This window comes from Rhodoplanes tepidamans, from assembly GCF_030813915.1.
GTDB lineage: Bacteria > Pseudomonadota > Alphaproteobacteria > Rhizobiales > Xanthobacteraceae > Rhodoplanes > Rhodoplanes tepidamans.
Map to the genome: position 1 here is coordinate 55,529 of NZ_JAUSUJ010000024.1, position 56,579 is coordinate 112,107.

General features: G+C 70.9%; 45 protein-coding genes and 1 pseudogene (1 of these 46 cut by a window edge). 25 read left to right on the forward strand and 21 right to left on the reverse strand.

What is annotated here, in order from left to right; translation table 11 throughout:
* Window positions 1-114: 114 nt before the first annotated feature.
* The 6 genes and pseudogenes from J2S22_RS24020 to J2S22_RS24045 form a co-directional block, all read right to left on the reverse strand.
* Window positions 115-762 (reverse strand): annotated as a pseudogene (locus tag J2S22_RS24020) (GntR family transcriptional regulator); the annotation flags it as partial.
* Window positions 759-1,835 (reverse strand): oligopeptide/dipeptide ABC transporter ATP-binding protein, encoded by a 1,077-nt coding sequence (locus J2S22_RS24025; RefSeq protein WP_272778679.1) that lies wholly within the window; start codon window positions 1,833-1,835, stop codon window positions 759-761. The pseudogene J2S22_RS24020 and the gene J2S22_RS24025, both read right to left, overlap by 4 nt.
* Complete coding sequence (locus J2S22_RS24030; RefSeq protein ID WP_272778678.1) at window positions 1,832-2,803, reverse strand: ABC transporter ATP-binding protein; 972 nt, start codon at window positions 2,801-2,803, stop codon at window positions 1,832-1,834. The genes J2S22_RS24025 and J2S22_RS24030 overlap by 4 nt, the downstream gene beginning before the upstream one ends.
* 151 nt (window positions 2,804-2,954) lie before the next feature.
* The gene (locus tag J2S22_RS24035) at window positions 2,955-3,809 is read right to left on the reverse strand and encodes an ABC transporter permease (RefSeq protein WP_272778677.1); all 855 of its coding nucleotides are present in this window, start codon (window positions 3,807-3,809) and stop codon (window positions 2,955-2,957) included.
* Window positions 3,810-3,963: 154 nt separating this feature from the next.
* Window positions 3,964-4,977, reverse strand: a complete 1,014-nt coding sequence (locus tag J2S22_RS24040; RefSeq protein WP_272778676.1) for an ABC transporter permease — start codon at window positions 4,975-4,977, stop codon at window positions 3,964-3,966.
* A 191-nt stretch (window positions 4,978-5,168) separates the two neighbouring features.
* The gene (locus J2S22_RS24045; RefSeq protein WP_272778675.1) at window positions 5,169-6,788 is read right to left on the reverse strand and encodes an ABC transporter substrate-binding protein; all 1,620 of its coding nucleotides are present in this window, start codon (window positions 6,786-6,788) and stop codon (window positions 5,169-5,171) included.
* A gap of 363 nt (window positions 6,789-7,151) precedes the next feature.
* On the opposite strand from J2S22_RS24045, the gene phnD reads away from it, so the two are divergent.
* The 4 genes from phnD to phnE (J2S22_RS24065) all read left to right on the forward strand — a co-directional run bounded on the left by phnD (window position 7,152) and on the right by phnE (J2S22_RS24065) (window position 10,979).
* A complete protein-coding gene (gene phnD / locus J2S22_RS24050) occupies window positions 7,152-8,111 on the forward strand; it encodes a phosphate/phosphite/phosphonate ABC transporter substrate-binding protein (RefSeq protein ID WP_272778674.1) in 960 nt (319 codons plus the stop codon).
* A 243-nt stretch (window positions 8,112-8,354) separates the two neighbouring features.
* Window positions 8,355-9,191: a phosphonate ABC transporter ATP-binding protein gene (gene phnC / locus J2S22_RS24055; RefSeq protein ID WP_272778673.1), complete on the forward strand. Its 837-nt coding sequence runs from the start codon at window positions 8,355-8,357 to the stop codon at window positions 9,189-9,191.
* The gene (gene phnE / locus J2S22_RS24060) at window positions 9,188-10,003 is read left to right on the forward strand and encodes a phosphonate ABC transporter, permease protein PhnE (RefSeq protein WP_272778672.1); all 816 of its coding nucleotides are present in this window, start codon (window positions 9,188-9,190) and stop codon (window positions 10,001-10,003) included. Before phnC ends, phnE (J2S22_RS24060) begins: the two co-directional genes overlap by 4 nt.
* Window positions 10,004-10,160: 157 nt before the next feature.
* Complete coding sequence (gene phnE, locus J2S22_RS24065) at window positions 10,161-10,979, forward strand: phosphonate ABC transporter, permease protein PhnE (RefSeq protein WP_272778671.1); 819 nt, start codon at window positions 10,161-10,163, stop codon at window positions 10,977-10,979.
* 122 nt (window positions 10,980-11,101) lie between these two features.
* Here phnE (J2S22_RS24065) and hutW read toward each other — a convergent pair whose 3' ends face one another.
* The 5 genes from hutW to J2S22_RS24090 form a co-directional block, all read right to left on the reverse strand.
* Window positions 11,102-13,171, reverse strand: a complete 2,070-nt coding sequence (gene hutW, locus J2S22_RS24070; protein ID WP_307155883.1) for a heme anaerobic degradation radical SAM methyltransferase ChuW/HutW — start codon at window positions 13,169-13,171, stop codon at window positions 11,102-11,104.
* Between the two features lie 63 nt (window positions 13,172-13,234).
* Window positions 13,235-14,065 (reverse strand): heme ABC transporter ATP-binding protein, encoded by an 831-nt coding sequence (locus tag J2S22_RS24075; RefSeq protein WP_272778670.1) that lies wholly within the window; start codon window positions 14,063-14,065, stop codon window positions 13,235-13,237.
* 145 nt (window positions 14,066-14,210) lie between these two features.
* Window positions 14,211-15,296 carry a FecCD family ABC transporter permease gene (locus J2S22_RS24080; RefSeq protein WP_370878249.1) on the reverse strand — a complete coding sequence of 362 codons (1,086 nt, stop codon included), beginning with the start codon at window positions 15,294-15,296 and terminating at the stop codon, window positions 14,211-14,213.
* Window positions 15,293-16,279 carry a heme/hemin ABC transporter substrate-binding protein gene (locus J2S22_RS24085; RefSeq protein WP_272778669.1) on the reverse strand — a complete coding sequence of 329 codons (987 nt, stop codon included), beginning with the start codon at window positions 16,277-16,279 and terminating at the stop codon, window positions 15,293-15,295. Before J2S22_RS24085 ends, J2S22_RS24080 begins: the two co-directional genes overlap by 4 nt.
* A gap of 7 nt (window positions 16,280-16,286) precedes the next feature.
* A complete protein-coding gene (locus J2S22_RS24090) occupies window positions 16,287-16,496 on the reverse strand; it encodes a hemin uptake protein HemP (RefSeq protein ID WP_272778668.1) in 210 nt (69 codons plus the stop codon).
* Window positions 16,497-16,844: 348 nt separating this feature from the next.
* Between J2S22_RS24090 and J2S22_RS24095 the strand changes: the two genes are divergently transcribed.
* From J2S22_RS24095 to hmuQ, 3 genes are all read left to right on the forward strand, one after another.
* Window positions 16,845-18,971, forward strand: a complete 2,127-nt coding sequence (locus J2S22_RS24095; RefSeq protein ID WP_272778667.1) for a TonB-dependent hemoglobin/transferrin/lactoferrin family receptor — start codon at window positions 16,845-16,847, stop codon at window positions 18,969-18,971.
* Window positions 18,972-18,979: 8 nt separating this feature from the next.
* Window positions 18,980-20,149 carry an energy transducer TonB gene (locus tag J2S22_RS24100; protein ID WP_272778666.1) on the forward strand — a complete coding sequence of 390 codons (1,170 nt, stop codon included), beginning with the start codon at window positions 18,980-18,982 and terminating at the stop codon, window positions 20,147-20,149.
* Between the two features lie 74 nt (window positions 20,150-20,223).
* On the forward strand, window positions 20,224-20,562 hold the full coding sequence (gene hmuQ / locus J2S22_RS24105) for a heme-degrading protein HmuQ (protein ID WP_272778665.1): 339 nt from the start codon (window positions 20,224-20,226) through the stop codon (window positions 20,560-20,562).
* 185 nt (window positions 20,563-20,747) lie between these two features.
* On the opposite strand, the gene mutS is transcribed toward hmuQ, so the two are convergent.
* Both mutS and J2S22_RS24115 read right to left on the reverse strand, forming a co-directional pair.
* The gene (mutS, locus tag J2S22_RS24110; protein ID WP_272778664.1) at window positions 20,748-23,495 is read right to left on the reverse strand and encodes a DNA mismatch repair protein MutS; all 2,748 of its coding nucleotides are present in this window, start codon (window positions 23,493-23,495) and stop codon (window positions 20,748-20,750) included.
* Between the two features lie 131 nt (window positions 23,496-23,626).
* Window positions 23,627-24,646, reverse strand: coding sequence for an amidohydrolase family protein (locus tag J2S22_RS24115; RefSeq protein WP_272778663.1), 1,020 nt, complete (start codon window positions 24,644-24,646; stop codon window positions 23,627-23,629).
* A gap of 313 nt (window positions 24,647-24,959) precedes the next feature.
* Between J2S22_RS24115 and J2S22_RS24120 the strand changes: the two genes are divergently transcribed.
* The 10 genes from J2S22_RS24120 (at window position 24,960) to J2S22_RS24165 (ending at window position 34,439) form a co-directional block, all read left to right on the forward strand.
* Window positions 24,960-25,811, forward strand: a complete 852-nt coding sequence (locus tag J2S22_RS24120; RefSeq protein WP_272778662.1) for a CoA transferase subunit A — start codon at window positions 24,960-24,962, stop codon at window positions 25,809-25,811.
* A gap of 7 nt (window positions 25,812-25,818) precedes the next feature.
* On the forward strand, window positions 25,819-26,595 hold the full coding sequence (locus J2S22_RS24125; RefSeq protein ID WP_272778661.1) for a CoA-transferase subunit beta: 777 nt from the start codon (window positions 25,819-25,821) through the stop codon (window positions 26,593-26,595).
* A gap of 238 nt (window positions 26,596-26,833) precedes the next feature.
* Window positions 26,834-27,532: a protocatechuate 3,4-dioxygenase subunit beta gene (gene pcaH, locus J2S22_RS24130; protein WP_272778660.1), complete on the forward strand. Its 699-nt coding sequence runs from the start codon at window positions 26,834-26,836 to the stop codon at window positions 27,530-27,532.
* Window position 27,533: 1 nt separating this feature from the next.
* A complete protein-coding gene (gene pcaG / locus J2S22_RS24135; RefSeq protein WP_272778659.1) occupies window positions 27,534-28,124 on the forward strand; it encodes a protocatechuate 3,4-dioxygenase subunit alpha in 591 nt (196 codons plus the stop codon).
* 220 nt (window positions 28,125-28,344) lie between these two features.
* Window positions 28,345-29,514: an ABC transporter substrate-binding protein gene (locus J2S22_RS24140; protein WP_272778658.1), complete on the forward strand. Its 1,170-nt coding sequence runs from the start codon at window positions 28,345-28,347 to the stop codon at window positions 29,512-29,514.
* 209 nt (window positions 29,515-29,723) lie between these two features.
* Complete coding sequence (locus tag J2S22_RS24145; protein WP_272780218.1) at window positions 29,724-30,584, forward strand: branched-chain amino acid ABC transporter permease; 861 nt, start codon at window positions 29,724-29,726, stop codon at window positions 30,582-30,584.
* Window positions 30,581-31,660 carry a branched-chain amino acid ABC transporter permease gene (locus tag J2S22_RS24150; RefSeq protein WP_284701183.1) on the forward strand — a complete coding sequence of 360 codons (1,080 nt, stop codon included), beginning with the start codon at window positions 30,581-30,583 and terminating at the stop codon, window positions 31,658-31,660. The genes J2S22_RS24145 and J2S22_RS24150 overlap by 4 nt, the downstream gene beginning before the upstream one ends.
* On the forward strand, window positions 31,660-32,424 hold the full coding sequence (locus J2S22_RS24155) for an ABC transporter ATP-binding protein (RefSeq protein WP_272780219.1): 765 nt from the start codon (window positions 31,660-31,662) through the stop codon (window positions 32,422-32,424). The genes J2S22_RS24150 and J2S22_RS24155 overlap by 1 nt, the downstream gene beginning before the upstream one ends.
* Window positions 32,417-33,169 carry an ABC transporter ATP-binding protein gene (locus tag J2S22_RS24160; RefSeq protein ID WP_272780216.1) on the forward strand — a complete coding sequence of 251 codons (753 nt, stop codon included), beginning with the start codon at window positions 32,417-32,419 and terminating at the stop codon, window positions 33,167-33,169. Before J2S22_RS24155 ends, J2S22_RS24160 begins: the two co-directional genes overlap by 8 nt.
* A gap of 166 nt (window positions 33,170-33,335) precedes the next feature.
* On the forward strand, window positions 33,336-34,439 hold the full coding sequence (locus tag J2S22_RS24165; protein ID WP_272780215.1) for a cobalamin-independent methionine synthase II family protein: 1,104 nt from the start codon (window positions 33,336-33,338) through the stop codon (window positions 34,437-34,439).
* A 43-nt stretch (window positions 34,440-34,482) separates the two neighbouring features.
* Here the strand turns inward: J2S22_RS24165 and J2S22_RS24170 are convergent, their stop codons facing one another.
* The gene (locus J2S22_RS24170) at window positions 34,483-34,815 is read right to left on the reverse strand and encodes a hypothetical protein (protein WP_272780214.1); all 333 of its coding nucleotides are present in this window, start codon (window positions 34,813-34,815) and stop codon (window positions 34,483-34,485) included.
* Window positions 34,816-34,959: 144 nt separating this feature from the next.
* Between J2S22_RS24170 and J2S22_RS24175 the strand changes: the two genes are divergently transcribed.
* Entirely contained in the window at window positions 34,960-36,093 is a 1,134-nt protein-coding gene (locus J2S22_RS24175; protein WP_272780213.1) for a CaiB/BaiF CoA transferase family protein, read from the forward strand.
* A complete protein-coding gene (glk, locus tag J2S22_RS24180; protein ID WP_272780212.1) occupies window positions 36,090-37,073 on the forward strand; it encodes a glucokinase in 984 nt (327 codons plus the stop codon). Before J2S22_RS24175 ends, glk begins: the two co-directional genes overlap by 4 nt.
* Here glk and J2S22_RS24185 read toward each other — a convergent pair.
* Window positions 37,051-37,623, reverse strand: a complete 573-nt coding sequence (locus J2S22_RS24185) for an O-acetyl-ADP-ribose deacetylase (protein ID WP_272780211.1) — start codon at window positions 37,621-37,623, stop codon at window positions 37,051-37,053. The genes glk and J2S22_RS24185 overlap by 23 nt on opposite strands.
* Window positions 37,624-37,846: 223 nt before the next feature.
* Between J2S22_RS24185 and J2S22_RS24190 the strand changes: the two genes are divergently transcribed.
* The gene (locus J2S22_RS24190; RefSeq protein WP_272780210.1) at window positions 37,847-38,356 is read left to right on the forward strand and encodes a GNAT family N-acetyltransferase; all 510 of its coding nucleotides are present in this window, start codon (window positions 37,847-37,849) and stop codon (window positions 38,354-38,356) included.
* Window positions 38,357-38,429: 73 nt separating this feature from the next.
* On the opposite strand, the gene hrpB is transcribed toward J2S22_RS24190, so the two are convergent.
* The gene (hrpB, locus tag J2S22_RS24195; protein ID WP_272780209.1) at window positions 38,430-40,949 is read right to left on the reverse strand and encodes an ATP-dependent helicase HrpB; all 2,520 of its coding nucleotides are present in this window, start codon (window positions 40,947-40,949) and stop codon (window positions 38,430-38,432) included.
* Window positions 40,950-41,190: 241 nt separating this feature from the next.
* Here hrpB and J2S22_RS24200 point away from each other — a divergent pair, with 241 nt between their 5' ends.
* From J2S22_RS24200 to polA, 3 genes are all read left to right on the forward strand, one after another.
* Window positions 41,191-42,243, forward strand: coding sequence for an acyltransferase family protein (locus tag J2S22_RS24200; protein ID WP_272780208.1), 1,053 nt, complete (start codon window positions 41,191-41,193; stop codon window positions 42,241-42,243).
* Window positions 42,244-42,282: 39 nt separating this feature from the next.
* Complete coding sequence (locus J2S22_RS24205) at window positions 42,283-42,669, forward strand: DUF488 domain-containing protein (protein WP_272780207.1); 387 nt, start codon at window positions 42,283-42,285, stop codon at window positions 42,667-42,669.
* Window positions 42,670-42,859: 190 nt separating this feature from the next.
* On the forward strand, window positions 42,860-45,901 hold the full coding sequence (gene polA, locus J2S22_RS24210; protein ID WP_272780206.1) for a DNA polymerase I: 3,042 nt from the start codon (window positions 42,860-42,862) through the stop codon (window positions 45,899-45,901).
* A gap of 46 nt (window positions 45,902-45,947) precedes the next feature.
* Here polA and J2S22_RS24215 read toward each other — a convergent pair whose 3' ends face one another.
* Window positions 45,948-46,358 carry a GNAT family N-acetyltransferase gene (locus J2S22_RS24215; protein ID WP_272780205.1) on the reverse strand — a complete coding sequence of 137 codons (411 nt, stop codon included), beginning with the start codon at window positions 46,356-46,358 and terminating at the stop codon, window positions 45,948-45,950.
* Between the two features lie 22 nt (window positions 46,359-46,380).
* A complete protein-coding gene (locus tag J2S22_RS24220) occupies window positions 46,381-47,850 on the reverse strand; it encodes a patatin-like phospholipase family protein (protein WP_272780204.1) in 1,470 nt (489 codons plus the stop codon).
* 406 nt (window positions 47,851-48,256) lie between these two features.
* Between J2S22_RS24220 and J2S22_RS24225 the strand changes: the two genes are divergently transcribed.
* On the forward strand, window positions 48,257-49,594 hold the full coding sequence (locus tag J2S22_RS24225) for an ArsB/NhaD family transporter (protein WP_272780203.1): 1,338 nt from the start codon (window positions 48,257-48,259) through the stop codon (window positions 49,592-49,594).
* 117 nt (window positions 49,595-49,711) lie between these two features.
* On the opposite strand, the gene J2S22_RS24230 is transcribed toward J2S22_RS24225, so the two are convergent.
* The gene (locus J2S22_RS24230; RefSeq protein WP_272780202.1) at window positions 49,712-50,803 is read right to left on the reverse strand and encodes an NAD(P)/FAD-dependent oxidoreductase; all 1,092 of its coding nucleotides are present in this window, start codon (window positions 50,801-50,803) and stop codon (window positions 49,712-49,714) included.
* A 262-nt stretch (window positions 50,804-51,065) separates the two neighbouring features.
* Between J2S22_RS24230 and clpB the strand changes: the two genes are divergently transcribed.
* Entirely contained in the window at window positions 51,066-53,663 is a 2,598-nt protein-coding gene (clpB, locus tag J2S22_RS24235; protein WP_272780201.1) for an ATP-dependent chaperone ClpB, read from the forward strand.
* A gap of 333 nt (window positions 53,664-53,996) precedes the next feature.
* Here clpB and lpxD read toward each other — a convergent pair whose 3' ends face one another.
* Together lpxD and J2S22_RS24245 are read right to left on the reverse strand one after the other, a co-directional pair.
* Window positions 53,997-55,181 carry a UDP-3-O-(3-hydroxymyristoyl)glucosamine N-acyltransferase gene (gene lpxD / locus J2S22_RS24240; RefSeq protein WP_272780200.1) on the reverse strand — a complete coding sequence of 395 codons (1,185 nt, stop codon included), beginning with the start codon at window positions 55,179-55,181 and terminating at the stop codon, window positions 53,997-53,999.
* Between the two features lie 223 nt (window positions 55,182-55,404).
* Window positions 55,405-56,579 carry the 3' portion of a nucleobase:cation symporter-2 family protein gene (locus J2S22_RS24245; RefSeq protein WP_272780199.1) on the reverse strand. It continues 223 nt past the right edge of the window, so 1,175 of the gene's 1,398 nt are visible here — the last part of the coding sequence; its start codon lies beyond the right edge, outside the window — the gene reads right to left on this strand; it ends in the stop codon at window positions 55,405-55,407.

Consider the following 56,579-nt stretch of genomic DNA (forward strand, 5'->3'; position numbering starts at 1 on the left):
GGACACCACCGGCGAGTCCGGAGCCTGCCGCTGGAGTCCGGATCCGCGCGCCGTCGCGCGCGGTCCGGAATGACCAGAAGCGGGCGGTTCCGGCGTGAGGGCGCCGCGGGTGTCGGCATAGACGCCGTACTCCTCGCACACCGTCATGATGTGGGCCTGCATGGCGCCGACGGCGCCATAGCGGTCGCCCCGCACGATCGCCTGGACGACGCGCTCGTGCTCGCGATGCGACTTCGCCAGCCGGCCGAGATTGCGGAACTGGGCGCGGCGGAACGGCTGCAGCCGCGCCCGCGTCGCCAGCGTGATCTCGGTCAGATAGAGGTTGTGGGCGCCGGCATAGATGGCGCCGTGAAAGGCCTCGTTCGCCTCGTGGAAGCGCTGCGGGTCGCCGAGCTGGACGAGGGCCCGCAGCTCCTCGTGCACGCCCTCGAGGTCGCGCCGCTCGGCGCCGGTCATGCGCTCGGCGGCGAGCCCGGCGCACAGCGCCTCGAGCTCGGCCATCACCTCGAACATGCCGACCACCTGGGCGTCGCTAGGCCGCGCCACCACGGCGCCGCGGTGCGGCCGCGACTCGACGAGCCCGCTCGCCGCGAGCTGGCGGATCGCCTCGCGCACCGGCGTGCGCGACACCTTGAAGCGGCGTGCCAGCTCGCTCTCGTCGAGCGCCGTGCCGGGCACCAGGGTGCCGCGCACGATCTCGTCGGCGAGCTGCAGCCGCAGCTCCTCGGCGAGCGTCCGCCGCCCGGTCGCGGTGTTGCTCATCGGGCGGCGGTCTCCTCGGCGAAATGGCAGGCGACGTCGCGGACGCCGAAGCGGCGCAGGGCCGGCATCTCGGTACGGCAGCGGTCGGTGCCCTTCGGGCAGCGGCCGTAGAAGCGGCACACGTTCGGATCCGGGTCGATCGGGCTGCGCGGCTCGCCCTGCAGGCGGATGCGGCCGGCGCCGCGGTCGTGCAGGCTGGGCGCCGCGTCGACCAGCGCGCGCGTGTAGGGATGCAGCGGGTTGGCGAACACGGCGCGGGCCGGGCCCTGCTCGACGATCCTGCCGAGATACATCACCAGCACGCGGTCGCAGATCAGTCGCACCACGCCGAGGTCGTGCGACACGAACAGATAGCTCATGCCGAGCTCGGCCTTGAGCCGCTCGAGCAGTTGCAGGATCACCACCTGCACCGAGACGTCGAGCGCCGCGGTCGGCTCGTCGAGCACCAGGAGGTCGGGCTCGACCGCGACGGCGCGGGCGATGCCGACCCGGGCGCGCTGGCCGCCGGAGAGCTGATGCGGGAAGCGGGTCAGCAGGGCGCGCGGCAGCCCGCACTGGTCGGCGGCGCGCTCGACCCGCGCGGTCAGCGCCGCGCCGCGCAGGCCGCGCAGCCGGCGCAGCGGATCGGCGATCGCCGCGAAGGCCGTGAAGCGCGGATTGATGCTCTCGCCGGCGTCCTGGAACACCATCTGGATGCGGCCGCGATCGGGATCCTTCGCGAAGCGCTTCGCCGGGGTGAGCGACAGCTCGCGCCCGCCGAGCCGGACGATGCCGCCGGAGGGATCGAGCAGGCGGGTGAGCACCCGCACCAGCGTGGACTTGCCGCAGCCCGACTCGCCGACGAGCCCGACCGTCTCGCCCTTGCCGATCGTGAAGCTCACGTCGTCGACGGCGTGGACGTGCGGCAGGTGCACGGGGCCGCCCTTCATGCGGCGGCGCAGCCGGCCGAGCGGGCCGATGGTGCCGCTCACCGGGAAGCGCTTCCTCAGCTCGGCGACGTCGAGCAGTGGCGTCTCCGCCGGCGGGGCGGCGTGGACGGTGGCGGCAGTCGTCGGGTCGAGGGTCGCGGTCATGACAGCGGGTTCCAGCAGGCGACGACATGCTCGGGGATCGCCGGGGCGGCCGGCAGCGCCGCGTCGCAGTCGCCGAGGCGGCGCGGACAGCGCTCGGCGTAGCGGCAGGGCGGCAGATCGAGCCGGCGCAGGTCCGGCAGCGATCCCGGGATCGAGGCGAGCGCGGCAAGGCTGGCGGCGGCGTCGGGCGTCGCGGCGATCAGCTCGGCCGTGTAGGGATGGCGCGGCCGGGCGAACAGCTCGGCAGTCGTCGCGTTCTCGACCACGTGGCCGGCATGCATCACGACGATGCGGTCGGCCCGCTGCGCCGCGAGCGCGAGATCGTGGGTGATGAAGATCGTCGCCATGCCGATGTCGCGGGCGAGGTCGCCGATCAGGTCCATGATCACGGCCTGGGTGGTCACGTCGAGGCCGGTGGTCGGCTCGTCGGCGATCAGCACCGAGGGCTTCGCGGCGAGCGCGATGGCGATCATCACGCGCTGGCACATGCCGCCCGACATCTCAAACGGATAGGCCTTGGCGCGACGCGCCGGATCCGTGATGCCGACGTCGCGCAGAAGCTCCACGGCCCGGCCGGGTGCCTCGCGGCGCGGCACGTTGGCGTGGCGGATCAGCACGTCGGCGATCTGCTGGCCGACGGTGCGGATCGGGTTGAGCGCCGTGCGCGGGTTCTGGAAGATCATGGCGATCTCGCGCCCGCGCACCGCGGCCACCTGGTCGGCGCTCGCGGCGAGGAGATCGAGGCCGCCCAGCATGGCGCGGCCCGACGTGATCCTGCCGGCCGGATCGAGAATTCCCATCACGGCATAGGCCGTCACCGACTTGCCGGAGCCCGACTCGCCGACGATCGCCAGCGTCTCGCCCTTGGGCACCGCGAAGCTGACCCGCTCCAGCGCCCGCACCGTGCCGGAGCGGGTGCGGAACTCGACCGCGAGGTCTTCCACCACGAGGGCCGGGACGGCGGTCATGGGCGGCTCCGGGCTGGGCTCTGGCCCGTCATGGCCGGCGCCCTCTTCTCCGATCGTCCCCGCGAAAGCGGGGACCCAGGGGCGTCAGGTGTCGTCGCCCGTGGCCCTGGATTCCCGCTTGCGTGGGAATGAGCGGAGTTCTGGATGATCCTCATGTCCGCCTCCGCGGGTCGACGATGTCGCGCAGGCCGTCGCCGAGCAGGTTGAAGCAGAACACGGCGATCATCAGCGCGAGGCCGGGGAAGAAGGCGATCCACCACTCGCCCGAGACGATGAAGGCGGCGCCCTCGGCGACCATGATGCCCCATTCGGGCGTCGGCGGTCGCACGCCAAGCCCGATGAAGGAGAGGCCGGCGGCGTTGAGGATGGCGTAACCCATGGTGAGCGACATCTGCACCACGAGAATCGGAATCACGTTGGGCAGGATCTGGAAGACCAGGATGCGCCACTCGCCGTTGCCGGAGAGCCGCGCGGCCTCGACGAAGCCGGCCTCGCGGCGGACGTTCGCCTCGGCCCGGGCGACGCGGGCGTAGAGCGGAAAGTTCACGATCGCGGTGGCGATGACGATGTTCTGCACCGTGTTGCCGAGCGCCGCGACGATCCCCATCGCGAGCACGAACAGCGGGAACGCCATGATCGTGTCGGCGATGCGGCCGACGATGCGGTCGGTCCAGCCGCCGAAGAAGCCGGCGGCGACGCCGGCGAGCCCGCCCATGCAGAAGACCAGCACGACCGAGGCGACCGCGATGCCGAAGTCGAGCCGCGTCGCGACGACCACGCGCGAGAAGATGTCGCGGCCGAGCTGATCGGTGCCGAACCAGAACTGCGCCGAGGGCGGCTGTAGCGCCATCGTCGTGTTGGAGGCGAGCGGATCGTGCGGCACCAGGAACGGCCCGAACAGGGCGGCGAGCACGATCAGCAGGAACAGTCCGAAGGACAGCCCGGTGACCGGGTTCTCGGAGACGACGTAGCGCGCATGACGCATGGTGGCGACGAGGGCGGTCATGACGCGGCCTCCGAGCCACGCTCCGCTCGTCCCCGCGAAAGCGGGGACCCAGGGGCTACGAACACCATCGTCCGTGGCTCTGGAGTCCCGCTTACGCGGGAATGAGCGGAGACCGGGGCTGGTTTCACGTCGACACGGGACATCGCGCTGCGCCTCATGCGTCCATCCTCGCGCGGGGGTCGATCAGGCCGTAGAGGAGGTCGATCGCGAGATTGAGGGCGACGTAGAGCACCGCCATGGTGAGGACGAAGCCCTGGACGGGTGCGAAGTCGGAGGCGATCAGCGCCTCGACCGCGAAGGAGCCGATGCCGGGCCAGGCGAACACCTTCTCGACCAGCACGTTGGCGCCGAGCAGAAAGGAGAACACCATGCCGAGCGTGGTGATCACCGGCAGCATGGCGTTGCGGAACGCGTAGGTGACGACCACCGTGTAGGAGGCGAGGCCGCAGGCCCGCGCGGTGCGCACGAAGTCCGAGGAGAGCACGGCCAGCATCGAGGCGCGGGTCATGCGGGCGATCGGCGCGAGCGCGAAGATGCCGAGCGTGAGGGCCGGCAGCGCGAGCTGCTTCAGGCTCGCCATGAAGGTCGTTCCGTCACCGGCGAGAAGGCTGTCGATCAGATAGAAGCCCGTGATGGTCGGCGGCGGGCTGTCGAAGATGCCCAGCCGACCGAGCGGCGCCGGCGCCCAGCCGAGCAGGTAGTAGAAGACGTAGACCAGGATCAGGCCGGTGAAGAACACCGGCAGCGACACGCCCGCCGTGGTGACGATCCGGCAGGCGTGGTCGATCATCGAGCCGGGCCGGGTCGCGGCCAGGATGCCGAGCGGCACGGCGATCGCCATCGACACGAGGAGGCCGAGCAGGGTGAGCTCGGCCGAGGCCGGCAGGCGCGCCGCGATCTCGGCCGCCACCGGCTGGCCGGTGGTCAGCGAGGTGCCGAGGTCGCCGCGGACCAGCGCCTGGACATAGTCGACGAACTGGACGGGCAGCGGCTGGTCGAGCCCGAGCGATTTTCGGATCTGCTCGATCGCTTCCGTGCTGGCGGCCGGGCCGGCGAAATAGGCGGCCGGATCGCCGGGCAGCGCGCGGGTGAGCAGGAACGTCACGATGACGACCCCGATCAGGCTCGGGATCGTCATCACGAGGCGCTTGAGGATCAGGGTCGGCATGGTGCACTCCGCTGCGTGACGCCGGTCTCACCTCTCTCCGCGTGCGGGGAGAGGTCGACATTCGCGCGTTCAGCGCGGATGTCGGGTGAGGGCGCCTCTCATGGATACGGAGGCGCCCCCTCACCCCACCCCTCTCCCCGCAGGCGGGGAGAGGGAGCGCGCCCATCGTGCGGGCGCGCCGTGCCTCTCGCTCATGCCTTCGAGAGCGTGCGGTAGTCGAGCTGGCGGTGGAACCAGTAGCGATAGCCGGAGACGTTCTTCTGCATCGCCGCGTTCAGATAGGGCTGGAACAGCGGGACGCGCGGCACGTCGGCGAAGGCCTTGCCGACGAAGCCCTTCACGTCCTTGTCGTAGGCGGCGGTGTCGCCTTCGGCGGCCGCCTTGCGGGCGGCGTCGATCAGCGCGTCCATCTCCTTGTTCTGGTAGCTCATCGTGTTGAACAGCGAGTTCTGGCCGTGATAGCACCAGAAGAAGAAGTACTCGGGATAGTCGAGCCAGCCCGAGAAGAAGTTGGAGATCAGCGGCATCTCCTTCTTGGTCATCTCGGCGCGCCAGCTCGAGCCCGGCACCTTGTTGATGGTCGCCTTGATGCCGATCTGGGCGAGGCTCTCCTGCACCAGCACGCACAGCGGCTCGTTGACGGCGGCGAAGCCGAGGTCGAAGGACAGCGTCGTCTCGAAGCCGTTCGGCAGGCCGGCCTTGGCGAGCAGCGCCTTGGCCTTGGCGAGATCGGTGACATAGCCGTGCGGCTGCGGCCAGGCGGTCGAGAGGGCGGCGCCCTGGGGCGCGCCGAACATCGGCTTGGCGAGGCCGAACATCACCGCGTCCATGATCTTCTGATAGGGGATCGCGTAGGCGACCGCCTGACGCACCTCGAGCTTGTCGAAGGGCGGCTTGGTCACGTTCATGCCGATGTACTGGATGCCGTTGCCGATCGGGCTCGAAACAACGGCCACCTTGCCGGCCTGGTTCAGCTCGACGAAGTCCTTGTTGGGCAGGTCGAAGGAGATGTCGGCGTCGCCGCGCTCGATCAGCGCGCGCCGGTTGCCGGCGGACGGCACCATGCGCCACACGATGCGCTTGATCTTGGGCAGCGGGCCGCCCTTCCAGGTCTCGTTGCGCTCGTAGATCACCTCGGTGCCGGGCGTCCACTTCGCCACCTTGTAGGCGCCGCCGCCGGCCGTGTTGGCCTTGGCGTAGTCCATCGCCCACGGGTCCTTTTCGGTGGCGTGCTTCTTCATCAGCTCGGAGTTGAAGATCGACGGCACGATCACGGCGATGTCCGGGATCGTCAGCTTGTCCTTGCGGATGAAGTCGACCCGGAAGGTGTGGTCGTCGACGACGACGAACTGCTCGGGCTTCTCCAGCGAGCCCGCCTTCATCTGGAAGGTCGGGAAGCCGCCGACCGTGACGGCGCGGTCGAACGACCACTTCACGTCCTTGGCCGTCACCGGCGCGCCGTCGTGGAAGGTCGCGTCCTTGCGCAGCTTGAAGGTCGCCGCGGTGTCGGTGACGGTCCAGTCCTCGGCGAGCTCCGGCGTGTACTTGTCGCGGTCGTAGGAGGCGACGCCGTTCTCCAGCGTCTTGGTGCCGTGCGAGATCAGCCGGTCGTAGCAGTTCCACGCCACCTCGTAGCCGGGGCGGTTGGTGCCGACGCCGTGGATGTCCAGGTTGTTCGGCCCGCTCTCGGAGACCAGCAGCAGCGTCTCGTTGCGGGCCTGGGCCTTGGCCTCGGACCAGATCGCCGGGGCCGGGAACATGCTGCCGGCCGCCAGGGCCGTCATCGACTTGAGGACGTCACGACGCTTCATTCTCGTTCTCCGAATGGCAGGGCGGGGGCTCGGGCGGCGAAAGTCCCGCAAGCGGCGTGCCAAGTCGCCGGCGGCGCCGCCGCGCGCCGGCCAACCCCTTGATCGACAGCGGGGAACTGCTGCGGGCCGCGGCCGTCTCCGGGCTCGCCGGGCGCGAGCCGTGCCTCAAGCCTTGCATACAATCGGGACGGTTCTGACGAAATATTAAGCAGGAGCAGTGGTCCGGCGACCGCCCGCGGGCGGTGTCACAGGGGTGTCACGCGCACGGCCTAGGCGGACGATCCGGCAACCGGCTGCGGCTGGGTCCTCGCGTTCCGACCCCGAGGCCGCCGGCCGGCCGGGCCGGCACAAGGAGACTTCGCGATGCGCGCTCGCCGCTTCGGCGCCCTGTTCGGCGCCCTCGTCCTCGCCCTGCAGCCGCTGGCCGCCGGCGCCCTCGACGCCCGCTACACCGACGCCGACGGCGACCTCGTCGCCGACACGCCGGCCGACCCGAAGCAGTGGGTCGACCCGGCGACCTTGATCTTCGCCTACACGCCGGTCGAGGACCCCGCCGTCTACGCCAAGGTGTGGGACGGCTTCCTGCGCCACATGGAGAAGGTGACGGGCAAGAAGGTGCAGTTCTTCCCGGTCCAGTCCAACGCCGCCCAGCTCGAGGCGATGCGGGCCGGCCGGCTGCACGTGGCCGGCTTCAACACCGGCTCGAACCCGATCGCCGTCAACTGCTCCGGCTTCGTGCCCTTCGCCATGATGGCCTCGACCAAGGGCGAGTACGGCTACGAGATGGAGATCATCACCTATCCGGGCTCGGGCGTGACCAAGCCGGAGGAGATCCGCGGCAAGAAGATGGCCTTCACGTCGCAGACCTCGAACTCCGGCTACAAGGCCCCGTCCGCGCTGCTGCGCGAGAAGTTCGGGCTGGAGCCCGGCAAGGACTACGAGCCGGTGTTCTCCGGCAAGCACGACAACTCGGTGATCGGTGTCGCCAACAAGGACTATCCGGTCGCCGCCGTCGCCAACTCGGTGATGCTGCGCATGCTGGCCCGCAACGTGGTGAAGAAGGACCAGCTCGTCTCGATCTACAAGTCGCAGACCTTCCCGACCACCGGCTACGGCATGGTCTACAACCTGAAGCCCGAGCTCGCCGCCAAGGTAAAGGAGGCGTTCTTCTCGTTCGACTGGACCGGCAGCGACCTCCTGAAGGAGTTCCAGTCGACCGAGCCGCCGCAGGAGAAGTTCATCCCGATCACCTACAAGCAGCACTGGGAGGTGGTCCGCGACATCGACAAGGCGATGGGCGTCTCCTACGATTGCAAGGGCTGATACCTGTGCGCAGTCCGACGACGCTGTCTACGCCCTCGCCCTGAGGAGCCCGCCTGGCGGGCGTCTCCAAGGGCGAGGGCGGCCACCGAAGTCGGGCCTGCCCGACTTCGGCATTCATGGGTGCACAAGGCGGCTGTGGCCGACTTGTGTGTTCGAGACGCGCCCCTTTGGAGCGCTCCTCACCATGAGGGCAGAGTCGGTGAACGAGCGCGAAGAACCGACACGGGCGAGGGTTGATCCCGCATGCTGCGGATCGAGGGGCTGCAAAAACAGTACCGCACCGGCGACGCCGCCCTCCGCGGCGTCGATCTCGTGGTCCCGGCCGGCGAGGTGATCGGCCTGATCGGCCCGTCGGGCGCCGGCAAGTCCACCCTGATCCGCTGCGTGAACCGGCTGGTCGAGCCGACCGCCGGCCGCATCTTCCTCGGCGACGACGAGGTGACGGGCGCGTCGCGCCGCGCGCTGCGCCGGCTGCGCCGCCGCATGGGGATGATCTTCCAGGAGTTCGCGCTGGTCGAGCGGCTCACCGTGATGGAGAACGTGCTGGCCGGGCGGCTCGGCGCGGTGCCGTTCTGGCGCAGCCTGACGCGCCGCTTCCCGCCCGAGGACGTGCGCAACGCCTTCGCCACGCTCGACCGGGTCGGGCTGCTCGATCACGTCGACAAGCGCGCCGACGCGCTCTCCGGCGGCCAGCGCCAGCGCGTCGGCATCGCCCGCGCGCTGCTGCAGGACCCCGACCTGCTGCTGATCGACGAGCCGACCGCGAGCCTCGATCCCAAGACGTCGCGGCAGATCATGCGGCTGATCGGTGAGGTGTGCGCCGAGCGCCGGCTCGCCGCGGTCGTCAACATCCACGACGTGGCGCTCGCCCAGATGTTCCTCGGCCGCATCGTCGGCCTGAAGGCCGGCGAGGTCGTCTACGACGGGCCCTCGGCCGGCCTCGACGCGACGGTGCTCACCCGCATCTACGGCGAGGAGGACTGGACCCGCACGGCGCGCTCGGCCGACGGCGAGCCGGACGATGCCGCGCCTGCCGCACCCGCCCCCGCGCCGCGGCTTCTCCGGGCCGCCGCCGAGTGAGCGCCGTGGCGGTCGCGACCTCGTATCCGGATCGCTGGCGGCGCCCGCCCTTCGTCGCGCGGGCATGGCTGCGGTGGGTCCTCTACGGCGGCGCCGTGCTGTATCTCGTCGTCGCGGTCGGCTCCGTGGAGGTCAACTGGGCGCGGCTCGCCGAAGGCCTCCAGCGTGGCGCCCGGCTTCTCGCCGGATTCATGACGCCCGACTTCTCCAGCCGCTGGGGCGACATCGTCCAGGGCATGCGCGAGAGCCTCACCATGACGGTGACGTCGACGGTCGCCGGCATCCTGCTCGCCATTCCGGTCGGCATCGGGGCCGCCCGCAACCTCGCGCCGCTGCCCGTCTATCTGGTCTGCCGGGCCGTCGTCGCGCTGTCGCGCACCTTCCACGAGGTGATCGTCGCCATCCTGTTCGTCGCGATGGTCGGCTTCGGGCCGTTCGCCGGGTTTCTCACGCTGACGGTCGCGACCATCGGCTTCATCGCCAAGCTGCTGGCCGAGGACATCGAGGACATCGATCCCGGGCCGGTCGAGGCGATCCGGGCGACCGGCGGCTCGTGGCTGCAGCTCGTCGACTGGGCGGTGCGGCCGCAGGTGATGCCGCGGCTGATCGGCCTGTCGCTCTATCGGCTCGACATCAATTTCCGCGAGTCCGCCGTGGTCGGCATCGTCGGGGCCGGCGGCATCGGGGCGACGCTCAACACCGCGCTCGACCGCTACGAGTACGGCAGCGCCGCGGCGATTCTCATCCTGATCATCGCCGTCGTGATGGCGGCCGAATACGGGTCCGGCCTGGTGCGCAGGAGGATCCAGTGATGCCGGTGAGCTCCTCTCGACTCCCGTCATTCCGGGGCGCGCCGCAGGCGCGAACCCGGAATCCACCCAGGGACTCCGAGCGCGTCGCTGGATTCCGGGTTCGGCGCTGCGCGCCGCCCCGGAATGACGACTCGCGCAATCGCATGATCGTGACGCCATGCCGGTGAGCTCCGCGGCCGACGGCACGCCGGTGTGGCGGCGCACGACGCGCCGGCGCGCGCTTCTCGCCTGGTTCGCGTGGCTGATGCTGGTCGCGCTCGTCGTCGCCGCGTGGAACGAGATGACGCGCGACACCATCTGGGCCTTCGTCTGGGACGCGCCGGGCCAGGCCGCCGACATCGGCACGCGCATGCTGCCGCCGCGCTGGTCCTATGCGGGCGAGCTGCTGCGGCCGCTGTGGGACACGCTGGCGATCGCCACGCTCGGCACCCTGCTGGCGCTGCCGATCGCCGTGCCGGTCGCCGTGCTGGCGGCCCGCAACACGACCCCGAGCGCGACCCTGGTGCGGCCGCTGGCGCTGCTGATCATCGTCGCGTCGCGCTCGATCAACTCGCTGATCTGGGCGCTGCTGCTGGTCACCGTGCTGGGCCCCGGGGTGCTCGCCGGCATCGTCGCCATCGCGCTGCGCTCGGTCGGCTTCATGGGCAAGCTGATCTACGAGGCGATCGAGGAGATCGACCCGGCGCCCGTCGAGGCCATGCAGGCGACCGGCGCCTCCGCGCTTCAGGTGATGGACTACGGCATCGTCCCGCAGGTGATGCCGGCCTTCGCCGGCATCACGGTGTTCCGCTGGGACATCAACATCCGCGAGTCCGCCGTCGTCGGCCTGGTCGGCGCCGGCGGCATCGGCCTGTCGCTGGAGGCCTCGCTCAACACGCTCGCCTGGTCGCAGGTGAGCCTGATCCTGCTCGTGATCCTCGCCACCGTGCTGGTCAGCGAGTGGGTGTCGGCCAAGGTGCGGCACGCGATCATCTGAGGCCGACGGGTCATTCCGGGGCGCACCGGAGGTGCGAACCCGGAATCCAGCGGCGTATTCGGTGATCGGGGCTGGATTCCGGGTTCGCGTGCTGCGCACGCGCCCCGGAACGACCAAGCCCCTCACCCCGCGAGCCGCACCCGCATCGCCTCGAACTTCTCCACCTGCTCCGGGTCCATGCTGCGGTCGGGCATGCGGCGGACGAAGATCTTGAACATCGCCTCGCCGTCCTGGTCGAAGAACTGGATCGAGCAGCTCTCGCGACCCATGAAGGGGCGGCGCACGAAGGCGATGGCCGTGCAGCGGTCGGCCTTGATGTGGCCGCCGATCGGGCTGTCGCCGTGCAGGTTGAAGTAGCCGCGGCCGAACTCGCCGGGCGGCACCGGGCCCTGGCATTCCAGCACGATGCTCGGCGTGTGGACGATGAACTGCATCGGTCCCCACGAGGTCAGCTCGCCCATCACGTCGGCGAACGTGTCGGCCGGGGCGAACGTGCAGTTGGCGGCCGGCAGCATGCGGGTCGCCTCGAGCGTCGAGACGCCGTGTTGGCGCGCCAGCACCTCGAGGATGCCGTCCGGATTCTGGGCGAGCTGGGCGGCGAGCTGGTCGGGCGAAGCGGCAGGGGCAGGGGCGGCGAGGGCCGTGTCGGTCATGCGATGCTCCTTGGAGGGCGTGGAGGGCTGTCCGGCGCGGTCGAGCGCCGCATAGAGTCCGCTGGTGAGGTTGGTGATCCAGAAGGCGCCGGCCGTGGTGGTGCGCACGCTGTCGCCGTCCGGCGCGACGAGGCCGGCGTCGGTCCAGTTGCGCAGCAGCGGCGCGGCCGCCGCGGCGAAACCGGGCTGCAGCCGCTCGACCGCGCCGATATCGACGGCGCCGCGCTCCAGCCCGGACGTGATCGCCGCCTGGGCGGCGTAGCGGGCCGGCATGCGCGACAGGCCCTCGACCGGCAGGCGGCCCTCCGCCTGCATGGCGTGCCGCCGCTCGATCTCGATGACGTTGCGCCAGCGCACGCCGTGCGCCTGGCCGCCGGCACCGGGCCCGAAGGGCAGGCACGGCATGCCGCGCTTGATGCCGGCATTGTAGACGTTGCGCTCGCGCGACGAGCGGACGAGATGCGATTGCGACACCTGCAGCCAGCCGTGGCCGCGCAGCCGTTCGATGCCGGCCGCGAAGGCCTGCGCCTGGCGGGCGATCGGGCTCGCCGGCGGCAGTTTGCCGGCCTCGATGGCGCGCGAGAGCGGGCCGCCGCGCCAGATGTTGAGCGCATAGAGGGTGACGCCGTCGAGCCCGAGCTCGGCGACCGTGTCGATGTCGCGCGCCCAGGTCTCCTCGGTCTGCCCGGGCAGGCCGTAGATCAGGTCGCAGACGATGCGGGCCTTGCCCAGCCCGACCAGCTCGGCGATCGCCGCCCGCAGCTCCTCGTTGGCGAGCTTGCGGCCGAGCCGGCGGCGGATCGTGGTGTCGAAGCTCTGCACCCCGAGCGAGATGCGGTTGACGCCGGCGCCCAGGGCCGCCACCGCCTTCGACAGGCCGAAGTCGTAGGCGCGGCCTTCGAGCGTGATCTCGCAGTCCTCGGCCAGCGGCAGGTGCCGGCGCAGCCCCTCGACGAGGCGGGCGAGCGCCGCGGCCGACAGCCCGGTCGGCGTGCCGCCGCCGATATAGACGGCGGCGATCGGCGCCGAGGAGACGAGCGGCGTCCTGCCGCGGTCGGCCATCTCGGCGACGACGTCGTCGACGAACGCCTCGGCCACCTCGGGGCGCCAGACGTTCTGGAAGAAGCCGCAGAACAGGCAGCGGTTCTGGCAGTAGGGCACGTGCACATAGGCGATCGCCGGCTCGTCGCGCGGCGTGCCGAAGACCTCCGCCAGCACGGCCTCGGCCTCGGCCGGATCGATCGGCGTGCTGCCGCGCCACGGCGGCGCGAACTCGCGGCCGGCGAACGCCTCGGTGAGCGGATCGCGTCCGGCCGGGACCAGGAAGGCATCGACCGGGCGCGGCGCCGAGGAGGGGTGGTCGCGCAGGCCGCCATGCGCATGGCCGCCGCCGTGCGGATGCCCGGCGGCGTGCGGATGGCCTCCCGCGTGCGGGTGTCCGGCACCGTGCGGGTGGCCGGCAGCGTGGGGGTGTCCGCCGCCGTGTCCGCCGTGTGGGTGCGCGTGTCCGCCGTGGGGATGGCCGTGGCCGTCGGCCATCCTGGGTTTCGTGCTCGCCTCCATCTCGTCTCTTCCCCCGATGCAGTCCGTGGCCGGCGCCGGTCAGGCGCGCGGCCGTGTCCAGGCGGGCGGCGGCCCGGTCCGCGCCCGCGGTGAGATCATGTGCGGCAGCACGCACGGCGTTCCGGCCGGCAGGCCGCAGCTCTTCAGCGCGACGTCGAACACGTGCGCCAGCATGTCCTCGGTGATCACCGCATGCGCCGGTCCCGACGCCGCGATCCGGGCGCGGTGCATCACCACCACGCGGTCGGCGAAGGAGGCCGCCAGATTGAGGTCGTGCAGCACCGCCACCACGGCGGTGCCGGCGGCGGCGCGGGCGCGGGTCAGCGCGACGAAGTCGATCTGGTGGCGCAGATCGAGCGCCGCGGTCGGCTCGTCGAGCAGCAGCAGGCCGGGGCCGTTGTCGGCCTCGCCGCGGGCGAGCTGGACGAGCACGCGGGCGAAATGGGCGCGATGCTGCTCGCCGCCCGACAGGGTCGTGATGATGCGGTCGCGGCAGGCGAGGAGGTCGACCTCGGCGAGCGCCGCCTCGACCAGCGCGTCGGCATGCGGCCCGTGCTCGTCGCCGGCGCCCATGCGCACGACCTCGTCCACCGTGAACGGGAAGGCGACCGAGAGGCTCTGCGACAGCACGGCGCGGTGGCCGGCGAGCTTCCTCGGCGGATAGGCCGACAGCGCCGTGCCTTTGAGACGGACCTCGCCGGCGGCCGGGCGGAGATCGCCGGACAGCACCCGCAGCAGCGTCGACTTGCCGGCGCCGTTGGGGCCGACGATCGCCACGGTCTCGCCCGGCGCCACGGCGAGGTCGACGCCGTCGAGCAGCGTCGACCGTCCCGCCCGCACCGTCACGCCGTTCGCCGCGATCACGGTCATCGGACGCCCCGGGTTCCGGCGTCATTCCGGGGCGCGCTGAAAGCGCGAACCCGGAATCCAGCCTCGTCGACGGTGCTCGTGGCTGGATTCCGGGTTCGCACCTGCGGTGCGCCCCGGAATGACGAAGGACGTGACGTGATCACCATCACAGCCCCACCACGGCGCGCTGGCGCAGCAGCAGCGCCAGGAAGAACGGAGCGCCGATCAGCGCCGTCACGATGCCGACCGGCAACTCGGCCGGCGCCGCGATGGTGCGGGCGATGGTGTCGGCGATCAGCAGCACGAGCCCGCCGAACAGCACCCCGGCGGGCAGGAGCGTGCGGTGCGCCGGCCCGATGACCAGGCGCAGCAGATGCGGGACGACGATTCCGACGAAGCCGATGACGCCGCTCGCCGCCACGGCGGCCCCGACGGCACCGGCCATCAGCACGATGGCGAAGCGCTTGAGGCTCTCCACCGGGACGCCCATGTGGAACGCCTCCGCCTCGCCCAGCACCAGCATGTCGAGGCCGCGCGCGATCATCGGCAGCGACACCAGGACGGCGGCGAGGAACGGCAGCATCGCCCACACCTTCGGCCAGGTGGCGCCGGCCATCGAGCCGAGCGTCCAGAAGGTGATGTCGCGCAGCTGGCGGTCGTCGGCGAGAAACACCAGGAGGCCCGTGCCGGCGTTCGCCAGCGCCGCGAAGGCGAGGCCGGCGAGCAGCAGCGTGGCGATCGAGGTGCGGCCCTCGCGGGTGGCGATGCGATACAGCATCGCCGTCACGCCGAGCGCCCCGACGAAGGCGGCGAGCGGCAGCGCCTCGGGTCCGAAGCCGCCCAGGAGCTTGTCGCCGAGCACGATGGTGGTGGCGGCGGCGAGACCGGCCCCGGCCGAGACGCCGACCAGGCCCGGATCGGCGAGCGGGTTGCGGAACAGGCCCTGCATGATGGTGCCGGCGGTCGCCAGCAGGGCGCCGACCGCGACCGCGAGGAGGACCCGCGGCAGCCGGATCGAGAACAGGATCAGCCGGTCGCGCGCCACCTCGGCCGGCGCACCGTCGGCGAGTCCCAGCGCCGCGAAGAGCCGTCCGGGCGGGATGCCGGCGGCGCCGATCCCGGCCGAGGCGACCGCCATGGCGAGCAGCAGACCGAGCAGCACGGTGAGCACGACCCAGCGCGGCAGCGCCCGCAGCCCGGGTGGCCCGCGGCGCGCCGACAGAGCCGGATGCCGGGCGGCCGCGTCGGTCATTTGAGGCAGGCCCCGAGCGCGGCCTCGTGGCGGGCCGCGATGGCGTCGGCGACGGGCTTCGGTGTCGTCGCCGCGTCGGTGCCGGCGGCGATCCGCTCGGCGAAGTCGCGGACGGCGAGCGCGGTGCGCGGGCCGAAGCCGAGCAGGTACTGGCCGTTCATCGACACGAACGTCTTGTTGACGCCGGCCGGCGTCATGGCGAAGGCAGGGCGCGACAGCACGGCCTCGGGCGTGACCGTCTGGCCGGGCCGCTCCATCATCAGCACCACGTCGGGCCGCGCCGCGATGATCGCCTCGTCGCCGACCAGCTTGTAGCCGACGAGGTCCGGCATCGCGTTCTCGGCACCGGCCATGCGGATGATGCCGTCGGCGGCGGTGTCGCGGCCGCCCACCATCGCGCGGTCGTTGACGAAGGAGAGCACGAACAGGATGCGCGGCGGCCGCCCGCTCGGGCGCGGCTGTGCCGCGAGCGCGTCGAACTCCTGCTTCACGGCGGCGGCGAGGCAGTCGCCCCGCGTCGCTTCGCCGACCGCCGCGGCGACCAGCCGGATCTTGTCGAGAATGCCGTCGGCCGTGAAGCGGTCCGGCACCTGGACGAAGGGCACGCGCGCCGCCTGCAGAACGGCGACCGCCTCGGGCGGTCCCGATCCCTCGATCGCCAGCACCAGCGACGGCGACATCGCCAGGATTCCCTCCGGCGACAGCTGGCGCATGTAGCCGACGTTCGGCTTCTCCTTGAGGGCCCGCGCCGGGTGAATGCTGGTGGTGTCGACCGCGACGATGCGGTCCTCGACGCCGAGCGCGTAGAGGATCTCGGTGATCGAGCCGCCCACCGAGACGATCCGTCGCGCGTCCGTCACCGTCACGCTGCGCCCGGTCGCGTCCGTCACGTTGATACCGGCGGCGAGTACCGGCGCCGCTGCGGCACTCAGAAGCGCGGCCGTCACCATCAGGCGGAGGGCGGCGCGACGCGACCGTGTCATGGACGCCTCACTTCGTCAGAATCAGCTTGTTCTGGGCGGTCAGCCGCAGCCGATAGGCGTCCGTCCCGTGTGAAATGATGATCTCGCGGGTCTGGACGAACAGATCACGGCTCTCGATGCGATGCCCCACGACCGTCACGTTGCGTTCTGCGCGAGTGTCGTCCGCACCGTTCGGCGCGGCGGAGACGGTTGCTCGGTCGATCTCGGGGCGGTTCATCTGAGGCTCATGTCCGCTGAATACTTGTGCGTTCTTGAAGACTATTCCAGTTTAGAGCCATTATAGACTGTTATTCTCAATCCTTAGAGCGGTTCTAAACTCTGGTAGTCTTCCTTGACGTGCCGTAATACAGTCGAGTACCAAAGGCAAGTACTTAACCCGCGGACCCCGAACGGGGACGCGCCGTCAGCCAGCTAGCAGCCGCTCTCCGGCTCGCCCGCCAGCCCGCGACGACAATTCGAACGAACGCGAGTGGGGGCTCGGATGGCTGGACGGGCGAAGGGAGCGGGCACGCTCCTTTTTGGGGTTTCGACGATCGCGGTCCTGGCGGCGGCCGGGACCAGCGCCATGGCGCAGTCCACGGAGTCGCTCGACGCCATCACGGTGGTCGCCACCAAGACCGAGGAGAAGGCGATCGACTCGCTCGCGCCGGTATCGACCGTGCGCATGGAGCAGATCGACCAGATCCTGCCGAAGCGCCTCTCCGACATGCTGATCGCGGTGCCCGGCGTGACCGTGCAGGACCGCGGCGACAGTCCGGCGACCGCGATCAACATCCGCGGCCTGCAGGACTTCGGCCGCGTCGCCGTGGTGGTCGACGGGGCCCGGCAGAACTACCAGCGCTCCGGGCACGGCGCGAACGGCTCGTTCTTCCTCGATCCCGAGCTGATCGGCGGCGTCGACATCGTCCGCGGCCCGACCGCCAACATCTACGGCACCGGCGCGATCGGCGGCGTCGCCTCGTTCCGCACCAAGGATATCCAGGACGTGGTGCGGCCGGGCGAGAAATGGGGCGTCGAAGGCCACACCCAGGCCGCTTCCAACCACGGCAGCGGCCTCGCCTCGGTGTTCGGCGGCGTCCACGTCAACCCGAACATCGACTTCTTCGCTGGCGGCAGCTTCAAGAAGCAGGCGAACTACGACGACGGCTCCGGCACCGAAGTGCTCAATTCGTGGAACCAGGTCGGCAGCGCACTCACCAAGCTGACGGTCCGTCCCGCCGAGCACCACGAGGTGAAATTCACCGGCATCTTCCAGAACTTCCAGTACGACGCCGGCCAGCCGACCCGAACCGTCAACGGCGTCACGGCGACCGGAACGTCGATCTACGCGACCGACGTGACCAACATCACGACGGCGGCGCGCTGGCGTTACGCGCGGCCCGACAATCAGCTCATCGACTGGGACGCCAACGTCTACTGGAACCGCACCGAAAACCAGCAGGTCAAGACCGCCCACACCTCGTCGTCCGTCACCTCGCCGGCGCTGTGCGGCGCCGGCGTGCCCGGCAACGCGATCAGTGGCTGCGTCGGCGACGAGCGCGGCTACACGCTCGATACGGTGGGCTTCGACGCCAACAACACGTCGCGGTTCGAGGCGTTCGGCTTCCGCCACGCCGTCACGGTCGGCGGCGACACCTTCCACGACAAGGTCACGACGACCGACGAGACAGGCGATTCGAACGTCACGACGCCGGGCGGCGAGCGCACGGTCGGCGGCGCCTTCCTGCAGGTGAAGAGCAACTACGCGACGTGGCTCGAGGTCATCGCTGCGGCGCGCTACGACACCTACGAGCTGTCGGGGCTCGGTACCGGCACGTCCGGTGACCGCGTGTCGCCGAAGATCACGATCGGGGTGACGCCGGTCGACGGCTTCACCCCCTACGTCACCTATGCCGAGGGCTATCGGGCCCCGACGCTGACCGAGACGGTCATCAGCGGTGCGCACGCGGCGGTCGGGATCCCGAGCTATCTCCTGCCCGTGCTCGCCTTCAACTGCCCGAGCGGCGACGTCGGCCTCTTCTGCTTCCTGCCCAATCCCAACCTTCAGGCGGAGATCGGCAAGAACAAGGAGGTGGGCGTCAACCTGAAGTACGACAACGTCTTCCTCGCGGGAGCCACGTTCCGCGGGAAGTTCAACGTGTTCCGCAACGACGTCTACGACTACATCGAGCTGACCGGCTTCGGCGCCTTCAAGGCGGACTACAACTACTATCAGTATCAGAACATCCCGCACGCCCGCATCGACGGCTTCGAGGCGGAGACGATGTACGACACCGGCGACTGGTTCGTCGGTCTCGCCGGCACCCTCCAGCGCGGCAAGAACGTCGACACCGGCGCCGGCCTGGTGCGCATTCAGGGCGACCGGATCGTCACCACGGTCGGGGCCCGCTTCCTCGACCGCAAGATCACCGCGATGGTCCGCTGGGCGTCGGTCGCCTCGAACGACAATGTCCCGAGCACCTACATCCCGGCCAGCTCCTACAACCTCGTCAATGTCTATGTCGGCTACCAGCCGACGCCCGACGTGCTGATGAGCTTCGGCATCGACAACCTGCTCAACCAGTACTACCGGCCCTACGCCATCGCCCGCTCGAGCGGCGACGTCGGCGCCCAGAACGACCTCCTGTGGGCGTCCGCCGCTCCCGGCATCACGTTCAAGGGCTCGGTCAAGATCCGCTTCGGAGGAGCCTGAACCGCGACATGAAAGTCTCTCGGTCCCGTCTCGATTCCCAGCGCGGCCTGCTCACGGTCGTGCCGGGCCGCACGCCCGACAACGACATCGGCGCCAAGGCGCCGGCCGTGGAACTGCGGCCGGCCACCGATCCGATCGGCGACGGACCAGCGGGCGGCGGCGGGAACGTGGTATCGCTCGCGCATGTCAGGGCGACGCGCGACCACGGACCGGGAGGCCACGCGGCTCCACCGCTGCCGCCGCTGATGCCGGACGACCGCCCGGCGGCGTCGTCACGAGCCAAGCCGTCCCTCCGGTACGCCCTGGTGGTCGCCTGCTCGGCGCTCATCCACGGAGCCATGATCGCCGCCTTCGCGCGCGAGCCGGCGCCGGTCGCCAGCATCGGCCTCGAGGTGATCTCGGTCGAGATGGTGCTCGGCGCCGACCAGCTCGCCGGGCTCGCGCCGACGCCCGGGGAGTCGGAGACGACGAGCTCCGATTCGAGCGGTGAGCCGAAGACCGAGCCCGATCCGAAGCCGCCCGAGAAGGCCGAGGAGCCGCCGCCGCCCGTCGAGGAGGCGAAGGTCGAGCCCGAGGAGCCGCCGCCGGTCGAGGAGCAGGTGGCGGTCGCGCCGCCGCCGGAGCCCGAGCCCGAGAAGGTCCAGGAGCCGCCGCCGCCCGAGCCCGCCCCGGTGATCGAGGAGGAGGCGCCCGAGACCGTCGCGGCCGTTCCGCCCGAGCCGCCGAAGCCGGAGCCCAAGCCCGAGGTCAAGCCGGAGCCGAAGCCCAAGCCGAAGGCGGTGGCGAAGCCGAAGAAGCGCACGGCGCGCACCAGCGACGACGCCAGGAAGCGCACCCAGAGCAGCACGTCGAGCGTCGCCTCCAGCGCCGCGAGCGGGCTCGGGCGCGGCCGGTCCGACCTCAACACCAACTATCGCGGCATCGTCGCCTCGCATCTCGCCCGGCACAAGCAGTTCCCGGCCGAGGCGCGTGCCGCCGGTCAGCAGGGGGCGACCAGCGTCAGCTTCACCATCGACGGCTCCGGCCGGGTGACCTCGGTGCGGCTCGGACGCTCGTCGGGCGTTGCGAGCCTCGACCAGGAGACCACCGCGATGGTGCGGCGGGCCTCGCCGTTCCCGGCGCCGCCGAGCGGCCAGTCGATGAGCTTCTCGGTGCCCGTGAGCTTCTTCCTGAGATAGGTCCCGAGAAAAGCGGTTCACATTCAAGCCCCGACAGGGTTCAATCCAGCTTCGAGCCAGACAGGAGACCCCCGATGTACATTGCGATGAACCGCTTCCGGGTGAAGAAGGGCAGCGAGGAGACGTTCGAGCGCGTCTGGCTGTCGCGCGAGACGTATCTCGACCGCATGCCCGGCTTCGTCGAGTTCCACCTGCTGAAGGGGCCCGAGGCGGAGGACCACACGCTCTACTCGTCGCACACCGTGTGGGCCACCAAGGGGCATTTCGAGGCGTGGACGACCTCCGACGAGTTCAAGATCGCCCATGCCCGCGCCGACAACGCGAACACCGGCCCGCTCTATCTGGAGCATCCGAAGTTCGAGGGCTTCGAGGTGAAGCAGACGGTCCGCCCGCGCGAGAGCGACGCGGCGTAGCTGCGGTCCCACGATGCTCGGCTCGGTCGCTCCGGGGCGGCGCGCGAGCGCCGAGCCCGGAACCCATATCCCCTGTCTTTCGTGTGCCCCGTCAGCGCCGGGCGTATGGAGTCCGGGCACGCGGACCTGACGATCCGCGCCCTGGAATGACGGGGCTCATGGTTCGCAGGGAGAGGTGAAAGCCGTCACCCCTTCGCCGCCTGCTTCAGGGCGTAGAGCGCCTCCAGCGCCTCGCGCGGCGACATGTCGTCGGGATCGATCTCCGAGAGCCTCTTCAGCACCGCCTCGGCATGCGGATCGGCCACCGGCTTCGGCGGGGCCGGACGGGGCGCGAACAGCGGCAGGTCGTCGACGAGCTTGCGGGCCGGGGAGGTGCGGTCCTCCGCCTCCAGCACCCCGAGCACGTGCCTGGCGCGCTCGATGACGGCCGGCGGCAGGCCGGCGAGCTTCGCCACCTGGATGCCGTAAGAGCGGTCCGCCGCGCCGGCGACGACCTCGTGCAGGAACACGACGTCGCCGTGCCACTCCTTCACCCGCACCGTGATGTTGAACAGCCGGTCGAGCTTCTTGGCGAGCGCGGTCAGCTCGTGGAAGTGGGTGGCGAACAGGGCGCGGCAGCGGTTCCGGTCGTGCAGGTGCTCGACCGCGGCCCAGGCGATCGACAGGCCGTCATAGGTCGCGGTGCCGCGGCCGATCTCGTCGAGGATGACGAGCGAGCGCTCGCTCGCCTGATTGAGGATCGCGGCGGTCTCGACCATCTCGACCATGAAGGTCGAGCGCCCGCGGGCGAGGTCGTCGGCGGCGCCGACGCGCGAGAACAGCCGGTCGACGACGCCGATGCGGGCGCGCGCCGCCGGGACGAAGCTTCCCGCCTGGGCGAGCACGACGATCAGGGCGTTCTGGCGCAGATAGGTCGACTTGCCCGCCATGTTGGGACCGGTGACGACGGCGATGCGGCCGGTGCCGTGTTCCGAGGCGGGAGACAGGTCGCAGTCGTTGGCGACGAACGAGCCGCCCTCGGTCGCGATCGCCTGCTCGACGACGGGGTGGCGGCCGCCCGTGATGCAGAAGCTCGAGGACTCGTCCACCTCGGGCCGCACGAAGCGGCATTCGATAGCGACCGCGGCGAGCGCCGCGGCGACGTCGACGACGGCGAGCGCCTGCGCGGCCGCCTTCACGGCGTCGGACGCGGCGACCACGGCAGCGGCGAGCCTGTCGAAGATCTCGAGCTCCAGCCCGAGCGCACGGTCGGCCGCGCTGGCGATCTTGGCCTCCAGGGCGCCGAGCTCGGTCGAGGTGAAGCGCACCTGGCCGGCGAGCGTCTGGCGGTGGATGAAGGTGGCGTTCAGCGGCGGCGTCATCAGCCGCTCGGCGTTCTGGGCCGTCACCTCGACGAAATAGCCGAGCACGTTGTTGTGCCGGATCTTCAGCGCCCTGACGCCGGTCTCGTCGGCGTAGCGGGCCTGCAGGGCGGCGATCACGCGCCGCGACTCGTCGCGCAAGGCGCGCGCCTCGTCGAGTGCCGGCTCGCAGCCGGCCCGCACGAAGCCGCCGTCGCGTTTCTGCAGCGGCAGCTCGTCGGCGAGGGCTGCGTCCAGCATGGCGGCGAGCGCCGGATCGGGGGCGCGCAGCGCCGCCGCCGCGTCGGACAGCTCGGCCGGCAGGCCGTCGCCCGACAGGCGTGATGCGAGATCGGCGGCGGCCGCGAGCCCGTCGCGGATCGCCGCGAGGTCGCGCGGGCCGCCGCGCGCCAGCACGATGCGGGCGAGCGAACGGGCGAGGTCCGGCGCCGCCGCGAGCTTGTCACGGACCACCCCGCGGAGGATCGACTCGCGGGTGAAGAACTCCACCGCATCGAGCCGCGCCGCGATCGCGGCCGGGTCGGTGAGGGGCGCCGCGATGCGCTGAGCGAGCAGTCGCGAGCCCGCCGCCGTGACGGTGCGGTCGATCGCGGCGACCAGCGAGCCGCGCCGCTCGCCGCCCAGCGTGCGCATCAGCTCGAGATTGGCGCGCGTCGCCGCGTCGATCGACAGCGTGGCGCCGAGCGCCTCGCGGCTCGGCGGCGACAGCGGCGGCCGCCTGCCGAGCTGGGTGCGCTCCACATAGGTGACGCAGGCCGCGGCCGCGGTCAGCTCCAGCCGCGAGAAGCTGCCGAACGCCTCGCTGGTCGCCACCGCGAAGTAGGAGGTGAGGCGGCGCTCGGCGCTCGCGCCGTCGAACACGTCGCGGCCGAGCGGCGTCACGGCCGGCAGGCTGCGCAGGAACGGGGCGACGTCCGGGTCCTCGTAGAGCGCGTCGGAGACGATCACCTCGCCGGGCTCGATCCTCGCGATCTCGGCGGCGAGGCGCACCCGGTCGCATTCGGTCAGCCGGAACTCGCCCGTCGAGATGTCGAGGCAGGCCAGCGCGAAGCGCGGCTCGTCGCTGCCGGCCGACGGCTTCGCCCGCACGATCGCGGCGAGGAAGTTGTTGCGGCGGGAGTCGAGGAGCGTGTCCTCGGTCAGCGTGCCGGGGGTGACGAGGCGCACCACGTCGCGCCTCACCACCGACTTGCCGCCGCGCTTCTTCGCCTCGGCCGGGTCCTCCATCTGCTCGCAGACGGCGACCCGGTGGCCGAGCGCGATGAGCCGATGCAGGTACTCGTCGGCGCGCTCGATCGGCACGCCGCACATCGGGATGTCCTGGCCCTGGTGCTTGCCGCGCTTGGTCAGCACGATGCCGAGCGCCCGGCTGGCCGTCTCGGCGTCCGCGAAGAACATCTCGTAGAAGTCGCCCATCCGGTAGAACAGCAGGCAGTCCGGATTGGCCGTCTTGATCTCGATGTACTGCTCCATCATGGGCGTGACGCGCGTGTCGGCGGCCCGCGCGTCGGGGCGCGGCGCCGGTGCGTCGGTGGTCTCGTCGGGAGCAGGGGTATGTGCGGCGGCGTCCATGGCGGCGGCACGCTAGCAGAAGCGCCGCCGGGATTCTAACCGCTGGTGCGCCGGACTTGTGGAGAGTTGGCACCGCGCCTGCGCTCCCTCTCCCCGCATGTGGGGAGAGGTGGTCGGGGGCGCCCCGGCCCTCACCTCACGAACGTCTTACCGGTGATCCGCTGGAGGTTGCCGAAATAGATCATGTCCAGCGTCTCCTTCGGCAGGTCGAGGGAGTCGAGGATCGCCTGGGTGTCGCGGATGAAGCCCGGACCCTTCTCGGGGTCGAACGGGCAGTCGGTGGCGAACAGGATGTTCTCTCTGGGGTAGAAGGCCAGCCCTGCCTCGGTGCCGATTTTCGACGAGAACACCGCCGTGTCCGGGTAGAAGTTCTCGCGGAAATAGTCGAGCGGGCGCTTGTTCAGCGATACCTTGAGGGCGGCGTAGTCGGCGTCCGAGGTGCGGGTGCCGATCAGGTCCCAGCCGGGGCCGATGCGGCCCTCCAGCATCGGCACGATGCCGCCGAAATGATGCACGATCGGCTTGAGGCGCGGGTGGCGGTCCAGCACCTTGGAGAAGACGAGGCGGGCCATCATGGCGGCGGTCTCGTAGGACCAGCCGAACGTCCACCAGATCTCGTAGAGCGACTTCGTCTCGCTCTGGTAGTCGGGGAAGTCGGCGCGCCGCGCCGGGTGGATCCAGACCGGCTTGTCGAGGCGCTCCATCGCGTCCCAGAACGGCTCGAACTCCGGCAGGTCGATCGGACGGCCGTTGATGTTGGTGTAGGTCTGCACGCCGCAGGCGCCGAGGTCCCGGATGGCGCGCCCCGCCTCGCGGATCGAGCCTTCGACGTCGGCGAGCGACACCTGGGCGACGAAGCCCGGGAAACGGTCGCCGTGGCGCGCCACGATCTCGGCGAGTCCGTCGTTGACGATGCGGCACAGCCCCTCGATCTGGTCGGGGCCGGCGACGTCCTCCATGGGCGGGCTCGAATAGGCGATGATCTGCGCGTAGTCGGGAAACGCGTCGAGCATGCGCAGCCGCGCGTCGAGGTCGTAGATGCAGGGGATGCCGCGCATGCGCTTGCCGATGCCCTGCTGCCCGGTGCCGAGCCGGTCCATGGCGGCGAGGATTCCGGCCGGGATGAAGTGCGTGTAGGCGTCGATGCGCATTCCGAAGGAGATCCTGGTTCGGCGGGGTCGGTCGGGCAGGGGCGCGCGGCGGCGCGGCCCGACCATGACCGGAAATCGGGGCGCGTGAAAGCCCGGAGCCTTGCGCCGGCCACATGCGGGGCCCCCGCCCGAAGCGCATTTCCGTCGGAATCCGAAAGGCTTCGGAACCCGAAACCGGCCGCGCCGGCGGCCGGGGCGAGGCCGTCTGCGGCTTTTGGATGATTTGACGCGGGCGCGGCCGGCGTTCTTAGATGACCTGTCTCGCGATTTCAGTTCGCCATTGCGCTCGACCGCGTTGCCCGGGGCCGGTCCCATGTCCGAGGTCATGTCGCTTCACGACGCCATCGCCGCCACCGTGCACGACGGCGACACGGTGGCGATCGAGGGCTTCACCCATCTGATCCCGCACGCCGCCGCCCACGAGGTGATCCGCCAGCGCCGGCGCGACCTCGCCCTCGTGCGGATGACGCCGGACATCGTCTACGACCAGATGATCGGCATGGGCTGCGCACGAAAGCTCGTGTTCTCCTGGGGCGGCAATCCCGGCGTCGGCTCGCTGCACCGCTTCCGCGACGCGGTCGAGCGCGGCTGGCCGCACCCGATCGCGCTCGAGGAGCACGCCCACGCCGCGATGGCGAACGCCTATGCGGCCGGCGCCGCCAACCTCCCCTTCGCGGTGTTTCGCGGCTATCTCGGCGTCGATCTGCCGAAGGTCAATCCGAACATCCGGCATGTCACCTGCCCGTTCACCGGCGAGGAGCTCGCCGCCGTGCCGGCGCTCCGCCCCGACGTCGCCATCGTCCACGCCCTCAAGGCCGACCGCGACGGCAACGTGCTGATCGAGGGCATCCTCGGCGTGCAGAAGGAGGCCGTGCTGGCGGCCAAGCGCGCCGTCGTCACGGTGGAGGAGATCGTCGACGATCTCGGCCCCCGCAGCCCCAATGCCGTGATCCTGCCGGGCTGGACCATCGGGGCGGTCGTCGCGGTGCCGGGCGGCGCCTATCCGTCCTACGCGCAAGGCTACTACGACCGCGACAACGCCTTCTATCTCGGCTGGGACAGGATCGCTCGCGACCGCGACGCCTTCATGGCCTGGATGAAGGCGAACGTTCTGGAGCAGGGCCCCGAGGTCTTCGCGCGACATCGTCGGCGTGCGGCGGCGTGAGGGGCCCATGACGCTCGCCTGGACCGCCACCGAGATGATGACCGTCGTGTCGGCGCGGGCGCTCTCCTCGTCCGACGTCTGCTTCGTCGGCATCGGCCTGCCGTCGGCGGCCTGCAATCTCGCCCGCCTCACCCACGCACCCGGCATCACGCTGATCTACGAGTCCGGCACCATCGCCACGAAGCCGCGCGTGCTGCCGCTGTCCATCGGCGACGGCGAGCTGTGCGACACGGCGCTGACCACCGTGTCGGTGCCGGAGATGTTCCGCTACTGGCTGCAGGGCGGGCGCATCACGGTCGGCTTCCTGCCCGGCGCGCAGATCGACCGCTTCGCCAATCTCAACACCACGGTGATCGGACCCTACGACCGGCCGACGACGCGGCTGCCGGGCAGCGGCGGCGCGCCCGAGATCATGACGCATTGCGGCGAGATCTTCGTCACCATGAAGCAGGGCCGCAGGAGCTTCGTCGACAGGCTCGACTTCGTCACCACGTTCGGCCACGGCGAGGGCGGCGACCATCGCGCCCGGCTCGGCATCCGCACCAAGGGACCGACCCGGCTGATCACCGACCTGTGCGTCTTCGAGCCCGATCCGGAGACCCGGGAGATGATCGTCACCGCGATCCATCCGGGCGCGACCCGCGACGAGATCCGCGACGCCACCGGCTGGCCGGTGCGCTTCGCCGCCAGCGTGGCCGAGACCGCCATCCCGACGGAGACCGAGCTCGAGACGCTCCGCGACCTGCACGCCCGCACCCGCCGCGCCCACGGCGGCGGGGTCTGACGTTCAATACCGAGAGACCGTGCCGGCCGCTCTCGCGGCCGCGCACCCACGGCCATCGCCGAACCGGAACCGCCGCCGCCGGGGCTCCTCGCGCGGTGGGACGCTCTCGGCTTGGGCGCGCGATTATCGAACGCGGCGTTCGAAGTTCGGCCAATCTACGCTTGCATTCGCCGCAACGGCGGAGTGAAATACGAAAAAATACGCTCCCAATAACGACACCACAGGAAACGCCAGGGCCATGACGTTCTATTTTCCCACCCAGAGTCTGTCCGCTTTTCCCCCCCGCCTGTCGCCCGGATACAAGAGCACGCCCAAGCGCTGCCCGACCAAGCCGCTGATCCTGATGAAGCACACGCTCAGCGAGCTGACCGGCCCGGTCTACGGGCAGGACGCCGTGCAGCCGGGCGACGAGGATCTCACCCGCCAGCACGCCGGCGAGCCGCTCGGCGAGCGCATCATCGTCCACGGCCGCGTGCTCGACGAGGACGGCCGGCCGGTGCCCAACGCGCTGGTCGAGATCTGGCAGGCCAACGCCTGCGGCCGCTACATCCACGTGGTCGACCAGCACCCGGCGCCGCTCGATCCGAACTTCACCGGCGCCGGCCGCTGCAAGACCGACGAGAACGGTCATTACAAGTTCATCACGGTGAAGCCCGGCGCCTATCCGTGGGGCAACCATCCGAACGCCTGGCGGCCGGCCCACATCCACTTCTCGATGTTCGGGCACTCCTTCGTGTCGCGGCTCGTCACCCAGATGTACTTCCCGGGCGACCCGCTGTTCCCGTTCGATCCGATCTTCAACTCGGTCACCGACGAGGCGGCGCGCAACCGCATGATCTCGGTCTTCGACCTGGAGAACACGGTGCCCGAATGGGCGCTCGCCTACCGGTTCGACATCGTGCTGCGCGGCCGCAACCAGACCCCGATGGAGAGCTGAGATGACGCTGGGCATCACGCCGTCCCAGACCGTCGGGCCGTATTTCGCCTATGGCCTGACGCCGAACGGCAGGTACGACTGGAAGGACACGTTCGGCAACGACCTGGTCACGCCGGACGCCGACGGCGAGCGCATCCGCATCGAGGGCCGCATCATCGACGGCGACGGCGTGCCGATCACCGACTCGATGCTGGAGATCTGGCAGGCCGACGCGCAGGGCCGCTACGCCAACCCCGCCGATCCGCGGCCGCGCAACTCGACCTTCCAGGGGTTCGGGCGCACCGGCACGGACGCGGAGGGCCGCTTCGTGTTCGAGACGATCAAGCCGGGCCCGGTGCCGGGGCCGGACGACACGCCGCAGGCGCCGCACATTCTGGTCGCGGTGTTCGCCCGCGGCATGCTGCGGCAGAGCTACACGCGGATCTATTTCGCCGACGAGCCGGGCAACGCCGCCGATCCGATCCTGGCCCTGGTGCCGGAGGAGCGGCGCGCCACCCTGATCGCGGCGAAATCGGTGCAGAACGGACACCCGGTCTACACGTTCGACATCCGGATGCAGGGTGACGCCGAGACGGTGTTCTTCGAGATCTGAGCATTCGAGCGACGGGGGCGTCTCTGCACCGCATGCGGAGGCGTTGTGGCACTGGTCATTCCGGGGCGCGGACCGTCAGGTCCGCGAGCCCGGAATCCATGGCCCCGGTGTCGGTGGCTCACGAAAGACAGGGGATTGTGGCCCGGGCTCGGCCCTTCGGGCCGCCCGGGACGACGGAACTAAGACAACAACAAGCAGCGAAAACCCAAGGGAGAGAAACATGCGCGTGAAGGTGCTGACACCCCTGGCGGTCGCTCTCGGCCTGATGGCCGCGGGTCCCGCGTCGGCGCAGGGCGTCGTGAAGATCGGCGTCATCGAGGCGATGACCGGCCAGCAGCAGTCGACCGGCGTGCAGACGCTCGCGGCGATGCGGCTCTACATGCAGCAGCACGGCGACACCGTCGCCGGCAAGAAGATCGAGCTGATCGTCAAGGACGACGGTGCCGTCGCCGACAACGCCAAGCGCCTCGCCCAGGAGCTGATCGTCCGCGACAAGGTGAACGTCCTGGTCGGCTTCGCGGTGACGCCGACCGCGCTCGCGGTGGCGCCGCTCGCCACCGAGGCGAAGATTCCGACCATCGTGGCCAATGCCGGCACCTCGATCATCACCGAGCGGTCGCCCTATCTCCTGCGCACCAGCTTCACGCTGCCGCAGTCGAGCGTGATCATCGGCGAGTGGGCGGCCAAGAACGGCATCAAGAAGGTCGTCACCATCGTGTCCGACTACGCGCCCGGCGCCGACAGCGAGAAGACCTTCACCGAGGCCTTCACCAAGGGCGGCGGCCAGGTGGTCGAGGCGCTGAAGGTCCCGCTCGCGGCCCCCGACTTCGCGCCCTTCCTGCAGCGCGCCCGCGACGCCTCCCCCGACGCCGTGTTCGTCTTCGTGCCGTCCGGCCAGGGCGCCACCTTCGTCAAGCAGTTCATCGAGCGTGGCCTCGACAAGGCCGGCATCAGGATCATCGGCCCCGGCGACGTGACCGACGACGACCTGCTCAACGGCATGGGCGACCAGGTGATCGGCACGGTGACGGCGCACATGTACTCGGCCGACCACCCTTCCGAGCTGAACAAGAAGTATGTCGAAGCGTTCAAGAAGGCCAACAACGGCCTGCGCCCGAACTTCATGTCGGTCGGCGGCTACGACGCGATGCACCTGATCTACGAGGCGCTCAAGAAGACCAATGGCGACACCAACGGCGACAAGCTGATGGCCGCCATGAAGGGCATGGCCTGGGAGAGCCCGCGCGGCCCGATCTCGATCGATCCCGAGACGCGCGACATCGTCCAGAACATCTACATCCGCAAGGTCGAGAAGAAGAACGGCGAGCTCTACAACGTCGAGTTCGCCACCTTCGAGGCCGTGAAGGACCCCGGCAAGGCGAAGAAGTGAGCGGGGTGCACGAAAAGGGCACGACCGTCCTCCGTCTTCGGCCTGTCCCCTCTCCCCTCTGGGGAGAGGGTTAGGGTGAGGGGGCTCCGGCACCGATCGGGTGTCTCAGCTCCCCCTCACCCGGAGCTCGCGCTGTCGCGCGAGCCCCGACCTCTCCCCCCTGGGGAGAGGTGAAGAAGAGCGTCCACCCGTCACCCCCGGCGGTCCGCATGGTCACCATTCTGTTCGACGGCATCGCCTACGGCATGCTCCTGTTCGTGCTCGCCGCCGGCCTGTCGGTGACGCTCGGGCTGATGAACTTCGTCAATCTCGCGCACGGCGCCTTCGCCATGGCGGGTGGCTACGCCGCGCTCGTCGTGGTCAATCGGCTCGGCGTGCCCTTCGGGCTCGGCCTCGTCGCCGCCTTCCTGTTCTCGGCGGCCCTCGGGGCACTGCTGGAGCGCACCCTCTACGTCCACGTCTACGCCAAGAGCCATCTCGACCAGGTGCTGTTCACCATCGGCCTCGTCTTCATGTCGGTGGCGATCGTCGACTACACCATGGGCTCGTCGCAGCAGTTCATCGCCATCCCGCCGGTGCTGCAGGGCCAGATCACGGTGCTCGGCATCGGCATGAGCAAGTACCGGCTGATGATCATCGTGATCTGCGGGGTGCTCACCGCGCTTCTCCAGCTCGGGCTGACGCGGACCCGCTTCGGCAGCCGGCTGCGCGCCGCCGTCGACGACCAGCGGGTCGCCCGCGGGCTCGGCATCAATGTCGGCGCCGTGTTCGCCCTCACCTTCGCGCTCGGCTCCGGTCTCGCCGGGCTCGGCGGGGCGCTGGGGGCCGAGATCCTCGGCCTCGATCCGATCTTCCCGCTCAAATACATGATCTACTTCCTGATCGTCGTGACGGTGGGCGGCACCTCGTCGATCACGGGACCGTTCCTGGCGTCGCTGCTGCTCGGCATCGGCGACGTCGCCGGCAAGTACTACGTCCCGCAGCTCGGGGCCTTCGTCATCTACACGATCATGATCGTGGTGCTGATCTGGCGGCCGCAGGGCCTGTTCGTGCGAAAGGGTGCGCGATGAGAGGGCCCGACGTGTCCACCTCCGCCAAGCTCGCGAGTGCGATCTCGGCCCAGTTCACGGCGCGGGCGCGATGGTCGCCGCTCGAGGTGCTGTTCTGGCTCGCCGCGCTCGCCACGATCTGGCTCGCGCCCGACCATCATCTGATCCTGACCGAGATCGTCATCTGGGCGCTGCTCGCCCTGTCGCTCGATCTCATTCTCGGCTACGCCGGCATCATCTCGCTCGGCCACGCGGCCTTCTTCGGCATCGGCGCCTACACGGCCGGCCTGCTCGCCAAGCACGCCCTGGTGAGCGAGCCCGTGCTGGCGCTGCTGGTCTCGGGTGCCGCCGGGGCGGCGTTCGGATTCCTGACCAGCTTCCTGGTGCTGCGCGGCACCGATCTCACCCGACTGATGGTGACGCTCGGCGTCGCCCTGCTGGTGCGCGAGATCGCCAACCGGGCGGCCTGGCTCACCGGCGGGGCCGACGGGCTGCAGGGCATCGGCATGGAGCCCGTGCTCGGCCTGTTCCGCTTCGATCTCTACGGCCACACGGCGTATGCCTACAGTCTCGTCGTGCTGTTCGTGCTGTTCGTGATCGCACGCCGCATCGTCGGCTCGCCGTTCGGCCTGTCGCTGCAGGCGATCAAGGGCAACCCGCTGCGCGCCTCCGCGGTCGGCATCGGCCAGACCTGGCGGCTGGTCGGCATCTACACGCTCGCCGCCGCCTACGCCGGCGTCGCCGGCGGGCTGCTGACCCAGACGACCGCCTTCACGTCGCTCGAATCGCTGTCCTTCGACCGTTCGGCCGACGCTCTCCTGGTGCTGATCATCGGCGGCACCGGCCATCTCTACGGCGGACTGATCGGCGCCGTCGTGTTCCGCTTCGCCCAGGACTGGATCTCGGCGGCGACGCCGCAATACTGGCAGTTCTGGATCGGCCTGTTCCTGGTGCTGATCGTGCTGGTCGGTCGCGACCGCATCGGCAGCTGGGTCGCGCCGGTGCGCCGGCTCGCCGACCGCGTCTCCGACTGGCGCGCGTGGCGCCGGCCCCCGGCGGTCGAGCCGACCGCGCCCGGCGAGGGAGGCCGGCCATGATGTCCGCATCGTCCGTGCCGGCGCTGGAGACCCGCGCCCTGGAGAAGCGCTTCGGCGGCATCGTCGCCTCCAACAACGTGTCGCTGTCGATCGCCCGCGGCGCCCGCCACGCCCTGATCGGGCCGAACGGCGCCGGCAAGACCACGCTCGTCAACATGCTGACCGGCGTGCTCAAGCCGTCGGGCGGCGAGATCCTGCTCGACGGCCGCGACATCACCGCGCTCGAGGCGCACGAGCGGGTGCGACTGGGCATCGCCCGCACGTTCCAGATCAACCAGCTCTTCGCCGACCTCACGCCGGTCGAGACGCTCGGCCTCGCGATCTCGGAGCGGCTCGGCACCGGCACCCATTTCTGGCGTGTGCCCGGAACGCGGCCCGAGGTGGTCGACGAGATCGCCGCGCTGCTCGAACGCTTCCGCCTCGCCGACGTGATGCACGAGCGCACCGCGGTGCTGCCCTACGGCAAGCAGCGGCTGCTGGAGATCGCGCTCGCCTTCGCGTGCCGGCCCCGCGTGCTGCTGCTCGACGAGCCGGCCGCCGGCGTGCCGGAGGCCGAGCGGCACGAGATCCTCGCCGCCGTCGCCGGCCTGCCGGAGGACGTGACGGTGCTGCTGATCGAGCACGACATGGACATCGTCTTCACCTTCGCGGACCGCATCTCGGTGCTGGTCAACGGCCAGCTCTTCGTCGAAGGTACGCCCGACGCGGTGGCCCGCGACCCGCGGGTCAAGGCCGTCTATCTCGGAGAGTCGCTCGATGCCTGAGCTGCTGGAGATCGACCGGCTCTCCGCCGGGTACGGCGAGGCCGTGGTGCTGAACGAGATCTCGCTGTCCCTGCCCGAGGGCCGGTCGCTGGCGCTGCTCGGCCGCAACGGCATGGGCAAGACCACGCTGGTCAACTCGATCATCGGCGTCACCCGCTGGCGCGGCGGCACGATCCGGCTCGCCGGACGCGACATCACGACGCTGCGGCCGGACCAGCGGGCACTCGCCGGCATCGGCTGGGTTCCACAGGAGCGCAACATCTTCAAGTCGCTCACCGTGCACGAGAATCTCACCGCGGTGGCGCGGCCGGGCGCGTGGTCGCCCGACAAGGTCTACGGCCTGTTTCCGCGGCTCGCCGAGCGGCGCGGCAATCTCGGGAACCAGCTCTCCGGCGGCGAGCAGCAGATGCTGGCGATCGGCCGCGCCCTGGTGCTCAATCCCAGGCTCGTGCTGCTCGACGAGCCGACCGAGGGGCTGGCGCCGATCATCGTCGAGGAGCTGATCGCGGCCCTCGCCCGCATCACCCGGCAGGAGGGCCTGTCCGCCATCGTGGTCGAGCAGAACGCCCACAAGATCCTCGGCGTCACCGACCATGCCGTCGTGCTGGAGCGCGGCAGCGTCGTCCATGCCGGCGACAGCGCGACCCTCAGGGCCGACCGCGCGGTGCTGGAAGCCTTTCTCGGCGTCAGCCACGGCGGCCCGAAGCGCGCCGCGGCGGGATCGTCCGAACCCGTCCGCGGATGAAGGCGCACGGTTCTCGCACCGTCATGCCCGCGCTCGTCGCGGGCATCCGCGCCTCCGGCCGCCGTCCAGAAGGACGTGGATGGCCGGGACGAGCCCGGCCACGACGAGGTGGCCGGGAGCGAGCATCAGATGATGGCGGCGCCATGCCGCAAGGGAGGAGAAGCCCATGTCCCGCACCCGTCCGCCGTTCCGCGCCGACCAGGTCGGCAGCCTGCTGCGTCCCGCCGCGCTGAAGGAGGCGCGGGCCCGCTTCCAGGCCGGCGAGATCCCGGCCGACGAGCTGAAGCGCGTCGAGGACGAGGAGATCCGCCGCATCATCCGCAAGCAGGAGGAGATCGGCCTGCAGGCGGTGACCGACGGCGAGTTCCGCCGTTCCTGGTGGCATTTCGACTTCCTGAAGGCGCTCGACGGCGTCGAGGGCTTCGAGGCGCAGGCGGGCATCCAGTTCCACGGCGTGCAGACCCGGGCCGAGGGCGTGCGGGTGACCGGTCGGGTCGGGTTCTCCGATCACCCGATGCTGGAGCATTTCAAGTTCCTCAAGGCCAACACCGTCGTGACGCCGAAGATGACGATTCCGTCGCCCTCGGTGCTGCACTTCCGCGGCGGCCGCAAGGAGATCAGCACCACGGTCTACCCGCAGCTCGACGCCTTCTTCGACGATCTCGCCCGCGCCTACAAGAAGGCCGTCAAGGCCTTCTACGACGCCGGCTGCCGCTACCTGCAGTTCGACGACACCGTGTGGGCGTATCTCTGCTCCAAGGAGCAGCTCCAGCTCGCCCGCGACCGCGGCGAGGAGGTGGAGAAGCTGCCCCGCATCTATGCCGACGTGATCAATCACGCGATCGCCGACCGGCCGCACGACATGGTGATCACGACGCATGTGTGCCGCGGCAACTTCCGCTCCACCTGGGTGAGCGAGGGCGGCTACGAGCCGGTCGCCGAGCGGCTGCTCGCCGGCATCGACTACGACGGCTACTTCCTGGAATACGACACCGAGCGGGCGGGCGGCTTCGAGCCGCTGCGCTTCCTGCCCAAGGGAAAGAAGATCGTGGTGCTCGGCCTCGTCACCTCCAAGACCGGTACGCTCGAGGCGGCCGATGCGGTCCGGCGCCGGATCGACGAAGCGTCGAAGTTCGTGCCGCTCGATCAGCTGGCGCTCAGCCCGCAATGCGGCTTCGCCTCCACCGAGGAGGGGAACCTGCTCGCCGAGGAGGAGCAGTGGGCGAAGCTCGCGATGATCGTCGACATCGCCCGCAACGTGTGGGGGTGAGTCTCGCCCCGGCTCGCCCCGCCTTGGGACGGGCGCGTCTCGGTCAGCGGTTCACCGGCACCGAGTCGGGCGGCGGATCGGGCGTCGTGCGGCCGGGAATCATCGGCTGCGCCGTGCCGCCCACCGTGCCGGTGGCGCGCGTGCCGGTCCTCGGGGGCTGCTGAACCAGACGGTCGTCCGTGGTCGGCGACGGGCCGGCGGCGGTTCCGGTGGTGCGCGGCGTGCCGCGGTCACCGCCGAAGCCAAACAGCATCAGGGCCAGCACGGCGAGCAACGCGACGCCGAGGACGATCGGCCAGCCGCGCACGCGGCGCCGCGCCATCAGCGGGTCGATCTGGGTTACGTCCGGACCGGGGCGCGGGTGTTGCTCGGCCATCGCTCGCTCCTCTGCCTTCGGGGTCAATGGTCGGTCGACCGCGCGGTTCCGCAGCCGGGCTGCGGCGGCGGCAGGCGGCTTGCGCTTTCGGTGGGATGCGGTATCGAGTCGACCGATCCCGCCTGCCGCCAACTCAGAGGTGTCATGACGCTGCCGCTCTCCGGCCTTCTCGTCGTCTCGCTCGAGCAGGCCGTGGCGGCGCCACTCTGCACCTGCCGGCTCGCCGACGCCGGCGCCCGGGTGATCAAGATCGAGCGCCCGGAGGGGGACTTCGCCCGGGGCTACGACGCGCTGGCGAAGGGCGAGAGCATTCATTTCGTCTGGCTGAACCGCGGCAAGGAGTCGGTCGTCCTCGATCTGACCCGCACCGACGACCGGGCGCTGCTCGCGGCGATGATCGCGCGCGCCGACGTCCTGGTGCAGAATCTCAAGCCCGGCGCGCTGGCGAAGCTCGGCTTCGATCCGTCGGCGCTGCGCGAGGCGCATCCGCGCCTGATCGTCTGCTCGATCTCGGGCTACGGCGAGACCGGCCCCTATGCGCGGCGCAAGGCCTACGACCTGCTGGTCCAGGCCGAAACCGGGCTCGCGTCCCTCACCGGCGGTCCGGGCGAGCCGGCCCGGGTCGGCTGCTCGGTCGCCGACATCGCGGCCGGGCTCGCGGCCTACGAGGCCTTGCTGGAGGCGCTGATCGCCCGTGGCCGCACCGGCGAGGGCGCGCTGCTGTCGGTGTCGCTGTTCGACGCGCTCGCCGAGTGGATGACGGTGCCGCTGCTCCAGCACGAGGGCGGCCGGACGCCGCGCCGCATCGGCCTCGCCCATCCGGGCATCGCGCCCTACGGCGTGTTCCGGAGCCGCGACGGCGACGAGGTGCTGATCTCGATCCAGAACGACCGCGAGTGGCGCGTGCTCGCCCGCGACGTGATGGGCGACGCGGCGCTCGCCGCGGATCCGGACTTCGCCACCAACGTCGCCCGCATGGCGCGCCGTCCCGACACCGACGGGCGCGTGCAGGCGGCCTTCGCGACGCTGCCGACCGACGAGCTGATCGCGCGCCTCGCGACGGCCGAGATCGCCTTCGCGCGCGTCAACGACATGGCGGCGCTCGCCGCTCATCCGCAGCTCCGCCGCGTCACCGTCGACACGCCGCACGGCCCGGTGCCGTACCCGGCGCCGCCGCGGCCGCATCGCGACGACTACGGTCCGGTGCCGGCGCTCGGCCGGCACACCGCCGCGGTGCGGGCCGAGTTCGCGCCCGCCGTCCAGGACACGCCCGCATGATCACGCTCATCGCCGACATCGGCGGCACCAATACGCGACTCGCGATCACCGGCCCGGACGGCAATCCGGAGCGGGTGCAGGCCTTCGCCAACGACAGCCTCGACGATCTGGACGACGCGGTCGCGGCGTATCTCGACGACACCGGAACGACGCCGGAGGCCGCCGTGCTCGCCGTCGCCGGCCCCGTGCAGGGGCGCCGGATCGAGCTCACCAATCGCGACTGGGTGCTCGATCTCGACCGCATCGAGCGGCGATTCGGCTTTCGCTGGGCGTGCGCCGTCAACGATTTCGAGGCGTTCGCCTGGGCCCTGCCGGGCTTCGGGCCGGGGGATCTGCGGCCGCTCGGCGCCGCGCTGCCGTCGCGCCGCGGGCCGGTCGCGGTGCTCGGGCCGGGCACCGGCCTCGGCGTCGCCGCGCTGGTGCCCGAGCAGGACGGCGGCTGGACCTCGGTCGCCAGCGAGGCCGGGCACATGTCGTTCGGGCCCGCGGCGCCGGACGAATGGCCCGTGTTCGAGCGCATCGCCGCGACCGTCGAAGCCGTGTCGGCCGAATGCGTCGTCTCCGGCGCCGGGCTCGCGCGTCTGCACGCCGCGCTGCATCCCGGCCGTCCGCCCTTCGATGCCGCCGCGATCGACTCCGCGGCCGAGCAGGGCGACCCGGCGGCCCGCGCGACGGTGGCGCTGTTCGTGCGCCTGCTCGGCCGGTTCGCCGGCGACGTCGCGCTCGCCTTCAAGAGCACGGGCGGCGTCTATGTCGGGGGCGGGGTGGCGCAGAAGCTCGGCGACCTGATCGACGGCGCGGCGTTCCGGGCCGCCTTCGAGGCGCATCCGGCGATGCGGTCCGTGCTGGCCGGGATTCCGACCGCGCTCGTCACCGCGGCCGAGCCGGGCCTCGCCGGCTGTGCCGCCTATGCGGCGCATCTCGCACGGCGGAACGCCGTGCGCGACGCCGCCGCGATCACGACAGACCGCGTGCCCTGAACGCGGCGACGTGGTGCGCGGCGGATTCTTCGGCGAAACAGCAGAACACGACGCGGTCCGGCAGCGTCCCGTGCGCGACCGCGTCTGCCGCGATCGCGTCGGCGACGGTCGTCACGGCGATGCGGGCGGCGCGGTCGGGCGGGAAGCCGTAGACGCCGGTCGAGATCGCCGAATAGGCGAGCGAGGCGAGCGCCCGCTCGCCTGCGAGCCGCAGCGCCATGCGGTAGCAGCCGGCGAGCAGGGCGTCCTCGTCGCGGCTGCCGTCGGTCCAGACCGGGCCGACCGCGTGGATGACGAAGCGGGCCGGCAGCCGGAAGCCGGGCGTGATCTTGGCCGAGCCGGTGTCGCAGCCGCCGAGCGCCCGGCAGGCCGCCGTCAGCTCCGGCCCGGCGGCGCGGTGGATGGCGCCGTCGACGCCGCCACCGCCCTTCAGCGCGCGGTTCGCGGCGTTGACGATGGCGTCGACCGCGAGCGTCGTGATGTCGGCGATCACCACCTCGAGTCTCGCGGACCCGATCGCGGCGGTGGCGAGCGGAGTCGGAAACGGCATCTCGTCCTCGCGCGACGGCGTCGCTCACGCGGCGATCTCGGCGCCGTGACTCACGCGTGAGCGGGAAGCGGTCGCGACGCGTCGAATCGACCGTGCGCGTCCGCACGGCGCGTCGAATCGCGGTAACCCGAATGTGTCCATGGCGCAACAGTCGCGGCTGGGGTGAAGAATACGTATCTGCGCCCTCTTGATGCGAGTCGGTGCGTTGGCTCTAATTGAACGTATGAGCACCGTCCTGATCGAGATTCGCCGTGCCAAGGTCTCCGATGCGACGTCGGTCGCGGCGGCCCACGACGAGGCTTGGAGGACCGCCTATCGCGGCATCATCCCGGGCCCGGAGCTCGAGAAGCTGGTGCAGCGGCGCGGCCCGGCCTGGTGGGACGGCGCGATCCGCAAGGGCAGCCGCGTCTCGCTGTTCTGCTTCGGCGATCAGATCGCGGGCTACTCCAACTACGGCCGCAACCGCGCGCGCAGCCTGCCCTACGAGGGCGAGGTCTACGAGCTGTACCTGCGGCCGGAGTTCCAGGGCCTCGGCTTCGGCCGCCGCCTGTTCACGGCGGCGCGGCGCGACCTCGCGCAGAACGGCATGAAGAGCATCGTCGTGTGGGCGCTGTCGGACAACGAGCCGGCGCTCGACTTCTACCGCGCGCTCGGCGGCCGTCCGGTCGCGCGCTCGTCCGAGACCTTCGGCACCAAGACGCTCGACAAGATCGCCTTCGCTTGGCCGGCCTGACGCGTTTCTCCAGACTGCCTGATCGCTTCCGGGCGCCGGACGGACGGCGGCCGGGACGCAGAACCTGCGGCGTTCACGTGCCCTTCGGCTTGGCGCGGCGCGTCGCCGGGGCCGCGAGCGGATCCTCCGGCCACGGGTGCTTGGGATAGCGGCCGCGCAGGTCGGTGCGCACGTCGGCGTAGGAGCCGCGCCAGAAGGCGGGCAGGTCGCGGGTGATCTGCACGGGCCGGTGCGCCGGCGACAAGAGCTCCACGATCAGCGGCACCCGGCCGCCGGCGACGGTCGGATGCTGGTCGAGCCCGAACAGCTCCTGTACCCGGATCGCCAGCTTCGGCCCTTCGTCGGTGTACTCGATCGGCAGGCGCGAGCCGGACGGCGCGTCGAAATGGGTCGGCGCGTCGTGGTCGAGCTTGCGCCGCAGGTTCCACGGCAGCAGCGCGTGCAGGGCGTTGGAGAGGTCGTCGGCGCCCAGCCCGCCGAGCGAGGTCTTGTCCACGAACGCGGGCGACAGCCAGTCGCCGATGGTCGCCAGGAGCGTGTCGTCCGACAGGTCGGGCCACTCGTCTCCTTCGTGCCGCCGCAGGAAGTTCACCCGGTCGCGCCACTGCGACAGCGCCGCCGACCACGGCAGGCGGGCGAGCCCCAGCGCGCCGATGCCCTCGGCGAGCTTCCGGGCGGTGCTCTGGTCCGGCACGATCTTCTGCGGCCGCTCGGCGAGGGCGACGGCACCGAGCCGGCGAGCCCAGCGGGCCCGGAGACTCGCCGAGCCGGAATCGAATGCCACCTCGTCGCTCTCGACGATGCGGTCGGCGAACAACGCCTCGATGTCCTCGATCGCGATCGGTGCGGCGAGCAGCACGCGGCTGTTGCCGGCGCTGCCGGCGAGCTCCGCCACGGCGAGGAACGGCGCCCGTGCGAGGGCCGAGGCGGGATCGACCGTGGCGCCGCGGCCGTTCGCCAGCAGCACCGCGCCGGTGCCGCCGCCGCGCGCCTTCGCCACCCGGTCCGGATAGGCGAGCGCCAGCACGGCCCCGGCCGCCGTGTCGGAGCCGCCGACCAGACGGGCGCCGTCCGGCAGGCCGAGGCTGCCGCCGGCGCGGCGGCCGGCCGTGGCGATCTCGGCCCAGCGGCCGGCCATGCGGCGGGCGTCCTCGGCGCGGCGCGAGCGGTCGTGCCGCAGCCCTTCGACGCGGTGGCGCAGATCCGGGTCGGTGCCGCCCAGCCCGCGCTCGGTCAGCACCACGGCGATGTCGGCGGCGAGCGGCGCCGCGCCGAGCCCGGCGGCGGCCATCACCATGCGGGAGAGCCGCGGCGGCAGGGGCAGGGCGCGCAGCCGCTGGCCCAGGTCGGTGATCCGCCCGTCCGGGCCGATCGCGCCGAGGTCGCGCAGCAGGGCGCCCGCCTCGGCGAGCGCCGCGGCCGGCGGCGGATCGAGGAACAGCAGCGTGCCGGGATCGGAGACGCCCCAGTGGGCGAGATCGAGCACGAAGCCGGTCAGGTCGGCGGCCAGGATCTCGGGCTGGACGAACGGCTCCAGCGAGGCGGTCTCGCGCTCGTCCCACAGCCTGTAGCAGACGCCGGGCTCGGTGCGCCCGGCGCGCCCGCGCCTCTGGTCGGCCGCCGCGCGAGACACCCGCACGGTCTCCAGCCGGGTCAGCGCCAGGTCGGGCTCGTAGCGCGGCACCCGGGCGAGGCCGGAATCGACGACGACGCGGACGCCCTCGATGGTCAGCGAGGTCTCGGCGATCGAGGTCGCCAGAACCACCTTGCGCTGGCCGGGCGGGGCGGGCGACACGGCGCGGTCCTGCACGTCGGCATCGAGGGCGCCGTACAGCGGCACCACGTCGACGGCCGGGTCGGTGATCTTCTCGGACAGCAGGGCCTCGGTGCGGCGGATCTCGGCCGCGCCCGGCAGGAACACCAGGAGCGAGCCGGGCTCGGCGCGCAGCGCGCGCAGCACCGCCTCGGCCACCTGCGGCTCCAGGTGCCGGCCGGGATCGCGCGGCACATGCCGGGTCTCGACCGGGTAGGCGCGGCCCCGGCTTTCCACGACCGGCGCGTCGCCCAGGCTCTTCGCGATCCGCGCCCCGTCGATGGTCGCCGACATCACCAGCAGCCTGAGGTCCTCGCGCAGGCCCTGCTGGGCGTCGCGGGCGAGCGCTAGGCCGAGATCGGCGTCGAGCGAGCGCTCGTGGAACTCGTCGAACAGCACCGCGGCGACGCCGTCGAGCGTCGGGTCGTCGAGGATCATGCGGGTGAACACGCCCTCGGTGACCACCTCGATGCGGGTCCGCCCCGAGATCTTCGAGCCGAACCGCACCCGGTAGCCCACCGTCTCGCCGACCTTCTCGCCGAGCGTCGTGGCCATGCGGGCGGCCGCCGCGCGGGCGGCGAGCCGGCGCGGCTCCAGCACCAGGATCTTCTTCCCCCCGGCCCACGGCTCGGCGGCGAGCACCAGCGGCACCCGCGTCGTCTTGCCGGCGCCCGGCGGCGCCACCAGCACGGCGGCGTCGCGCCGGGCCAGGGCGTCGGTCAGGGCCGGCAGGGCCTCGTCGATCGGCAAGGGCACGTCGAAGCGCATGTCACCCATCATTTCCGGTTCCGCCCTCCGGGCCCACGGACTCGTGTCTGGACAGCACGGCGACGGCCCGCTTCTTGTGGCCGGCGCTCCGGTCCCGAAGGCGCGGGCGGGAGCCTGAATTAACCCCGCGGGTTAACCGCGAATCGATGCCGCCCTTGCGGGCGGGCCCGGTTCCTGCCCCTTTAACGCGAGCGTAACCATACCGGCCCGGATCGGGCCGGCGGCGCAGGTCAGAAACAAGCTGGGACGGACGATGGCAACCCCCGTGACCGCCGCTACCGCCCGGGTCGACTGGGTCGACACGGCCAAAGGCCTCTGCATCATCATGGTCGTGCTGCTGCACTCGACCTTCGGAGTCGAGCAGGCGGTCGGCCGCGAGGGCTTCATGCACGTCGTGGTGGCCTTCGCCAAGCCGTTCCGGATGCCCGACTTCTTCCTGATCTCGGGGCTGTTCCTGGCGCGCGTGATCGACCGCGACTGGCGCCTCTACGCCGACCGCAAGGTCGTGCACTTCGCGTACTTCTATCTTCTGTGGATGACCATCCAGCTGGTCGTGAAGGCCCCCGTGCTGGCCGCCGAGCACGGCTGGGCCGGGGTGCCGGGGCAGTGGGCGCTGGCGCTCGTCGAGCCGTTCGGCACGCTGTGGTTCATCTATCTCCTGCCGATCTTCTTCGTCGTCACCAAGCTCGCCCGGCAGCTGCGCATTCCGCCGCTCGCGGTGTGGCTGGTCGCCGCCGCGCTGGAGACCGCGCCGATCCACACCGGGTGGACCGTGCCGGACGAGTTCGCGGCGCGGTTCGTCTACTTCTATACGGGGTTCCTGCTCGCCCCGCGGGTTTTTGCGCTGGCCGAGGCGGCTGCGGCGCGGCCATGGCTCGCGGCCGGCGGGCTCGCCGTGTGGGCGCTGGTCAACGGCACGCTGGTGTTCGCCGGCCTGTCCGAGTGGCCGATCGTCTCGCTCGCGCTCGGCTTCGCCGGCGCTGGCGCCATCATCGTGCTGGCGACCCTCCTGGTGCGGAGCCGCCTGTTCGACCCGATCCGCTACTGCGGCGAGCACTCGATCGTCGTCTATCTCGCCTTCTTCCTGCCGATGGCGGCGACCCGCATCGTGCTGCTCAAGACGGGCGTCGTCGCCAGCGTCGGCCTGATGTCGCTGATCGTCACCGCCGCCGGCATCCTCGGCGCGCTGGCGATCTGGTGGGCGGTGCGCGGCACCCGGCTGGACTTCCTCTTCACCCGGCCCGACCGGGCCCACATCGCGGCCCGCAAGGCGCCCGCCGGCGCGCGGCTGCAGCCGGCCGAGTAGGGCCGCCCCGACCGGGCGGCCGCGCAGCAGAGGTGTCGCATGGTCCTGCGGATCGTTCGGCTCGGCACGCCGCGTCTGCCTCACGAAGGCACCCGAATCGGCACCGTGCGCCGGCCGCCGCGGGGCGTCCGCAAGGAGCGCTACGCGGAGGAGGACTGGTTCGACGCCTGGCTGCCCGAGCTGTCGCCGAGTCCGGACCTGGTGGCGAAGGCGCACGCCGCGGCCACCGAGGCGGACTGGAAGGCGTTCGCGCGCGCCTTCCGGACCGAGATGGGCGAGCCGGGGCCGCGGCACCTCCTCGATCTCCTGGCGACGCTGTCGCACGGCGCGAACCTGTCGATCGGCTGCTACTGCGAGGACGAGGCCCGCTGCCACCGCTCGATCCTGCGCGAGCTGCTCGTCGCCCGCGGCGCCGTGCTGGACTGATGTTCGCAGGAGAGCGCGGCGGCGACCGGCGTCCGCCTCCGTAGCCCGGCTGGAGCGCGAGCGACAGCCGGGGACGCTGCTCCCGCATGTCGCTGCGCTCGATGCGGGCCACGGATCCTACGATCCGGCTGGCGCATGGCCGCGGGAGTGTATAGTTCGGGGCTCTCGCTCCCGCAGCCCCGAGTCCCCGATGCCCGAACCGCTCGCCCGTCCGCTCCGCAAGGGCGACCACGTCTTCCTGATCGACGGGTCGTCCTTCGTGTTCCGCGCCTACTTCGCCATGTTCAAGGCGGCGCAGAGCCGGGGCCGCTCGTTCACCCGCTCCGACGGGCTGCCGATCGGCGGCGTGCTGACCTTCTGCAACATGATGTGGAAGCTGCTGCGCGAAGGTCTCGACGGCGTGAATCCGACCCATATGGCGGTGGTGTTCGACCACTCCGGCAAGAGCTTCCGCAACGACATCTACGCCGACTACAAGGGCCACCGGCCGGAGCCGCCGGACGAGCTGATCCCGCAGTTCCCGCTGATGCGCGACGCGGTGCGGGCGTTCGGCCTGATCCCGATCGAGCAGGAGGGCTTCGAGGCCGACGACCTGATCGCCACCTATGCGCGCGTCGCCCGCGAGGCCGGCGCCGACGTGACCATCGTGGCCGGCGACAAGGACCTGATGCAGCTCGTGCGCGACGGCGTCGTCATGTACGATCCGATGCCCGGCAACGAGCGCCGCATCGGGCGGGACCAGGTGATCGAGAAGTTCGGCGTGCCGCCCGAGAAGGTGCCCGAGGTTCAGGCGCTGATCGGCGATCCGACCGACAACGTGCCGGGCGTGCCCGGCATCGGCGTCAAGACCGCGGCGCAGCTGATCGGCGAGTACGGCGACCTCGAGACGCTCCTGTCGCGCGCCGGCGAGATCAAGCAGGAGAAGCGGCGACAGGCCCTGATCGACAACGCCGAGACGGCGCGCGTCTCGCGCCAGCTGGTGCTGCTCGACGACCATGTCGATCTGACCTGCAGGCTCGACGATCTGCTGCTCGACGGCCGCGACACGAAGAAGCTGATCGCCTTCCTCAAGGCGATGGAGTTCTCCACGCTGACGCGCCGCGTCGCCGAGGCGCTGGCGATCGACCCGAACGACGTCGAGGCCGATCCGGCGCTGCGGGCCGCGCCGACCGCCGAAGGCGGGCCGGCCGAGGCGGCCGAGGCGGCCGCGGAGCCCGAGCCGGCGGCGTCCGCGCCGCGCCGCGCCGGCGCCTCCGGCCAGCTCGGCTTCGATCTCGGCGACACGCGGCCGAAGCCGGCGGCGCGCAGCAACGGCGGCGGCGACGTCGTCGTCACGCCGGAGCAGCTCGTCGCGTCCCGCAAGGCGGAGCTGGCCACCCAGAAGCTCGACCGCGCCGGCTACCGCACCATCCACGACCTCGCGGCCCTGAAGGACTGGGTGCTGGCGGCCGTCGACCAGGGCTTCGTCGCGCTCGACCTCACGGTGACGTCGCACGATCCCATGCAGGCCGACCTGGTCGGCTTCTCGATCGCGCTGGCGCCGGGCCGCGCCGCCTACGTGCCGCTCGGCCATCGCCGCGGCGACGATCTGCTGGCCGGCGGGGGCCTGGTGCCCGATCAGATCCGGCTCGCCGAGGCGCTGGCGCTGATGAAGCCGATGCTGGAGAGCCCGGGCGTCCTCAAGATCGGCCACGACCTCAAGGCCGACCTGCACGCGCTGGAGCGGCACGGCATCACGGCGGTGGCGATCGACGACGTGCAGCTGATGTCCTACGTGCTCGACGCCGGCCTCGGCTCGCACGCCCTCGCCGATCTCGCTCACCGGCATTTCGGCCACGAGGCGATGGCGCTCGTGGACATCGCCGGCAAGGGCAAGGCGCAGGTGTCGTTCGAGCAGATCGAGATCTCGCGCGCCTGTCCGTACTGCGGCGAGCAGGCCGACATCGCGCTGCGCCTGTGGCGGCTGTTCCGGGCCCGCCTCGTCGCCGAGCACATGACCACGGTCTACGAGACGCTCGAGCGCCCGCTGGTTCCGGTGCTGATGCGCATGGAGCGGCGCGGCATCGCCATCGACCGCGAGATGCTTTCGCGCCTCTCCGGCGAGCTCGCCCAGAAGGCCGCGGCCCTGGAGGACGAGGTCCAAAAGCTCGCCGGCGAGCCGTTCAATCTCGGCAGCCCCAAGCAGCTCGGCGACATTCTGTTCGGCAAGTTCAAGCTGCCCGGCGGCAAGAAGACCAAGACGGGCGCCTGGTCGACCTCGGCCTCGGTGCTCGACGAGCTGGCCGAGGAAGGCCACGTGCTGCCCGTGAAGCTGCTCGAGTGGCGGCAGCTGACAAAGCTGAAGTCGACCTACACGGACCTGCTGCCGACCTTCGTCAATCCGGAGACGCGGCGCGTCCACACGACCTTTGCGCTCGCGGCGACCACGACGGGGCGGCTGTCCTCGGCGGATCCCAATCTTCAGAACATTCCGGTGCGCACCGAGGAGGGCCGCAAGATCCGCCGCGCCTTCGTGGCACAACCGGGAACGAAGCTCGTCTCGGCGGACTATTCCCAGATCGAGCTGCGGCTGCTCGCCGAGATCGCCGACATCGCGGCCCTGAAGAAGGCCTTCCAGGACGGGCTCGACATTCACGCCCTGACGGCGTCCGAGATGTTCGGCGTGCCGGTCGCCGGCATGCCGGGCGAGGTGCGCCGCCGCGCCAAGGCGATCAATTTCGGCATCATCTACGGCATCTCGGCCTTCGGACTCGCCAACCAGCTCGGCATCCCGCGCGAGGAGGCGGGCGCCTACATCAAGCGCTACTTCGAGAAGTTCCCGGGCATTCGCGACTACATGGAGGCGACGAAGCTGTTCTGCCGGACGCACGGCTACGTCACGACCCTGTTCGGGCGGAAGTGCCACTACCCGGACATCGGCGCGTCGAACCCGTCGCTGCGTGCCTTCAACGAGCGGGCCGCGATCAACGCCCGCCTGCAGGGCACGGCCGCCGACATCATCCGCCGCGCCATGGTGCGGATGGAGCCGGCGCTCGCCAGGGCGAAGCTCTCCGCCCGCATGCTGCTGCAGGTGCACGACGAGCTGGTGTTCGAGGTGCCGGAGTCCGAGGTGGAGCAGACGCTGCCGGTGGTGACGCGCGTGATGGAAGAGGCCGCCATGCCGGCCGTGGCGCTCTCCGTGCCGCTCCACGTCGACGCCCGCGCCGCCGACAACTGGGACGAGGCGCACTGAGATCGAGGGCGGACTGCCGCCGCAAGCCGGCCGGCCGCCGCAACGTCTATCCGGCCGTCCGGCGCGAGCAGGCGACGAGCGTCGGCTTCTCCGTGATGCCGAGGCGGTCGAGAAACGGAAGCGCCCCGGCAAGGCACTCCGCATAGATCGACGTGTGTCCGGCGTTCGCGAGCAGGTGGCGCATCAACGCGGTGCCGACGCCGCGACACTGATGTGCTGGATGAACGACCACCTCGGCGACCCAGGTCACATAGACGCCGTCGGACAGGGCGCGGAGCAGGCCGACGAGCCGCTCGCCGTCCAGAGCCGCGAACACGAACGTGGTCCGGCGGACGGCTGTCGTCAGGTCGTCCGGGGCATAGTCCTCTCGCCGGCCCCATCCGACCGCCTCGTAGAGCGCCGCGATCTCGTTCGGATCGAGGTCGTCGGAGACGCGGCGGACGACGATGTCGGACATCCGCGACCTCCGGTGGCTCCCGCTACCGCGCTTGCGCCGGGACGATCGGCTCCGCGGCCCGCACGGCCGGGATGGTCGGCTCCGCCGCCGCGACGGTGCGTGGCGCCGCGCGCAGGCTGCGCAGAAAATCCCTGAACGTGGGGTGTTGGGCCAGCGCGTCGCCGCCGGCGGCGATCAGGGCGTCGACCTGCTCGACCGGCAGGCGGAAGCGGGTCGGGATGGCGTTCAGGGCGGCGCTGCGGGCGGGATCGAGCTGGTCGAAGGCGACGCGGCCGATATAGCCGTCGAGATCGCGGCAGTTCCAGCCCGTCGTGCTGCCGCGCAGCCGCTGCACCTCGGCGGCCGAGAGGCCGCAGCGCCAGCGGACGAGCTGGCTGCGCCACTGCTGCAGGCTGAGCTGGAAGGCGCTGTAGCTCGACCACACGCTCGACGCCAGCGCCGCGTTGGTGGCGGCCCCGATCAGCTCGACGCCGGTCGGGCCGTCGAGCGTCTGGGCCCAGTTGCCCTCGGTGACCTGCTCGGAATCGACGACGATGAACAGGATGCGGCGGATGCGGGCGGCGTGCGCCGCGGTCAGCGGGCCGTAGGGCGTGTTCGCGGCCTCGCGGGCCACCGTGAAGCTCGACAGGCCGAAATTGTCGACGACGCCGCCGTCGACCAGCTTGACGTAGCGCATCGAGCCGTCGCGGTAGCGCGTCATGCCGCGGGCCACCGCCTTCATCATCGGGCTCGCCGCCGGGTCGTCGCGGGCGCGCTTCATCCAGGCGGGCAGGGGGGCGTCGCACTTGTCCGGGAAGGTCTCCAGCACGACGGGCGCGAAGGCGAGCGGCACGGCGGCCGAGGCGGCGACGGCGGACGACAGCGGATAGCTCGCGAGGTCGCTGCACAGCGCCGCGAAGGTCGACGGCGTGAACACGAAGGGGGTGCGGTTGTAGATGTCGCTGGCGTTGATCACCACCTGCGGCCGGCGCCGGGACAGCAGCGCCCCGAAGGTCGCGCCGTCGAACAGGTTGGCGTCGAGCCACTGCCGGAACGGCGCGTCGCCGTTGACGCCGCCCCCGAAGGCGCGGGCGATGTTGCCGAGCGACACCGAGGTGCTGAGAACCGCCTCGGCGTCCTGGATCAGGAAGCGCTCGCGGAAGTCGTCGAGGGCGGCGCGCCGGCGCAGGCCGAAATAGGCCGCCGTGACCGAGCCGCCCGACACCCCGGTGACAATGTCCACCTGCTCCAGCAACGTCCGTCCGCGGCCGGAAGGCAGCTCGTTGCGGGCGAGCTCCTTCAGCACCCCGAACGAGAAGGCGGCCGCCCGGGTGCCCCCGCCCGAAAAGGCGAGGCCGATCATCACGTCGTCGTCGGGCAGGTCGGTGAGCGTGTCGAGCGACTCGCCGAGCGGCGTCGCGGTCGGCAGGTTGGCCGGAAGGTTCTGCACATGGGCGCAGCCGGCGAGCGCGGCGCACACCGAAACGATCGACAAGGCCTGACGCCAGCACATCGACGCGACACTCCGGGCGCGGCCCGAGCCGCTTCCCCTACAATGCGGTGCAATATGGCACCTTCGAGGTTACGACGGCTTTACCGGCCGGCAGCGCCGAACGCCACCCGTGGCCTGCCGCGCGATCATCGCCCGGTCCGGCGACCGGAACCGGCCGGTCCGGGTCTCCCCAGCGGCGGTCGCGCCGGTTGTCTGCCCGGGGCGCCACAGCCGGTGCGCGGCTTGCGCCGGGGGTAATCGCGGTGCGCTCGCGGCCGACGGCGTCCGATGCACGGGCGCAATGCGCTGGCCGCAGAGGCAGATAAGGGCTTGTTCGCTTGACTTGACCGCCTGCTTCCACGAACCGTGCGGTCGCGTCGCGCGACGTGTCTGCGGGTCGAAGCCCAGGTCGCGCAAGGGAGGAGTGATGGACCACGGCTTCGTTCCGAACGTGTATTTCGGGCTCGATCCGATGGCGGTGTCGACCGCCATCCTGGTCGTCACCTATGCCGTGATCATCTGGGACAAGCTCAACCGGGCGATCGTGGCGCTCCTCGGCGCCGCCGTGATGATCCTGATCGGCGTGCTCGACCAGCACGAGGCGCTGAAGGGCGTCGACTGGAACACCATCGGGCTCCTGACCGGGATGATGATCCTGGTGTCGATCTCGCGCCGCTCCGGCATGTTCCAGTATCTGGCGATCTGGGCGGCCAAGAAGGCCAAGGCGAACCCGGCCGGGATCCTGATCCTGCTGCAGCTCACCACCGCGGTCCTCTCGGCCGCGCTCGACAACGTGACCACCGTCCTGCTCGTGGTTCCGGTGACGATCGCGATCGTGCGCGAGCTCGACGTGCCGCCCTATCCGTTCCTGTTCGCCGAGGTGTTCGCCTCCAACATCGGCGGCACCGCGACCCTGATCGGCGATCCGCCCAACATCCTGATCGGCTCGCTCGCCGGCCTCGACTTCAACGCCTTCCTCATCCATCTGGCGCCGCTCGCGATCATCGTCATGGTCGTGCAGCTCGGGATGATCCACCTGTTGTGGGGGCGGCAGCTCAAGTCCATCCCCGAGCGGCAGGCCCTGGTGATGGGCATGGACGAGCGCGCCGCGATCGAGGATCCGGTCCTGCTCAAGCAGGCGCTCGCGGTGCTCGGCCTCGTCATTCTCGGCTTCGTGCTGGCGCGGCCGCTGCATCTCGAGCCGGCGACGATCGCGATCGGCGGCGCCGCGCTGCTCATGCTGCTCGACAACTGGCAGCACCATGCCGAGCACCAGTCCGAGAACGTCCACAAGACGTTCGGCGACGTCGAGTGGATCACCATCTTCTTCTTCGTCGGCCTGTTCATCATCGTGCACGGGGTCGAGGTCGGCGGCCTTCTCGGCCTCCTGGCCCAGGATCTGATCGACGCCACGGGCGGCGACATGGCGACGGCCGGCATCGCCATCCTGTGGGCGTCGGCGGTGCTGTCGGCGATCGTCGACAACATCCCGTTCGTCGCCACCATGATCCCGCTGATCAAGTCGATGGCGCCGGCCTTCGGCGGTGCCGACGCGATCCAGCCCCTGTGGTGGTGTCTGGCGCTCGGCGCCTGCCTGGGCGGCAACGGCACCCTGATCGGCGCCTCCGCGAACCTGATCGTCGCCGGGCTGGGCGAGCGCAATGGCGTGCCGTTCCGCTTCGTCACCTACACGCTGTACGGCTTCCCGATGATGCTGGTGTCGATCGCCATCGCCCACGTCTACGTCTGGCTGCGGTATTTCTGACGGTGGGTCATTCCGGGGCGCGGCGAAGCCGCGACCCCGGAATCCAGCCCCGAGTCCGGTTTGTGCCGCTGGATTCCGGGTTCGCGGGCCGAAGGCCCGCGCCCCGGAATGACGGCCTCACCCCAATCGCCCCACCACGTCGTCGGCGAGCGACAGGCAGCTCGTGAGGCCGGGCGACTCGATCCCGAACAGGTTGACCAGTCCCGGCAGCCCGTGCTCGGCCGGGCCCTCGATCAGGAAGTCGGCGGCGGGCTCGCCCGGGCCGGTCAGCTTCGGCCGGATGCCGCAATAGTCGGGCGTCAGCGCCCCGTCCCGCAGCGCGGGGAAATAGGTCCGGATGCTGGCATAGAAGGTTTCGGCGCGGCGCGGGTCCACGTCGTAGCGTTCGGTCTCGATCCACTCGACGTCCGGCCCGAACCGCATCCGGCCGGCGATGTCGAGGGTGACATGGGTGCCGAGCCCGCCTTCGACCGGCGTCGGGTAGATCAGCCGGGTGAAGACGGGCCGGCCCGCATACTGGAAATAGTTGCCCTTGGCGAGGACCAGCCGTGGCACCCGCCCGGGCGGCAGGCCCTCGGTAGCCCGGGCGAGCCTCTGGGCGCCGAGCCCGGCCGCGTTGACCACGGCGTCGACCGCCAGCGTGCCGGGCTCGGCGCCGCCGAAGCGGACCTCCCAGCCGGCGGCGCGGGGCGCCAGGCCCTCGACCGGGGTCTGGAAGGCGACGACGCCGCCGGCGTCCTCGAGGTCGCCCTGGAGGGCCAGCATCAGCCGGTGGCTGTCGACGATGCCGGTCTCCGGCGACAGGGCGGCGGCGACACAGGCGAGGGCCGGCTCCAGGTTCTGCGCCGCGGCGGCGGTGAGCATCGCCATGCCCTCGACCCCGTTCGCCCGGGCCTGGGCGCACAGCATCTCGATCTTGGCGAGCTCGACGTCGCGGGTGGCGACCAGGAGCTTGCCGCACCGGCGGTGCGGCACCCCGTGCGCCTCGGCATAGGCGTAGAGCAGCCGCCGGCCGCGAACGCAGTGGAACGCCCGCACCGAGCCCGGCGGATAGTAGATGCCGGCGTGGATCACCTCGCTGTTGCGCGACGACGTGCCGGTGCCGATGGCGCCGGCGGCCTCCGCGACGATCACCTCGTGCCCGGCCTGCGCCGCCGCCCGCGCCACCGCGAGCCCGACCACCCCGGCGCCGACCACCAAGACCTGCATGCGCCCCTCCCGGCCGGCCCCGCCGGCCGTCGTCCGCTAACACCCTGGCCGGCCGGCGGCAATCGCCGGACCGCGATGGCCCCGATGCACGAAGAGGCCGGCGCCCCCCTACCGCGACGGGGACCGCATTCCCACATTTCTGCCGACAGGCGCGGCGCCGTGACGGGCCGCGCCGCATCAACCCGAGGCGCGCCCGGACGCGCCTCGACGATGGTTCGCTTCGCGCCTTCGGGGCGGGCGGGCCAGGCCGAGGGAGACGCACATGAACTTCGACAAATACACCGACCGGTCGCGCGGATTCGTTCAGTCGGCTCAATCGCTTGCTCTGCGCGAGGGGCACCAGCAGTTCGCCCCCGAGCACATGCTCAAGGTGCTGATCGACGACCCGGAAGGCCTCGCCTCCGGGCTGATCCAGCGCGCCGGCGGCAACGCCCGCCAGGTCGCCCAGGCGGTCGAGGCGGCGCTCAAGAAGCGCCCCAAGGTCGCCGGCTCCGGCGCCGGCCAGCTCTACATCGACCCGGCGCTGGCGCGGGTGTTCGATGCCGCCGAGAAGGCGGCCGACAAGGCCGGAGACAGCTTCGTCACGGTCGAGCGGCTGCTGCTGGCGCTGGCGATCGAAAAGGATTCCGAGGCCGGCCGGGCCCTCGCCGCCGCCGGCGTCACGCCGCAGAACCTCAACGCCGCCATCGAGGCGCTGCGCAAGGGGCGCACCGCGGATTCGAGCTCCGCCGAGAACGCCTACGACGCGCTGAAGAAATACGCCCGGGATCTCACCCAGGCGGCGCGCGACGGCAAGATCGACCCGGTCATCGGCCGCGACGAGGAGATCCGCCGCACCATCCAGGTGCTGTCGCGGCGCACCAAGAACAACCCGGTGCTGATCGGCGAGCCCGGCGTCGGCAAGACCGCCATCGTCGAGGGGCTGGCGCAGCGCATCGTCAACGGCGACGTGCCGGAGAGCCTCGCCGAGAAGAAGCTGCTGGCGCTCGACATGGGCGCCCTGATCGCCGGCGCGAAGTACCGCGGCGAGTTCGAGGAGCGGCTCAAGGCCGTGCTGCAGGAGGTGACGTCGTCCGACGGCGGCATCGTGCTGTTCATCGACGAGATGCACACCCTGGTCGGCGCCGGCAAGGCGGACGGGGCCATGGACGCCTCGAACCTCCTGAAGCCGGCGCTCGCCCGCGGCGAGCTGCACTGCATCGGCGCCACCACGCTCGACGAGTACAAGAAGCACGTCGAGAAGGACGCCGCGCTCGCCCGCCGGTTCCAGCCCGTCTTCGTCAGCGAGCCGACCGTCGAGGACACCATCTCGATCCTGCGCGGCCTCAAGGAGAAGTACGAGGCGCATCACGGCGTCCGCATCACCGATGCGGCGATCGTCGCGGCCTCGACCCTGTCGAACCGCTACATCACGGACCGTTTCCTGCCCGACAAGGCGATCGACCTGGTCGACGAGGCGGCGGCACGGCTGAAGATGCAGGTCGACTCCAAGCCCGAGGAGCTCGACACCATCGACCGCGAGATCATCCGGCTGAAGATCGAGCAGGAGGCGCTGAAGAAGGAGCACGACCCCGGCTCGCGCGCCCGGCTCGGCGGCCTGGAGAGCGAGCTCGCCGCGCTGGAGAAGCAGTCGGCCGATCTGACGAGCCGCTGGAAGGCCGAGAAGGAGAAGCTCTCGGACGCCCAGAAGCTCAAGACCGAGCTGGACCAGCTGCGCGTCGAGCTCGCCAATGCGCAGCGCCGGGGTGAGTTCCAGAAGGCGGGCGAGCTCGCCTATGGCCGCATCCCGGAGATCGAGAAGAAGCTCGCCGCCAGCGAGGCCGCCGAGGGCAAGGGCGCCATGGTCGAGGAGGCCGTGACGGCCGACCACGTCGCCCAGGTGGTGTCGCGCTGGACCGGCGTGCCGGTCGACAAGATGCTGGAGGGCGAGCGGGAGAAGCTCCTCAAGATGGAGGAGCAGCTCGGTCGCCGCGTCGTCGGGCAGGCCGAGGCGGTGCGCGCCGTCTCGACCGCGGTGCGGCGCGCGCGCGCCGGCCTGCAGGATCCGAACCGGCCGATCGGCTCGTTCATGTTCCTCGGCCCCACCGGCGTCGGCAAGACCGAGCTGACCAAGGCGCTGGCCGAGTTCCTGTTCGACGACGAGACCGCGATGGTCCGCATCGACATGTCGGAATACATGGAGAAGCACTCCGTGGCCCGGCTGATCGGCGCGCCGCCCGGCTATGTCGGCTACGAGGAGGGCGGGGCGCTCACCGAGGCGGTGCGCCGGCGGCCCTACCAGGTGATCCTGTTCGACGAGATCGAGAAGGCCCACCCGGACGTCTTCAACGTGCTGCTGCAGGTGCTGGACGACGGCCGCCTCACCGACGGGCAGGGGCGCACCGTGGACTTCCGCAACACCCTGATCGTGATGACGTCGAATCTCGGCTCGCAGTTCCTGGTCGATCAGCCGGAGGGCGAGGACACCGACGCGGTGCGCGAGCAGGTGATGGCGGTGGTGCGGATGTCGTTCCGGCCCGAGTTCCTCAACCGGGTGGACGAGATCATCCTGTTCCATCGGCTCAAGCGCGAGCAGATGGGGCGGATCGTCGAGATCCAGCTCGGCCGGCTGCAGAAGCTGCTCGACGAGCGCAAGATCAAGCTCGTGCTCGACGCCCGCGCCAAGGAATGGCTCGCCGACAAGGGCTACGACCCGGCCTACGGGGCGCGGCCGCTGAAGCGGGCGATCCAGAAGGCCGTCCAGGATCCGCTCGCCGAGCTGATCCTGTCCGGCAAGGTCAAGGACGACGAGACCGTCAAGGTGACGGCCGGCAAGTCCGGCCTCGCCTTCAACGGCGAGACGGTGGCGCAGGCGGCGTGAGGCGCCGGGCCACGGCGTGATGTCGGGCCGGATGTCCGTTCGGGCGTCCGGCCCACGATTTCGGGATCATGCCGGACCGAACGGCCGCAGGCGCGACAGGCGTGCGGCCGCTCGCGCGATTCTGTGCAGGCCCGGCGGTCCGCGTTGCGCCAGCAGGGGGGCGAAAAATCCCTCCTCCCTCCTCCGTCATCCGCAAGCCGCGAAGCGGCTGTCCGGACTTCATGGCGCCGGTCGACGGTGTCACGGAAGGACCGGGGTGATGGGTTTCGGCCTGCGGCCCTCGGCCGGTCCCGGAACGACGGGGTGCTGAGTTTCATCAGCCGCCAGACGCATTCAACGCGGTCTTCGCCTCAGCATGGCGACCTGGCGAAAGAACTCCCATTTCGATTGGGCCGGGCTGCCCAGCAGGCTCGCATTCGGGGGGACGTCCGAGATGACGCCGGCCTGCGCCCCGATGCGCGCGTTCTTTCCGACATGCAGGTGCCCTGCGAACGCGGCCTGGCCACCGACCTGCACGAAATCCTCCAGGGTCGTCGAGCCCGAAATGCCCACCTGAGCCACGATCACGCAACATCGGCCGAGCACGACGTTGTGGCCGATCTGGACGAGGTTGTCGAGGCGCGATCCCGCGCCGATCACGGTGTCTCGGGCGGATCCTCGGTCGATCGTCGTGTTGGCGCCGATCTCGACGTCGTCCTGGATGACGACCCGGCCGAGCTGAGGAACGGTCAGGAACCCGCCCTCGGAAACCGCAAATCCGAATCCTTCCTGGCCGATCCGGGCTCCCGGATAGACATAGACGCGATCGCCCAGCAGGGCGTGGCTCACAGTTGCGTTCGCACCGATGCGGCAGTCCCGGCCGACGACCACGCCGCTTCCCACGACGGCGCCGGGGCCGATCCGACAGCGTGCTCCGATGGTGGCCCCGCTCTCGATGACGCAGAGCGGTCCGATCTCGGCGGTCGGATCGATGCAAGCGCTCTCGGCGACGACCGAGCTCGGATGGACACCGGGAGAGGCCGGGAACGGCGGATGGAACAGCGCCGCGACCCGGGCCCAGGCGATGGAGGGATCGGTGCTCTGGATCGGAACTGCAGACCGCGGAACGAGCTCGTGCAGGTCCGACGGCACGATCACGGCTCCGGCACGCGTCAGCTCGAGCTCGGACAGGTAGCGCCGGCTGGTGAGGAAGCTCACTTGGGCAGGACCTGCGGTCTGCAAGGGTGCGATCCCCTCGAGCAGGAGGCTGCGCTCCGGCGCGACCCCGCCCGCCACTTTCACCACCTCGGCCAGCGAATGCGGACCGCTGCGCGCGAAGAACCGGGGATCGCCGGTCACGGAATCGGCCATGCTGTCGCTCTCGAGATCTTGCCGGTGCAGTCGGACGAGCCGTCGAAGCTCCGGACCATGCATCGTGCGCGGCCGGTTCACCACGACGTGCAAAGCGGCATCAGCCGCAGGGCTCGCATATGGATTGAAGGCGTCGGCTCGGATCGAGCCGATATCGTCGTATGGCAAGTCTTCGTGGCGGAGACGTGGTCGGTTCTTTGCTGGGCATTTCCACGAGCGGTCGTGACGACCGTGACGCCGCGGCCGTCGGCGCGCATGACGCCGCCTCCGGACCGGAGGCTTCGGGGTCCGCGGCCGGCGAGGGCGCGGGATTCGGCCGACTCCACAGCGCGCCGACGAAACGGGGCGCTGTGGAGTCGCGCCGTGGAGTCGATGGACCTCGACGGTCCGCTCAGACGTGCTCCGCCGTCGCGGCGACGTCGGCGGCGTCGTGCTCGGCCTTCTCGGTGGTGCCGATGCCGTTGAAGAAGGCGTTGAGGGCGACCGAGACGATCGCGGTGAGCAGGATGCCCGACTCGAGCAGCGGGTGGAGGGCGTGCGGCAGCGCCTTGAAGAAGTTCGGCGCGACCAGCGGGATCATGCCGAAGCCGACCGACAGGGCGACGATGAACAGGTTGAAGCGGTTGCCCTTGAAGTTGACCGCGGTGAGGATGCGGGCGCCGGTCGCCGCGACCATGCCGAACATCACGAGGCCGGCGCCGCCGAGCACCACCACGGGCACCGCCTCGACCAGAGCCGACATCTTCGGCAGCAGGCCGAGCAGCAGCAGGATGACGCCGCCGGCCGCCGTGACCCAGCGCGACCGCACGCCGGTGACGCCGACCAGCCCGACGTTCTGCGAGAACGAGGTGTACGGGAAAGTGTTGAAGATGCCGCCCAGCAGGGTGCCGACACCGTCGGCGCGCAGGCCGCGGGCGAGCGCCTTCTGGTCGACCTTGCGGCCCGTCATCTCGCCGAGCGCCAGGAACATGCCGAGCGACTCGATCATCACCACGATCATGACGACGCACATGGTCGCGATCGGCACGATGTGGAACTGCGGCAGGCCGAAGTGGAACGGCAGCACGAGGCCGACCCACGGCGCCGACACCACCTTCTCGAAATGCATCACGCCGAGCGCCGAGGCGAGGATGGCGCCGGCGATGATCCCGAGCAGCACCGCGATGTTGGCGAGGAATCCCTTGCCCCACTTGATCAGGGCGAGGATCACCAGCAGAACGAACAGGGCGATGCCGAGGCCGGGGAGCTGGCCGTAGTTCGGGTTCGGGAAGCTGCCCGGAACGCCGTCGACGACGCGGGTGAGGGTGGGCAGGCCGCCGCCGGCCCAGTTGATGCCGACCCGCATCAGCGTGATGCCGATGATCATGATGATGGTGCCGGTGACGACCGGCGGGAACAGCGGCAGCAGGCGGCTGATGAACGGCGCGATCACGATGCCGAAGACGCCGGCCGCGATCACCGATCCGTAGATGCCGAGAAGCCCGATGTCGGGCGATGTCGCCATGGCCAGCATCGGGCCGACGGCGGCGAAGGTGACGCCCATCATCACGGGCAGCCGGATGCCGA

What these genes read in the sequence shown, in the direction of transcription:
- J2S22_RS24025 (WP_272778679.1), bottom strand. Translation starts at nt 1,835, where the DNA reads ATGACCGCGACCCTCGACCCGACGACTGCCGCCACCGTCCACGCCGCC.
- J2S22_RS24030 (WP_272778678.1), bottom strand. Translation starts at nt 2,803, where the DNA reads ATGACCGCCGTCCCGGCCCTCGTGGTGGAAGACCTCGCGGTCGAGTTC.
- J2S22_RS24035 (WP_272778677.1), bottom strand. Translation starts at nt 3,809, where the DNA reads ATGACCGCCCTCGTCGCCACCATGCGTCATGCGCGCTACGTCGTCTCC.
- J2S22_RS24040 (WP_272778676.1), bottom strand. Translation starts at nt 4,977, where the DNA reads ATGCCGACCCTGATCCTCAAGCGCCTCGTGATGACGATCCCGAGCCTG.
- J2S22_RS24045 (WP_272778675.1), bottom strand. Translation starts at nt 6,788, where the DNA reads ATGAAGCGTCGTGACGTCCTCAAGTCGATGACGGCCCTGGCGGCCGGC.
- phnD (WP_272778674.1), top strand. Translation starts at nt 7,152, where the DNA reads ATGCGCGCTCGCCGCTTCGGCGCCCTGTTCGGCGCCCTCGTCCTCGCC.
- phnC (WP_272778673.1), top strand. Translation starts at nt 8,355, where the DNA reads ATGCTGCGGATCGAGGGGCTGCAAAAACAGTACCGCACCGGCGACGCC.
- phnE (WP_272778671.1), top strand. Translation starts at nt 10,161, where the DNA reads ATGCCGGTGAGCTCCGCGGCCGACGGCACGCCGGTGTGGCGGCGCACG.
- hutW (WP_307155883.1), bottom strand. Translation starts at nt 13,171, where the DNA reads ATGGCCGACGGCCACGGCCATCCCCACGGCGGACACGCGCACCCACAC.
- J2S22_RS24075 (WP_272778670.1), bottom strand. Translation starts at nt 14,065, where the DNA reads ATGACCGTGATCGCGGCGAACGGCGTGACGGTGCGGGCGGGACGGTCG.
- J2S22_RS24080 (WP_370878249.1), bottom strand. Translation starts at nt 15,296, where the DNA reads ATGACCGACGCGGCCGCCCGGCATCCGGCTCTGTCGGCGCGCCGCGGG.
- J2S22_RS24085 (WP_272778669.1), bottom strand. Translation starts at nt 16,279, where the DNA reads ATGACACGGTCGCGTCGCGCCGCCCTCCGCCTGATGGTGACGGCCGCG.
- J2S22_RS24090 (WP_272778668.1), bottom strand. Translation starts at nt 16,496, where the DNA reads ATGAACCGCCCCGAGATCGACCGAGCAACCGTCTCCGCCGCGCCGAAC.
- J2S22_RS24095 (WP_272778667.1), top strand. Translation starts at nt 16,845, where the DNA reads ATGGCGCAGTCCACGGAGTCGCTCGACGCCATCACGGTGGTCGCCACC.
- J2S22_RS24100 (WP_272778666.1), top strand. Translation starts at nt 18,980, where the DNA reads ATGAAAGTCTCTCGGTCCCGTCTCGATTCCCAGCGCGGCCTGCTCACG.
- hmuQ (WP_272778665.1), top strand. Translation starts at nt 20,224, where the DNA reads ATGTACATTGCGATGAACCGCTTCCGGGTGAAGAAGGGCAGCGAGGAG.
- mutS (WP_272778664.1), bottom strand. Translation starts at nt 23,495, where the DNA reads ATGGACGCCGCCGCACATACCCCTGCTCCCGACGAGACCACCGACGCA.
- J2S22_RS24115 (WP_272778663.1), bottom strand. Translation starts at nt 24,646, where the DNA reads ATGCGCATCGACGCCTACACGCACTTCATCCCGGCCGGAATCCTCGCC.
- J2S22_RS24120 (WP_272778662.1), top strand. Translation starts at nt 24,960, where the DNA reads ATGTCCGAGGTCATGTCGCTTCACGACGCCATCGCCGCCACCGTGCAC.
- J2S22_RS24125 (WP_272778661.1), top strand. Translation starts at nt 25,819, where the DNA reads ATGACGCTCGCCTGGACCGCCACCGAGATGATGACCGTCGTGTCGGCG.
- pcaH (WP_272778660.1), top strand. Translation starts at nt 26,834, where the DNA reads ATGACGTTCTATTTTCCCACCCAGAGTCTGTCCGCTTTTCCCCCCCGC.
- pcaG (WP_272778659.1), top strand. Translation starts at nt 27,534, where the DNA reads ATGACGCTGGGCATCACGCCGTCCCAGACCGTCGGGCCGTATTTCGCC.
- J2S22_RS24140 (WP_272778658.1), top strand. Translation starts at nt 28,345, where the DNA reads ATGCGCGTGAAGGTGCTGACACCCCTGGCGGTCGCTCTCGGCCTGATG.
- J2S22_RS24145 (WP_272780218.1), top strand. Translation starts at nt 29,724, where the DNA reads ATGGTCACCATTCTGTTCGACGGCATCGCCTACGGCATGCTCCTGTTC.
- J2S22_RS24150 (WP_284701183.1), top strand. Translation starts at nt 30,581, where the DNA reads ATGAGAGGGCCCGACGTGTCCACCTCCGCCAAGCTCGCGAGTGCGATC.
- J2S22_RS24155 (WP_272780219.1), top strand. Translation starts at nt 31,660, where the DNA reads ATGTCCGCATCGTCCGTGCCGGCGCTGGAGACCCGCGCCCTGGAGAAG.
- J2S22_RS24160 (WP_272780216.1), top strand. Translation starts at nt 32,417, where the DNA reads ATGCCTGAGCTGCTGGAGATCGACCGGCTCTCCGCCGGGTACGGCGAG.
- J2S22_RS24165 (WP_272780215.1), top strand. Translation starts at nt 33,336, where the DNA reads ATGTCCCGCACCCGTCCGCCGTTCCGCGCCGACCAGGTCGGCAGCCTG.
- J2S22_RS24170 (WP_272780214.1), bottom strand. Translation starts at nt 34,815, where the DNA reads ATGGCCGAGCAACACCCGCGCCCCGGTCCGGACGTAACCCAGATCGAC.
- J2S22_RS24175 (WP_272780213.1), top strand. Translation starts at nt 34,960, where the DNA reads ATGACGCTGCCGCTCTCCGGCCTTCTCGTCGTCTCGCTCGAGCAGGCC.
- glk (WP_272780212.1), top strand. Translation starts at nt 36,090, where the DNA reads ATGATCACGCTCATCGCCGACATCGGCGGCACCAATACGCGACTCGCG.
- J2S22_RS24185 (WP_272780211.1), bottom strand. Translation starts at nt 37,623, where the DNA reads ATGCCGTTTCCGACTCCGCTCGCCACCGCCGCGATCGGGTCCGCGAGA.
- J2S22_RS24190 (WP_272780210.1), top strand. Translation starts at nt 37,847, where the DNA reads ATGAGCACCGTCCTGATCGAGATTCGCCGTGCCAAGGTCTCCGATGCG.
- hrpB (WP_272780209.1), bottom strand. Translation starts at nt 40,949, where the DNA reads ATGATGGGTGACATGCGCTTCGACGTGCCCTTGCCGATCGACGAGGCC.
- J2S22_RS24200 (WP_272780208.1), top strand. Translation starts at nt 41,191, where the DNA reads ATGGCAACCCCCGTGACCGCCGCTACCGCCCGGGTCGACTGGGTCGAC.
- J2S22_RS24205 (WP_272780207.1), top strand. Translation starts at nt 42,283, where the DNA reads ATGGTCCTGCGGATCGTTCGGCTCGGCACGCCGCGTCTGCCTCACGAA.
- polA (WP_272780206.1), top strand. Translation starts at nt 42,860, where the DNA reads ATGCCCGAACCGCTCGCCCGTCCGCTCCGCAAGGGCGACCACGTCTTC.
- J2S22_RS24215 (WP_272780205.1), bottom strand. Translation starts at nt 46,358, where the DNA reads ATGTCCGACATCGTCGTCCGCCGCGTCTCCGACGACCTCGATCCGAAC.
- J2S22_RS24220 (WP_272780204.1), bottom strand. Translation starts at nt 47,850, where the DNA reads ATGTGCTGGCGTCAGGCCTTGTCGATCGTTTCGGTGTGCGCCGCGCTC.
- J2S22_RS24225 (WP_272780203.1), top strand. Translation starts at nt 48,257, where the DNA reads ATGGACCACGGCTTCGTTCCGAACGTGTATTTCGGGCTCGATCCGATG.
- J2S22_RS24230 (WP_272780202.1), bottom strand. Translation starts at nt 50,803, where the DNA reads ATGCAGGTCTTGGTGGTCGGCGCCGGGGTGGTCGGGCTCGCGGTGGCG.
- clpB (WP_272780201.1), top strand. Translation starts at nt 51,066, where the DNA reads ATGAACTTCGACAAATACACCGACCGGTCGCGCGGATTCGTTCAGTCG.